The sequence below is a fragment of the Cohnella endophytica genome (assembly GCF_003628305.1).
GTDB classification, from domain to species: Bacteria; Bacillota; Bacilli; order Paenibacillales; family Paenibacillaceae; genus Cohnella; species Cohnella endophytica.
On record NZ_RBZM01000016.1, the window covers coordinates 1 to 55,513 of the forward strand.

Here is a 55,513-nt window from a genome sequence, read left to right on the forward strand (position 1 = left end):
TTTCCCAATTCGTAAGACCCCTTGAAGAACACGAGGTTGATAGGCTCGGGGTGGAAGCGCGGTAACGTGTGGAGCTGACGAGTACTAATCGGTCGAGGGCTTATCCTAACGAATTGACAACAGTAAGGCAATGATACATTCACCTTTCTTCTAAGCTTTGTTTCGCATCCAGTTTTCAAGGCGCAAGCCTTAAGTAGAAGCGATCTCATTCGGGATGGCTTCTTTTTTGTTGTCTTTTTCGGTCGGTCGGGACGCTTGTCCATGCCCTCCGCCAAGCGATTCGGCTTCGAAGAGAATAAGAAACGAAGTTCCTCGGACGAAGTAGCGAGGGGCTTTTTTGTTCATACTTAAAGTAGCTGTTCGAACGCTTAACGGGTCTAATCGCAGGATTGCGCAGAGACTTTGCATTTTTCGTAAAACGGCGTATAATGAGACTATAGTCAAAGAAAGTCAAAGTCAGATCCCACCATCATCAACCCCCTGGAAGGAGGTTGGACGTTGCGTAATATTACCGAACTTATCGAACATTATTTAAAGCAAATTTTGCAGGGCAGCTCGGAAGGCTCGGTCGAAATCCAGCGAAGCGAGCTGGCCGACAAGTTCTCCTGCGTCCCGTCGCAGATCAATTACGTCATCAGCACAAGGTTTACGCTGGAGAAAGGCTATTTAGTCGAAAGTAAACGCGGCGGGGGCGGATATATTCGCATCCAGCAGGTGAACTTACCTTCATTAGAAGCAGTCCAGAGACACATTCAGCAGACGGTCGGGGAACGAATCGACCAGACGGCGGCGGAAGGGCTGATCTACCAACTGTTGGAGGCCGAATTCATTACCGAGCGGGAGTCGTGCTTGTTAAAGGCTGCCGTATCCCGCGAGGTGCTGGCGCTTAAGCTGCCTCTTCGCGACGAGATACGCGCCAAGCTTATGAAGGCGATATTGATCGCCCTGTTGGCCAAATAAGGAAGGGAGGATCGATCGATGCAATGCCAGGAATGCGGTAAACGCCCCGCGACGCTGCATTTTACGAAGATCGTCAACGGCGATAAGGCGGAGTTGCACATTTGCGAGTCGTGCGCGAGGGATAAGGGGGAGCTCATCCCCGGTACATCCGCCGGATTTTCCATTCACAACCTTTTGTCGGGATTGCTCGACTTCGAGTCTCCGAACCCGAATCCGCTGGCCAAACCCACGGCGGTCAAATGCGATACATGCGGCATGACTTACGCTCAGTTCAGCAAGATCGGACGATTCGGATGCAGTCATTGCTACAAGCAATTTTCCGATCGGCTTGATCCCTTGCTGAAACGGGTACATGGTAATACGGTACATGTCGGGAAGGTGCCCAAGCGGGCGGGCGGAAGGCTAAAGACGAAACGGGAGATCGATCGTCTCAAGAAGGAAATGCAAGGCCGGATCGAGCGCGAGGATTTCGAGACCGCGGCGCAATTGCGCGATCGGATTCGCGAGCTCGAGAAAGAAATGAGCGGTTGAAGGGTAGGAACAGACGATGGTGAAAAGAAAATTCGTCAAGCAGGCGCTAAGTCATTGGATGAATGGGGCGGGTCCGGACTCGGACGTCGTCATCAGCAGCCGGGTACGCATCGCTCGCAACATCCGCAACTTGCCGTTCCCGATGATGGCGGCTCCCGACCAATCGCTCTCCGTTATGGAACAGTTGCTCGGCGTAGCCGAGAACGGCAGGCTGAACGGTCTCGGCAAGATCGAGCAAGTCCGGTTAATCGAGCTAACGGAGTTGGAGAAGCTGGTGCTCGTCGAGAAGCACCTAATCAGTCCGAACCTGGCGAGCGAGTCCCGCAACGGGGCGTTGATTTTAAGCCCGAACGAAGAAATCAGCGTCATGATCAACGAAGAAGACCACTTGCGCATTCAGTGTTTATGCTCCGGATTCCAGGTTCACGAGGCTTGGGATTCCGCCAGTAAGATCGACGACATCTTCGAGGAGCAAGTCGACTATGCCTTCGACGAGAAGCACGGTTACCTGACGAGCTGTCCGACGAACGTCGGCACGGGAATTCGGGCTTCGGTCATGATGCATCTTCCGGCTTTGGTAATGACCGGTCAGATCAACCGGATCTTGTCCGCCGTCACTCAAGTCGGGCTCGCCGTTAGAGGTCTGTACGGCGAAGGGAGCGAAGCGACCGGCAACCTGTTCCAAGTATCGAACCAGATTACGCTGGGACAATCGGAGCAGGAGATTATCGAAAATTTATTTCAGGTCGCACGCCAGATGATCGAACACGAGAAGTCCGCGAGGAGTAAGCTAGTAACCGAGTCAAGGCTTCGCGTCGAGGATCGGGTGCGGCGGTCGTACGGCATTCTGACTCAAGCCGTCATCATGGACTCGAAGGAAGCGTCCCAACGGTTGTCGGACATCCGGCTCGGCGTTCATCTCGGACTGCTGCCGGAAGTGAACGGGCAGGCCTTGAACGAGCTGCTCGTCTCCACGCAACCTGGATTTCTTCAGATGGCGTTCGGCGAAGCGATGAGTCCCGAAGATCGCGACCGGTCAAGAGCGGAATTAATTCGTTCGCGACTGGCAACTGTTTCATAAATGTTTTATTCTTAACTTTATAGGAGGTGTGTCTCATGATGTTTGGTAGATTCACGGAACGTGCGCAGAAGGTATTGGCTTTGGCTCAGGAAGAAGCAGTGCGTTTGGGACACAATAACATCGGTACGGAACATATTCTGCTCGGTTTGATACGGGAAGGCGAGAGTATCGCGGCGAAAGCCTTGATCGCGCTCGGACTCGGTCTCGAGAAAATTCAAGACGAAGTCGAGTCTTTGATCGGACGCGGGCAAGAGCAGCCGACGAATATCGCTTACACCCCGCGCGCGAAAAAAGTTATCGAGCTGTCCATGGACGAAGCGCGCAAGCTCGGCCATACCTACGTCGGCACGGAGCATATTCTGCTCGGCCTTATTCGGGAAGGCGAGGGCGTAGCCGCACGCGTGCTGAACAATCTCGGCATTAGCCTGAATAAAGCCCGCCAGCAAGTTCTTCAATTGCTTGGCAGCAACGAGAACGTATCGCAGAATCACGGCCCTTCCGCCAACGTCAGCACGCCGACGCTAGACGGTCTGGCTCGCGACTTGACGGCCAGCGCGCGGGACGGCAATATCGATCCCGTTATCGGCCGCTCGAAGGAAATCGAACGCGTCATCCAAGTACTTTCCCGCCGGACCAAGAACAATCCCGTCCTTATCGGGGAGCCGGGCGTAGGTAAAACGGCGATAGCGGAAGGACTGGCTCAGAAAATCGTGAACAACGAAATTCCCGAGACTTTACGCGACAAACGCGTTATGACGCTCGACATGGGTTCCGTCGTTGCCGGTACCAAGTACCGCGGGGAGTTCGAAGACCGACTGAAAAAAATCATGGACGAGATTCGTCAAGCCGGCAACGTCATCTTGTTCATCGACGAGCTGCACACGCTGATCGGAGCGGGCGGGGCGGAAGGCGCCATCGACGCTTCCAACATCCTGAAGCCGGCTCTTGCACGCGGCGAGCTGCAATGCATCGGGGCGACGACGCTGGACGAATATCGCAAATATATCGAGAAAGACGCGGCTCTCGAGCGCCGGTTCCAACCAATTACGGTCGACCAACCGACGCCGGAAGAAGCCATTCAAATCTTGCTCGGCCTTCGCGACCGTTACGAAGCGCATCACCGGGTCAAAATTACCGACGAAGCGATCGACGCGGCGGTGAAGCTGTCCGACCGTTATATTCCCGATCGTTTCCTTCCGGATAAAGCGATCGACCTGATCGACGAAGCGGGCTCCAAGGTGAGATTGAATTCGTATACGGTACCGCCTAACTTGAAGCAACTGGAAACGCGTCTGGACGACATCCGCAAGGAGAAGGACGCCGCGGTTCAGAGCCAAGAGTTCGAGAAAGCGGCCGCCCTTCGCGATACCGAGCAAAAAATTCGCGAAGAGCTCGACCATACGAAAAACCAATGGAAAGAAAAACAAGGCCGCACCGATTCCGAGGTTACGCCCGAGGATATCGCTCAAGTGGTGGCGAGCTGGACGGGAATTCCGGTCAGTAAGCTGGCGGAGGAAGAAACCGAGCGCCTGCTGAAAATGGAAAGCATCCTGCACGAACGCGTCATCGGACAGGAAGAAGCGGTGAAATCGGTCGCCCGCGCCATTCGCCGGGCTCGCGCAGGCTTAAAGGATCCGAAGCGTCCGATGGGCTCGTTCATCTTCCTTGGACCTACGGGCGTTGGTAAAACGGAACTCGCCCGAGCAATCGCGGAAGCGATGTTCGGCGACGAGAATGCCGTTATCCGCATCGATATGTCGGAGTACATGGAGAAGCACTCCACGTCCCGTCTGGTCGGAGCGCCTCCGGGATACGTCGGCTACGACGAAGGCGGACAACTGACCGAGAAAGTGCGCCGCAAGCCGTATTCGGTCGTGCTGCTCGACGAAATCGAGAAAGCCCATCCCGAAGTATTCAACATCTTGCTGCAAGTGCTCGAGGACGGTCGCTTGACCGATTCCAAAGGCCGTTCCGTCGACTTCCGGAACACGCTGATCATTATGACCTCGAACGTCGGAGCGGAACAAATCAAGAAAAACTCGACGCTCGGCTTTACGGCGGCGCAGGATGCCGGCCGCGACTACCAGAACATGAAAGAAAAAGTTCTGGCCGAGCTCAAAAAATCGTTCCGTCCGGAGTTCCTGAACCGGATCGACGAGTCGATCGTGTTCCACCCGTTGAACGAAGAGCATATCGCTCAGATCGTTACGTTGATGGCCGACGATCTCCGCAAGCGCCTCGTCGAGCACAACGTCAGCTTCGAACTGACCGAATCGGCCAAAGCGTTCCTGGCGAAGGAAGGTTACGATCCGCAATACGGAGCGCGTCCGTTGCGTCGGGCGATCCAGAAGCACATCGAGGACCGTTTGTCCGAAGATTTGCTGCTCGGCAAGATTTCCAAGGGCCATTCCCTCGTCATCGACGAAGAGGAAGGCGGCTTGGTCGTCAGGCAGAAGGGCGAGATCGAGCTAACCAAAGCTTAATCGTTCGGATTAAGGCAAGTTGAAGAGACCCTCCGCAAGTTCCCCGAATCGGGAGCATGCGGAGGGTCTTTTTCGCGTAAAAGAGGCGTCAAGGTTTCTCTAAGGCTCGGCTCATGTTAAACTTTAGGATGTAGCGAAAAGACATTTTCCCGTAAAGAAACGCTAGCGGGAAAAATGCGTTTTTCCCGGAAGGAGGACTGTCGGCCATGGCCAAGGTCAAAATAAAGTTCGCCTGCACTCAATGCGGAACCGAATCGCCGAAATGGATGGGCAAATGCCCCGGCTGCAACGAATGGAACACGATGGTCGAAGAGACCGAAACGGAGATCAAGGCGCCTGTCGGACGGAGTGAGCTAACCCGCACGAAAGAAAAAGCGCGCCCCATCATAGATATAGAGAGTGGGCAAGAGCCCCGCATCTTGACGGGGATGTCCGAGTTGAACCGGGTGCTCGGAGGCGGGCTCGTTCCCGGCTCGCTGCTGCTCGTCGGCGGGGATCCCGGAATCGGGAAATCGACCTTGCTGCTACAGGCCTCCTACTCCCTTTCCGCTAAGGGGCTAAAGGTTCTGTACGTGTCCGGGGAAGAATCGGTGAAGCAGACGAAGCTTCGCGCGGATCGGCTCGGCGCGCTGAACGACAAGCTGTACGTATTGTGCGAGACGAATCTCGAGGTCATCGAGGAAGCGATCGCCGAGGTAGAGCCGGATTTCCTCGTCATCGACTCGATCCAGACTGTGTATCGCCCGGAAATCGCCTCCGCTCCGGGCAGCGTCGCGCAGGTAAGGGAATGCACCGCCCATTGCATGAGAATATCCAAAATTAACGGAGTGGCGACCGTGCTTGTCGGGCACGTTACCAAAGAGGGGGCCATCGCGGGCCCTCGATTGTTGGAGCATATGGTCGATTGCGTCCTGTATTTCGAAGGGGAGCGCCATCACACGTATCGAATTTTGCGAGCGGTGAAAAACCGCTTCGGTTCGACTAACGAGATCGGCATTTTCGATATGGCGGAAGAGGGACTTCGGGAGGTTACGAATCCTTCGGAACTGTTCTTGTCCGAGCGGCCGCTTGGCGTATCCGGCTCGACCGTCGTTGCCAGCATGGAGGGAACGAGGCCCGTACTCGTCGAGCTTCAGGCACTCGTCTCCCCCACTCATTTCCCGTCGCCACGCCGCATGGCATCCGGGTTCGACCATCATCGGATGTCGCTGGTCATCGCCGTGCTCGAGAAGCGAATGGGCATGTTCCTGCAAAATCAGGACGCTTACTTGAACGTCGCGGGCGGAGTCAAGCTTGACGAGCCTGCTGCCGATCTGGCCGCGATAGTCAGCCTCGCTTCCAGCTTCAAGGACGCCCCGACCAAGCCGTTCGACGTCGTTTTCGGAGAGGTTGGCCTTACGGGCGAGGTGCGAGCCGTATCCCGCGCGGAGCAACGGGTGAAGGAGGCTCACAAGCTGGGCTTCAAGCGAGTCATCATGCCGGAGATGAGCATGAAGGGCTGGCAGGCGCCTAAGGATATTCAGCTTATCGGAGTCAAGACGGTAGCGCAAGCACTAAAAGCCGCATTGGAATAGGGGGTATCGATGACATAATGAAAGAACCTAAGGAAAGAGACCCTAGAGAAAAAGAACGCAGCCAGCAAGAGAAAACGATGAACCTGCTGCTTCAGATGGTTGCTCCCGGTACCCCGTTCCGAGACGGGCTGGAGAACGTGCTGCGCGCGAAGACGGGAGCGCTGATCGTCGTCGGTTATAGTCCGGAAGTGATGGAGGTCGTGGACGGCGGCTTCTCCATCAACTGCGACTTTAGCCCGAACTATCTATACGAATTGGCCAAAATGGACGGAGCCATCATTCTCAACGAGGATGTTAAACGCATTCTATACGCGAATACGCAATTGATCCCCAATTCCACCATTTCATCGTCGGAAACGGGCATTCGACATCGGACCGCGGAGCGGGTGGCGAAGCAGACGGGCAAGCTAGTCGTTTCCATCTCCCAGCGGCGTAACGTCATTACGCTATATCAGGGCAATCTTCGCTACGCGCTCAAAGAGATGGGAGTTATTCTTACGAAAGCAAATCAAGCGATTCAAACGTTGGAGAAATACCGGGCGGTGTTCTCCCAGTCGCTTACAAACTTATCGGCTCTGGAGTTCGAGGAAATGGTGACGATGCACGAAGTCGCCCACGTTATCCAGCGCGCGGAGATGGTGCTTCGCATCAACAACGAAATTAACCGATACGTACTCGAGCTCGGCAACGAAGGCAGACTGATCGCCATGCAGAAGGAAGAATTGGTCGGTTCGGCGGAAGAAGAAGCGTGGTTGCTGTTGCGAGATTACGCTAAGGAAGAAGGGGAAAACAAGGTTCACGAGATCCAAGCCGCGCTGCGCAAGCTATCTTCGGAGGAGTTGCTGGATTCGACGCTGCTTATCCGGTTGCTGGGATACCCTTCCTTGAGTTCGGTCGTTGAAGAAGGTTTATTGCCGCGAGGCTATCGGATGCTCACCAAGATCCCAAGGCTGCCGAGCGTTATCATTAACAACCTAGTCGATCGCTTCTGCGCGCTCCCACATATTGTCATGGCTTCCATCGAAGAACTGGACGAAGTAGACGGGATCGGAGAAGTACGGGCAAGAGCGATTAAAGAAGGGTTGAAACGCATTCACGATCAGGTGTTTGTTGACAGACAGATATAAGGGGAATACAATTGGAATGTTCTTCATTGAGGATTTTTCCATTCGTTTTCCAGAATGAACGCGTCTCGCAACGCTTAACATTCTCATTAATAGGGTATAGTAAAGTCGAGGTGGCATAACATGATCGCAAAATCCATACCGAACCTGTTCACCATAGGGAACCTAAGCTTGGGCGTAATCTCCATTATTTTGGCGTTCAATGATCAAGCCAACACGGCAGCGCTCTTGGTCATTATCGCGATGCTTCTCGATGGACTGGATGGACGCGTTGCCCGCGCGCTGAACGCGCAGAGCGAATTCGGCAAAGAATTGGATTCTCTGTCCGACGTTATCTCGTTCGGGGTCGCACCGGCATTCATTATGTATCAGGCGGCTTTCCAAGGAGTCAGTCCGGCATTGGCTTGGATCGTGACCGCGATTTTCCCGATTTGCGGAGCTTTAAGATTAGCTAGGTTTAACGTCATCGACGGCATTCCCGGCTACTTCATCGGATTGCCGATTCCCGCCGCGGGCGGAGTATTGGCTACGTTAGCGCTTTTCCATTACGAGCTTCACTACACGCTGCTTCTGATTAGCACCGTAGCATTGTCGTTCCTGATGATCAGCAACATGAAATATCCGAACTTCAAGAAGCTAGGCCTGCCGCGCAAAGCGATCTGGGCCATTCCCGTCGTCGTGGCCGGAGCCGCCGTACTTGCATTCATGTTCCAACAAGCGATTCCCAAAGTCATCCTGGCGCTTCTTCTTATCTACGCGCTCTGGGGCCTAAAAAAAAACGTTGATGGACTGATGCCATCCGCTCGCCGCGCGAAACGGATGCAGGACGCGAAGGAAAAAGAACAATCCAAGCATAGCGCTTAATATCGATTGAACGAAAAAGCAGCCCCGGGGGCTGCTTTTTTGCATTATGCGCAAGTTTCCTAGGTTAAATTAAACCAACCAAGCGTCGAGCATTTGTCCGCTTCCTTGGAAACGACTTCGTCCAAGTCGATATCCAGCAGGTTGCACATGGCCGACATATAGAACAGATTCTTGCCCATCTCGCTTCGAATGATTTCGCGGCATTGTTCGCAAAGATTGCCTTCCATGTGGGATTTCGACTGGCGATGGGCTTGATCCAGCTTCATCTCCTCGGAGAACCCTTGATTACGGGCATTCAACGAGATGCAACCGCATTCGGTGATCGACTTGGATACGGCGCGGTTCACGGATGCGTTCGACTGGCTATACTTCGTGACGACATCGAGCAGACTGCGATGACGGAGCAATAATTCCGACACCTGACTCTGAAACTCCCGGAGCGTAGGCGCGCTCATCCGTTCCACCTCGGTTTACCTTAAATTTACTTTTCCTTCTTCATTATAGTTCAAGGGATGCCGGAATTCAAAAGAAGTTATCGTTTTTGAGGAAACTTTAAGAAGGTTGCCCAACGGAGATTAGCTTTCTAGAAATTGGAACATACTAGTAACGATAGTTCTGACTTAGGACAAGAAAGGAAGTGATTTATCATGATCATGAAAAGAGTTATTCAATCATTGGGATTGCTGATCGGCGCGTTGCTCGGAGAGCAGTTGACGAATTGGCAATCGTCCTCGGAATCGCCTTGGATGGGTTCGTTACTTAGCGCCTCGTCCGGTTCGGGAGGTACTTTCAGCGCGATCGTCGGCGCTTGCGCGGGGTTCCTGTTCGCCACTTCCATCGCCACGCCATTATCCCGAGCCTTGCAACGGGGAATCGATCGGTTGTCCGGTTATCCGATATCGGAGCTGTTGTCCGGTGTCGTCGGATTGACCTTCGGACTTGCGCTATCTTCCTTCCTGTATCCTTTTATGACGGATATTCCGTACGTCGGACAAGTATTGGCGGCGGGAACGGCATTAACGCTCGGATACGCGGGAATCAGGGTGGGGACGCGCAAGAAGGACGAGATCGGCGAGTGGCTTAGCGCGCGCAAGGCGGCGGATGCTCCGAAAGCCGACGGACCGAGGTACGAGGAACACAAAATCCTCGACACGAGCGTTATCATCGACGGACGGATCGCGGACATCTGCAAGACGGGGTTTATCGAGGGAACGTTGGTCATTCCGGAGTTCGTGCTGGAGGAGCTTCAGCATATCGCGGATTCCTCCGATCTGCTCAAGCGGAATCGGGGGCGGAGGGGACTCGATATTTTGAATAAAATCCAGAAGGAACTGGACGTCAGGGTACTCATCTACGAGGATGCCAACGAAGAACCCGGAGAAGTGGACAGCAAGCTCGTCAAGCTCGCCAAGGCGATGCAGGGCAAGGTGGTCACGAACGATTTCAATCTCAACAAAGTATGCGAGCTGCAGGGCGTATCCGTCCTTAACATTAACGATCTGGCGAACGCGGTGAAGCCCGTCGTGTTGCCCGGCGAGGAAATCGTCGTTCAGGTCATCAAGGACGGCAAGGAGCATGGACAAGGCGTCGCCTACTTGGACGACGGTACGATGATCGTGGTGGAAGGCGGCAGGGATTTCATCGGAACGACCATGGAAGTGCTCGTGACGAGCGTGCTTCAGACGTCGGCCGGCCGGATGATCTTCGCGAAGCCGAAGCTATTGGAAAAAGCGCTCTAACAAGGTATGATAATAGGAATACGGGCGGGACGCGCTCTAATGTCCCGTCTTTCGTTTTGTTATCAAGAGATCTTACGTCATACGTTGCTCTAATAAGGGGATCATGTCCATGGAATGGGGAGCTGTCATAGTCGCGGCGGGGCGAGGTACCCGGATGGGGGCGGCGGATAACAAGCCCTATCTCAAGCTGGCGGGCCGGTCGGTGTTGGCACATACGCTGGAAGCTTTCGAGCTGTGCTCCTCCGTCTCCCGAGTCGTTCTCGTCGTATCGTCCGGCGAACAGAAGAAAGCCGCGGAGATTATCGGGCAGGAAGGCTATCGCAAAGTCGGGATGATCATCCCGGGGGGAGCGGAACGGCAGGATAGCGTATACGCGGGGTTGTCCGCGCTGGAGACGGAAGGCGTTCTCGTTCACGACGCGGCCAGGCCGCTAGTGACGGCCGCGCAAATTCAAGCTTGTTGTTTGGCGGCGGAGGAGCACGGTGCTTCTGCTTTGGCCGTTCCCGTGAAGGATACGATCAAAGTATCGGACGGCAACGGGTTCATCTTGGCGACGCCCGAGCGCAAGACGCTGTGGAGCGTGCAGACTCCGCAGGCTTTTTGGCGTCTGGAACTGATGCAAGCGCACAGGCAGGCGCAAGAAGAAGGCGCGGCCGCCACCGACGATGCGATGCTGCTGGAACGGCTGGGGCGCAAGGTCGCCATCGTTGAAGGAGATTACGCGAATATTAAAATTACGACGCCGGAAGATTTGCCGATCGCGGAGTTGCTGTTGGCCAGGCGTCATGGAGAGGAGATCCCGTTATGATTAGAATAGGACAAGGTTTTGACGTGCATCAGCTCGTGGAGGGTCGGCCGTGCATTATCGGAGGCGTTACGATTCCTTACGAGAAAGGGTTGTTAGGTCATTCCGACGCCGATGTGCTGCTTCACACGATTAGCGATGCGATATTGGGAGCCCTCGCGCTCGGAGACATCGGCAAGCATTTCCCGGATACGGATCCCGCGTTCAAGGATGCGGACAGCCTAGTCTTGCTGGAACGCGTATGGGCGCTCGCGAAGGAGCGGGGCTACAAGCTAGGCAATACGGATGCGACGATTATCGCCCAAGCGCCGAAAATGGCGCCTTATATTCCGGCGATGGTTACCGTAATCGCGCGAGCGTTGGAATGCGAGGAATCGCAAGTCAACGTCAAGGCGACCACGACGGAACGATTAGGTTTTCCGGGAAGAGGCGAGGGAATCGCTTCGCAGGCGGTCGTGCTGCTCTTGAAACAATAGATCGAGTCTTATATTGGAGGAATACCCATGTCTACTAAAGTACGCGTGCGTTACGCGCCAAGCCCGACGGGACATTTGCATATCGGGAACGCGAGAACCGCCATTTTCAATTATTTATTCGCCCGTCATCACGGCGGGGATTTTATTATCCGCATCGAAGATACCGACGTGAAACGCAACGTGGCCGGCGGGGAAGAGAGCCAGCTTAAGTATTTGACCTGGCTCGGCGTCGATTGGGACGAGAGCATCGATCGCCCGGGCGATTACGGTCCGTACCGCCAGACCGAGCGTCTGGATATTTATCGCGAGCACACGGACAAGTTGCTCGCCGACGGAGTAGCCTATTCTTGCTATTGCTCGGAAGAAGAGCTGGAGCGGGAGCGCGAGGAGCAGTCGGAACGCGGCGAGACTCCGAAGTATTCGGGCAAATGCCGCCATTTGAGCCCTGAAGCGAAAGCGGAATACGAGGCGGACGGACGGATTCCGAGCATTCGGTTCACCGTGCCCGCCGATCGTACGTACACTTTCAAGGATACGGTCAAAGGCGAGATTTCCTTCCGTTCCGACGACTTCGGCGATTTCGTTATCGTGAAAAAGGACGGCATCCCAACGTATAACTATGCGGTAGCCGTGGACGATCATATGATGGCGATCTCGCACGTGCTTCGGGGAGAAGACCATATCACGAATACACCGCGTCAACTTATGGTGTACGAAGCGTTCGGCTGGACGCCGCCGGAATTCGGACATATGACGTTGATCGTCAACGAGTCGCGCAAGAAGCTGTCCAAGCGGGACGAGTCGATCGTACAGTTCATACAGCAGTACGACGAGCTAGGTTACTTGCCTGAAGCGTTATTTAACTTCATTACGTTGCTGGGCTGGTCTCCGGAAGGGGAAGAGGAAATCTTCGGGCGCGAGCAGCTGGTCGAAATTTTCAACGAGAGCCGGTTATCCAAGAGCCCGGCCGTATTCGATACGGCGAAACTCAATCACTTGAATCAACACTATATGAAACAAGCGACGGCGGAGCGGGTTGTCGAGCTATGCCTGCCGCACCTGAAGTCGTCCGGACGCCTTTCCGCGGAACCGAATGCCGTCGAACTGGAGTGGGCAACCGCGTTGGTAACTTTGTTCCGCGATCACCTGCGTTTCGGAGCGGAGATCGTACCTTTGTCGGATCTGTTCTTCCAAGAGGGGTTGGATTTCAACGACGAGGCGACCGGCGTATTGGCAGAAGAAACCGTTCCGACCGTTCTGGGCGCTTTCCTCTCGGCGGTGGAGGAAGCGGGAGAAGAAGGCTTCTCGATCGACAACATGAAGGTTCTGATCAAGTCCGTGCAGACGTCGACCGGAGTGAAGGGCAAAGGCTTGTTCATGCCGATCCGCGTCGCGTTGACTGGACAGACCCATGGACCGGACCTGAACGGCACGATCTGGCTGCTCGGTCGCGAGCGCGTCATCGCGCGGTTGAAGGAACGTCTCGCCGCGAAGGGCTGAGGATTGGAGCGTTAATTCGACGAATCGAGGGATCCGAGAACATTTAGTGGTCTGGTAAAACCTTAATTCGACGAATCAAGCAGCCGAGAGATAGTTAGTGGTCTGTGGGAGCGTTAATTCGAAGAATCGAGGGATCCGAGAACATTTAGTGGTCCGGCAGAACCTTAATTCGACGAATCAAGCAACTACGAGGTAGTTAGTGATCTGTGGGGGCGTTAATTCGAAGAAACGAGGGATCCGAGAGCATTTAGTGGTCTGGCAAAACCTTAATTCGACGAATCAAGCACCCAAGAGGTAGTTAGTGGTCTGTGGGGGCGTTAATTCGAAGAATTGAGGGATCCGAGAACATTTAGTGGTCTGGCAGAACCTTAATTCGACGAATCAAGCAGCCGCGAGAGCGATAACGGTAGGAAATGCCGCTATTGCATGCCCCGGGAAGTCCGAGAGCGATGCAAGAGGCATCCACTTCCCTGTCTCTTGTCACCCGCGCGGCGTTGGGATATACTTGATCCATATCGTAAATGTGCGACGAACAGGAAAGTAAGTTTCGTTTAGAGAATGTCCAGAGAAGGCGGTCATGGCTGAGAGCCGCCACATTCCCGCGAAACCGAATTGCGCCTGGGAGCTGCGCCGCCGATCGGAACAACCGAAGGTATCGTGATGTTTGCATCGCGTTCCCTAAGTCTGTTGCGGGTAAGCGGTGCCGGGAGGAACCCGTTAACCATCCATGGAGGAGCAAACGCCTATCGGCGCGAGCTTAAGCAGAGTGGGACCACGTCACGACGTCTCTGCAGCGAACATTCGCTGCGGAGACTTTTTTTGTATTCCGCTTGAATTCGCATCAGGGCTCGATATAGACAGGCAGAGGGGGACGCCATGATGGGAATATGGCGAACGATCAAATCCGATATCGAGGCCGTGTTCGAGAACGATCCCGCCGCCCGCAGCTGGGTGGAAGTCGTATTCACGTACGCCGGTCTCCACGCAATATGGTCACATCGCATCGCTCATTTTTTCTTCCGTCGCAAGCTGTATTCGATCGCGCGAATGATCTCCCAAGTGAGCCGGTTTTTTACGGGCATCGAGATTCACCCCGGAGCGCGGATCGGGAATAAGCTGTTTATAGACCATGGGATGGGGGTCGTCATCGGCGAGACCTGCGAGATCGGGGACGAAGTCATCATCTACCAGGGAGTAACCCTAGGCGGGACGGGTAAAGAAAAAGGAAAGCGACATCCGACGATCGGCAATCGGGTCGTCATCGCGTCCGGAGCCAAGGTGCTCGGATCGTTCACGGTAGGAGATAACTCGAATATCGGAGCGAATTCCGTCGTCCTTCGCGAGATTCCGCCGAATAGCACGGTCGTGGGAATTCCCGGCCGCGTCGTGAAGCGCGACGGCAAGAAAATCGGGGACCGGCTCGACCATACGAACCTGCCGGATCCTTTAATCGAGACTTTCCGCTTCATGCAGAAGGAAATCAACGATCTGAAAGCGGAGATCGAGCGCTTGAAGGCGAAGGAACCGAATGGGAACGCTAGCCTTGTCAAACCGAACGATTCTCGCGAATCCGACGCTCTCGTCAAGGAAGCGGCTTACGAACACAAAAGGAGCAATGTCACGTGAACTTGAAAATATATGATAGCATGGCCAGGGAAGCAGTGCCTTTCATCCCCCGGGAGCCGGGAAAAGTCAACATGTACGTATGCGGCCCGACCGTATATGACTATATCCATATCGGCAACGCGCGGCCGGTCATTTTCTTCGACGTCGTTCGCAGATACTTGGAATCGATCGGTCTTGAAGTTAACTACATCGTCAATTACACCGACGTGGACGATAAAATGATCCGTAAGGCCGCGGAACTCGGCATTACCGTGCCGGAGCTTGCCGAACGCTTCATTGCCGCCTTCAACGAGGATCGGGACGCGCTCGGCGCGCACCGCCCGACCATCACGCCCCGCGTGACGGAGAACATCGTGGAAATCGTGGACTTTATCCAAGGCTTAGTCGATCAGGGCGCGGCATACGAAAGCTCCGGCGACGTTTATTTCCGGACCGCGTCTTTTCCGGAATACGGCAAATTGTCGCATAAAAATCTCGACGAGCTGCAATACGGCATACGGATCGACGTCGACGAGCGCAAGGAAAGTCCGCAGGACTTCGTGCTGTGGAAGGCGGCGAAGCCGGGAGAAATCCACTGGCCAAGCCCGTGGGGCGACGGCCGTCCGGGATGGCATATCGAGTGCTCCGCGATGGTGCGCAAATACGCCGGAGATACGCTCGACATCCACGGCGGCGGACACGACTTGCAATTCCCTCATCATGAGTGCGAGATCGCCCAGTCGGAGTCGCTTACGGGAGAGCCCCTATCGCGCTACTGGATGCACAACGGCTTCGTGAATATCAACAACGAGAAAATGTCGAAGTCGCTGGGCAACGGCGTGAACGTTCGCCAGCTTCTCAAGGGCACGAGCAAATTCGCGATCCGTTATCTCATGCTTACGACCCATTATCGTAGCCCGCTTAACTTCAGCGACGAGACCATTCGCCAGGCGGCGAACAGTATCGAGAGACTGACGAACTCCCGGGACAATGTGAAGCATCGGCTTTCGGCGGTAGCCAAAGGAGAGCTGTCGCTGCCGGCCGACGAAGCGTTAAACGCCCGCCTGGACCGTTTGCAAGCGGATTTCCACGCGCGGATGCAGGATGATTTCAGCACGCCGGACGCCATCACGGCTTGGTTCGGACTCGTATCGGAAGCGAATGCTTACTTGCAGAGAGAGGCCGTCAGCGAGAAGGACCTGCTTCGGCTGTTGGCGGAGATCGAGAAAATGAACGCGGTTCTCGGACTGCTTCCTTCGGCAACGGAAGAGGGTTTGCTCGACGAAGAGGTCGACGCGTTGATCGCGGAACGGACGTCGGCCCGCGCGAACCGCAATTTCGCCCGAGCGGACGAAATCCGCGATTTATTGGCGGAGCGGGGAATTCTACTGGAAGACACGGCGCAAGGCATCCGTTGGCGCCGCAAATGACGAACCGGGTAGAACTTCCGCTAGCTCCCGTCATCGCTCCGGTCGTACCGACGGACGTGCCCGTCAATCTTCTGTCGCCAGTCGTTCTAGCTTACGTCGGCGATGCCGTATTTGAAATCTATGTTAGGCAGAAGCTCGTGGCCGGCAATAGCCGCAAGCCCCACGAATTGCATCGGGCGGCGACGGGTTACGTGTCCGCCGCCGCGCAAGCGAAGCTGCTGCAGAAATGGCAGCCGATCCTCTCCGAGGAAGAGGCCGACATCGTGCGCCGCGGACGCAATACGAAATCCGGCCAGCCTCCGAAGAACGCCGACCCCGGGGATTATCGCCACGCAACGGCACTTGAATGCCTAGTGGGCTACCTCTATTACAACGGGGCGAAGGATCGACTGGAACAGCTGATCGGCATGGCGTTCGACAAAATAGAAGAGTAACCGATAATCTTATCAATCCGGCGTCGCAACCGTCGCCGCGGATCGTAATAAACAACAAAGGAAGATGAGCAATGAGTAACTACAATTCAAGACCGCCGGGCAATCGTTCGGCTTCCGGCGCGAAGCCTTATTCCCAAGGCGAGCGCAAAGGCGCTTGGTCCGCCGGCGACAAAGGCCGCGGAGAGAAGGACAAGCGTCCTCAAGCTTCCGTTCAGCCTAAGGAATCGGCGGCAGACGCGGAGTTATGGGCCGCGGAAAGCGCGTTAAAGGGCGATGACGAATATTTGGCGGGCAAGCATCCCGTGTTGGAAGCGATGAAGGCCGGACGTTCGATCAATAAGATCTTTATCTCCAACCAGGCGCAGCGCTTCCTGATTCAACCGATCATGGAAGGCGCCAAGGAACGCGGTATCGTCGTGCAGCAAGTAGATAAGAGCAAGCTTGACCGGCTCGTTCCCGATTTGCAGCATCAAGGCGTCGTGGCGCAAGTCGCGGCGGCGGCTTATTATGAAGTGGACGAGCTGCTAGCCCGCGCGGCCGAGCGGGGGGAAGCCCCGTTGATTATTCTCCTTGACGAAGTAGAGGATCCGCACAATTTGGGCTCCATTTTGCGTACGGCGGACTGTACGGGCGTGCATGGAGTGATCGTTCCCAAGCGCAGAAGCGCGGGCTTGACCCCGATCGTCGCCAAGACGTCCGCGGGAGCGGTAGAATACGTGCCGGTGGCAAGAGTCGCCAATCTCGTGCAAACGATGGAGAAGCTGAAGGAAGCCGGCTTATGGATCGCGGGAGCGGACGTCGGAGCCAAGGAAGGCTTCTACGACACCAATCTAACGGGCCCTCTCGCCATCGTAATCGGCAACGAAGGCCAAGGGTTATCCCGGTTGGTCAAGGAGCGTTGCGATTTTATCCTGTCGTTGCCGATGGTCGGGCAGATCAACTCATTGAACGCTTCCGTGGCCACGGGAGTCATTTTGTACGAAGTCGTGCGCCAGCGGCAGCAGGCTTCGAAAGCCAAAGGCGCCGCGACTCCGGCTAGCCCGGCTTCGGACCATGCGTGAGAAAGGCATGTTCCAGCGCGAAGACGTCTTGCTAGTCGACGGCTACAACATGATCGGGGCGTGGTCAGAGCTGGCCGCGCTGAAGAACGAGAAGCTGGAAGACGCCAGGGACGCGCTATTGGACATGCTTTCCGATTACCAGAGCTATGCGGGGCTGGTACTCATCGTCGTTTTCGACGCCTTCCGCGTACCGGGTACGGGCGCGGAGTATCGGCACAAGAAGAAAATGAAGGTCGTATACACCCGCGAACGCGAAACCGCCGACGAGTGCATCGAGCGACTGGTCGGCGAATGGACGTCCGTGCGGCGTAATATTTACGTGGCGACCTCGGATCTGGTGGAGCAGAATGTCGCCTTCGGCAAGGGGGCGCTTCGAGTCTCGGCACGAGAGCTGAGGTTAGAGGTAAAGCAAAGCCGCTCCGACATCCAGACGGTAATTACTAATGAAACCAGCCTGAAAAAAAATCCGCTCGGCGGCGCTTTGCCCGATGACGTGCAGCGCCGATTGGAGAGGATGAGAAGGGGGCTGGGAGAAAATTGAAGCGAAACGTGGCTTTTATTGACAATTTTACCACCGGGGGCGAACCCCTCGAAACGGCAAAAACATTGACGCTACGCGCTAGATCAAGTATATTGATAATAGTTTGTTAGAGTTAAAGGTTCCAGTACGCCCATGCAGACCGGAGGGATGTTCGTGAGTGTCGACTTGGAGAGACTGGCAACACGTGAGTACGACTTCAAGGCCGACGAGGACATCGTTGAATTCGTTCGCATTGGCGACAGCGAAGCTTTGGAGTTTCTCATTCATAAATATCGTAATTTCGTGCGGGCGAAAGCGCGCTCTTACTTTCTGATCGGCGCGGAGCGGGAAGATATCGTGCAGGAAGGCATGATCGGGCTATACAAGGCGATTCGCGATTTCAAAGGCGATAAGCTGGCCTCGTTCAAAGCGTTCGCCGAGCTGTGCATCACCCGTCAGATCATTACCGCGATCAAGACCGCCACCCGTCAGAAGCATATTCCCCTTAATTCCTACGTTTCATTGGACAAGCCGATTTACGATGAAGATTCCGATCGGACGCTGCTCGACGTCATTTGCGGTTCCCGAGTATGCGACCCCGAGGAAATGATCATCAACCAAGAAGAGTTCTACGGTCTTGAAGATAAGATGTCCGAAATCTTGAGCGACCTGGAACGTAAAGTTCTTATGCTATATCTGGATGGACGCTCCTATCAAGAGATCGCAGTCGACCTCGACAGGCACGTGAAGTCGATCGATAATGCACTCCAACGGGTGAAGCGCAAGCTGGAGAGATATCTCGAGATTCGCGACCTCGGCCTCTAATCGCCGCTGGGGATAGGGTTTCCGGCACTCATACGATAAAACGAACGGCAGCCGCTAGCTTGAGCTGCTTTTTTATTTGCTTAGGAAGGGTTATAGGTAATAGATTTGGCAAATAACTGCCCCTTTGACGGTTAAGAACCGCAAAAAAAAGGAAGAATGGTACGATGGATGAGGGACGGGCGCGGTCTTACACCCTATTTGTCCGTTTGCCAATAGTAGGCTAAAGACACTTTTCGTTGACATCGATTTGCCCCTGTGATAAATTATTTTAGTAACCTTAACGTGGTTTCTTATGCGCTGGCTCCGAATCATCGGCGAAACACCAGGAATTGTTGTCTTGATGATTCGTCATCGGACGGGGTTCTCACTCGGCCTTGGTTCGCCAAGCTGAGGTTTCCGCTGAATGGTTGTATTTTTATGAAGTTATGATCCCGGGAGGTGGAAGGGATGCGGGTGATTATCACTCTAGCTTGTACGAACTGCAAGCATCGGAATTACACGTCGAGCAAGAACAAACGGACGCACGCCGATCGCATCGAGTTGAAGAAGTTCTGCAGATTTTGCAATGAACACACTCCTCACCGCGAAACGCGCTAACTCCTAGGAGGTAACAACGTGACTTTCCTGGCCAAAATGAAACAAAGCTTTGGGTCATTTTTTTCGTTTTTCGGCGACAGCTGGAGCGAATTAAAGAAAGTCCGCTGGCCCAACCGGAAAGAGCTCGTCAGCTACACGGTCATCGTTATTGTGACAATCCTGCTGGTAACGATCTACTTCTGGGGTTTGGACATCGGCATTTCATCCCTCGTCGGTCTTATCATCTGACGTAGGAACCAAAGGTGGCTTTTCCATGGAGAAAAGATGGTATGTAGTGCACACGTACTCCGGTTACGAGAACAAGGTCAAGGCGAACTTGGAGAAACGCGTGGAATCTATGGGTATGCAGGACAAAATCTTCCGCGTTCTTGTTCCGATGGAAGAAGAGATCGTCAACAAGGACGGTAAGAAAAAGACGGTTATGCGTAAAGTGTATCCGGGTTACGTTCTAGTGGAGATGGTCCAAACGGACGATTCCTGGTATGTGGTCCGCAATACTCCGGGAGTAACCGGGTTTGTAGGCTCTACCGGTTCTGGATCGAAGCCGACGGCGCTTCTGCCTGATGAAGTAGAAGGAATTCTGCGTCATATGGGCATGGACGAGCCGAAGCCGGTTATCGATTTCGAACTCAAAGAGAACGTTCGAGTCAAGGTGGGTCCTTTCGCGAACTTCGTCGGTTCCGTAGAAGAAATTCTCGCCGACAAGAGCAAGCTTAAGGTGCACGTCAACATGTTTGGCAGGGAAACCCCGGTTGAGTTGGATTTCACTCAAGTGGAAAAGATATAAGAATCCTTACGGGTTCTGGGTTTCTTGAAAGAGCGGGAGGAACGGGAGTTCCGTTAAACCGCATTACGGGTCAGGGAGGTGTGCAACATGGCAAAAAAGGTTATCAAATTGGTGAAGCTTCAAGTAAACGCGGGTAAAGCTAACCCTGCGCCGCCGATCGGTCCTGCACTTGGTCAAGCTGGCGTAAACATCATGGCTTTCTGTAAAGAGTTCAATGCTCGCACGGCGGATCAAGTGGGATTGATTATTCCGGTTGTTATTTCCGTATACGAGGATCGCTCCTTTACGTTCGAGACGAAGACTCCGCCTGCTGCGGTATTGCTTCGCGTAGCTGCTGGAATTCCTAAAGGATCCGGCGAACCGAACAAAAAGAAAGTCGCTACTGTGAAACGCGCGAAAGTTCGCGATATCGCAGAGCAAAAAATGCAAGATCTTAACGCGGCTTCCGTTGAAGCGGCTATGCGTATGGTCGAAGGAACGGCTCGCAGCATGGGCGTCGTTATCGAGGACTAATCGCCTGCTGCCCTTCGGGGCGCTTGCGTACCGCGGTTCTTATATGAACCGCTTGTGGGAGGAAACTTCCGTTAAAACCACAAAAGGAGGAGAACAACTTGGCTAAACACGGTAAGAAATATGCAGAATCCGTTAAGCTGATCGATCGCGATGCTACCTACGAATCGTTGGAAGCTATCGAACTCGTGAAGAAAGCGGCAACGGCCAAATTCGACGAAACCGTCGAAGCAGCTGTCCGCCTCGGCGTAGATCCGAGGAAACAAGATCAAGCAGTGCGCGGCGTAGTCGTCCTGCCACACGGCACCGGCAAAACGCAACGCGTCCTCGTATTCGCGAAGGGCGATAAGCTGAAAGAAGCTGAAGCAGCCGGCGCGGATTACGTAGGGGATGCTGACCTCATCGCTAAAATCCAACAAGGATGGTTCGAGTTCGACGTCTGCGTCGCGACTCCGGACATGATGAGCGAAGTAGGTAAACTCGGTCGTATTCTCGGGGGTAAAGGTTTGATGCCTAACCCTAAAGCTGGTACGGTAACGAATGACGTTACGAAAGCCATCAACGAGATCAAAGCCGGTAAAATCGAATACCGTCTGGACAAAGCCGGACAAATTCACGCTCCGATCGGTAAAGTTTCTTTCGACGCTGCGAAGCTCGACGAGAACTTGAAAGCTCTGATCGACGCGTTGAGCCGCGCGAAACCTGCATCTTCCAAAGGCGTTTACCTGAAAAACATCTCGATTTCTTCGACGATGGGACCAGGCGCTCGCGTAAATGCTTCGGTATATCGCTAATCCATTCAGATCCTCGGACTGAGCGGACGGTAAAAACTGTCTTTGACATCGGAATGCCTTAATGGTAAGCTGATGAAGCTGATAAACGAATATGGATACCGTAGACCGTAGGTGCAAGACGCGAGCGCGATTTGTCGGCAAATGCCGGCACTGAGGCCGTCGTTGAGCTTAATTTCCTACCGAGGTGTGTGGATAGAGTTTTTCTCTAGTTCGAAATGCTTGCATTTTGATGCTATGAGCAAGATCACGTCATGCCTCCGCGATGTCTGCGGGGGCATTTCTTATGCCTCCGGGAACCGCGGGCTGAACATACGGTAATGCCAAGACTTAGGAGGTGTACACAATGGCAAATGCAAAAATCATCGAAGGTAAACAACAAGAAGTAGAAGTGATCGCGGCGAAACTGCGCGAGAGCAACTGTACGGTTGTTGCGGATTACCGCGGCCTGAACGTGGCGCAAGTGACTTTGCTTCGCAAACAATTGCGTGAAGCCGGCGTTGAATTCCAAGTGTTGAAAAACTCCTTGGTGAGCCGTGCTGCCGCAAGTGCCGAGTTGAACGAGCTGGATTCCGTTCTGACTGGTCCAACTGCAGTAGCTTTCGGTAAAGACGTCGTTGCTCCAGCGAAAATCCTTAGCGATTTCGCGAAGAAAAACGATGCTTTGAAAGTAAAAGGCGGTATCGTTGAAGGGCGTTTCGTAGACGCTGCGCAAGTTAAAGCACTTGCTGACCTGCCTTCCCGCGAAGGTTTGTTGTCCATGTTGCTTAGCGTTCTGCAAGCTCCGGTTCGCAACTTCGCACTCGCTGTCAAAGCGGTGTCCGAGAAGAACGAAGCAAGCGCGTAAGAAGATCGGGCGTACAGCGGTCGATTATCACAATAAGAAGATCAGTTGATCTTAAATTATGGAGGGTACTCAAATGAGCAAAGAGCAAATCTTAGAAGCCATTAAAGTGATGACAGTTCTTGAATTGAACGACCTGGTTAAAGCAATCGAAGAAGAATTCGGCGTAACGGCTGCAGCTCCAGTTGCTGCTGGCGGCGCAGTTGCGGTTGCTGAAGTTGAAGAGCAATCCGAATTCGACGTTGTTCTTGTTGATGCTGGCGCATCCAAAATCAACGTAATCAAAGCTGTTCGCGAAATCACGGGCCTTGGCTTGAAAGAAGCAAAAGACCTCGTAGACAACGCTCCAAAAGCTGTTAAAGAAAAAGTAGCTAAAGAAGAAGCAGACGCAGTTAAAGCTAAGCTTGAAGAAGCTGGCGCTAAAGTAGAAGTTAAGTAAGAAGCAGATCATCAAACCCCTTGAAGATTTTCTTCGAGGGGTTTGTTCATGTAAAAATTTGATTATGCTTAGAGAAGGCGAAGACGTTCTTTGTATGCCGTAATGTTGGAGGAGCTTGGGTGAACGATCATTATTACTCGAATAAACCGAAGTCGGCTAGCGACAGGCAAGTATTCGAAACGGTGCTTCGCGGAATTAAACTCCGATTGACATCCGATGCCGGCGTGTTTTCGCGGGACGGGGTGGACTATGGCAGTCGGGTGCTTATCGAGCATATGGAAATCCCGCACGACGCCAAAGTGCTGGATATCGGTTGCGGGTACGGCCCGATCGGCTTGATTGCTGCCCGCCTTGCGCCGCAAGGACATGTTACGCTAATCGATATCAACGAACGCGCGGTTGAATTGGCTAGACATAACGCGCAGGCGAACGGCGTTGATAACGTAAACTTCGCGCCAAGCGATCTATTCTCAGCGGTAGGCACAGAGACGTTCGACGTGATTCTCTCTAACCCTCCGATTCGAGCGGGCAAAGCCGTCGTCCACCAATTGTTCGAGGAATCGCGGAAGCATCTTCGGCCAGGCGGTACGATATGGATCGTCATTCAGAAAAAGCAAGGCGCTCCATCGGCGAGAGCTAAGCTCGAAGAAATTTACGGCGATGAAGCGGTCGTAGAAGTCGGCAAGGATAAGGGCTATCGGATTTTCCGATGCACGAATCGTCAAAATTAAAATAATTTGACTTGACATTTTGGCTGTGGTATTATTAAAAAATGTCAGTATTAGGATGGGCTAATTGTCTTCAACACAATAATGCTGTAAGCCCGGTCTTTTCCCAGGAATAAATTCTCTTCAGATGGCGTATAATGGGTTTGTTTTGGGGTAAAGGCAGGGATGAGTTGCCATTGTGCCGCCAACCGGCGCATAAGGGCTTTTCTTTATTTATGTGTTGAAGCAGACTTAAGGGGTGAGGTTAAGTTGGCAGGACATCTTGTTCAGTATGGCCGCCGTTCGCGGCGCAGCTACGCCCGCATTAATGAAGTGTTGGAAGTACCGAACCTGATCGAGATCCAGCAGCAATCGTACCAGAAATTTTTGGACGAGGGTTTGCGGGAAATTTTTCAGGACATTTCGCCAATCTCGGATTTCACCGGAAATCTCGTGTTGGAGTTTATCGATTATAGCCTCGGCGAACCGAAATATTCGGTGGACGAATCCAAAGAGCGCGACGTAACTTACGCAGCTCCGCTTCGCGTTAAGGTTCGATTGCTCAACAAGGAAACGGGCGAGGTTAAAGAGCAGGAAGTATTCATGGGCGATTTCCCGCTCATGACCGAAACGGGTACTTTCATTATCAATGGTGCGGAACGCGTAATCGTCAGCCAATTGGTTCGCTCCCCAAGCGTCTACTTCAGTACGAAGGTAGATAAGAACGGCAAGAAAAATTACACGGCAACTGTCATTCCGAATCGTGGAGCTTGGCTTGAGCTTGAGACGGATGCTAAAGATATCATATACGTGCGGATTGACCGGACGCGTAAGATCCCCGTAACGGTGCTTCTTCGCGCTTTGGGCTTCGGAACCGATGCCGAGATTCTCGATTTGCTCGGACAGGACGATTACATTCGCAACACGCTGGAGAAGGACAATACGGACTCTACGGAGAAAGCGCTGATCGAGATCTACGAGCGCCTTCGTCCGGGCGAACCGCCTACTCTAGAGAACGCTCGCAGCTTGCTGATCGCTCGGTTCTTCGATCCGAAGCGTTACGATCTTGCGAACGTTGGACGTTACAAAGTCAATAAGAAGCTGCATATCAAGAACCGGTTGTTCAACCAACGTTTGGCGGAGACGCTTGTGGACCCTTCCACAGGCGAGATTATCGCCGAAGCCGGTCAGATGATCGATCGCAGATTGCTGGATCAAATCCTGCCAGCGCTCGAGTCGAACGTGGGCTTCAAAAACTACCGCGTAACCGGAGCCGTTTACGAATCCGAGGACATTCCTTTGCAGTCGGTTAGCATTTTCTCGCCGATCGAAGACGGTAGAGTCGTAAAAGTCATTTCCAACGGCATCATCGACAAATCGGTGAAGAACATTACGCCTGCGGATATCATCTCGTCGATCAACTACTTCATGAACTTGCTGCAATCCGTCGGCAACACGGACGATATCGATCACTTGGGTAACCGTCGTCTGCGTTCCGTTGGCGAATTGTTGCAAAACCAATTCCGTATCGGCTTGTCCCGTATGGAGAGAGTCGTACGCGAACGGATGTCGATCCAGGACCAGAACGCGATCACGCCTCAAGCGTTGATTAACATTCGTCCGGTTATCGCCGCGATCAAGGAGTTCTTCGGATCTTCGCAGTTGTCCCAGTTCATGGATCAGACGAATCCGCTTGCCGAGCTTACTCACAAGCGCCGTCTATCCGCGCTCGGACCTGGCGGTCTGACGCGCGAACGCGCGGGCTTCGAAGTTCGTGACGTCCATCACTCCCACTATGGCCGGATGTGTCCGATCGAGACGCCGGAGGGACCGAACATCGGTCTGATCAACTCCTTGTCTTCCTTCGCCCGGATTAACGAGTATGGCTTCATCGAAGCTCCGTACCGGAAAGTAGATCCGAATAACAATCGCGTTACGGACGATATCGTCTACATGACTGCCGATGAAGAAGATAACTACATCATCGCGCAAGCGAACGCGAAGCTGAATCCGGACAAATCGTTCGCCGAAGAGAACATTATCGTTCGCTATAACAAGCAAACGGATAACATTCTTACGATGCCGAGCGATCGCGTTGATTACATGGACGTTTCTCCTAAGCAGGTTGTGTCCGTCGCCACGGCGATGATCCCGTTCCTCGAGAACGATGACTCCAACCGCGCGCTCATGGGATCCAACATGCAACGTCAAGCCGTACCTTTGCTCATTCCGGAAGCGCCTTTCGTAGGTACCGGCATGGAGCACAAGTCCGCTAAGGACTCCGGGGTATGTATTGTATCCAAATATGACGGTTATATCGAACGTGTTTCCGCCAATGAAATCCAATTGCGCCGGGTCGAGATGATCGAAGGCAAGGAAGTCAAAGGCGACATCGTAAAATATAAGCTTCAGAAATTCATGCGTTCCAACCAAGGGACTTGCATCAACCAACGTCCGCTCGTTCGTCGCGGGGATATCATCAAGAAGGGTGATATCATGGCGGACGGTCCATCCACGGAAACGGGCGAATTGGCGCTCGGCCGTAACGTCGTCGTTGCCTTCATGACTTGGGAAGGTTACAACTATGAGGATGCGATCCTGCTGTCCGAGAAGCTCGTCCGCGAGGATGTCTATACTTCGATTCACATCGAGGAATACGAATCCGAAGCTCGCGATACGAAGCTTGGACCTGAAGAAATCACGCGCGACATTCCGAACGTCGGCGAAGACGCTCTCCGCAACCTCGACGAGCGCGGAATCATCCGCGTGGGCGCCGAGATCAGCGCCGGAGACATCCTGGTAGGTAAAGTTACTCCTAAGGGCGTGACGGAGCTTACGGCCGAAGAGCGCCTGCTGCACGCGATCTTCGGAGAGAAGGCGCGCGAAGTTCGCGACACTTCCTTGCGCGTACCGCATGGTACGGACGGAATCGTCGTTGACGTTAAAGTATTCACGCGGGAGAACGGCGACGAGCTTCCTCCTGGCGTTAATCAATTGGTTCGCGCTTATATCGCTCAGAAACGGAAAATTTCCGAAGGCGATAAAATGGCCGGACGCCATGGTAACAAAGGGGTTATCGCACGGATTTTGCCGGAAGAAGATATGCCGTTCCTGCCGGACGGAACGCCTGTACAAGTCGTTCTTAACCCGCTGGGGGTACCTTCCCGGATGAACATCGGTCAAGTGCTGGAAGTTCACTTGGGAATGGCGTGCAAGCTTTTGGGAATTCATGCGGCCACTCCGGTATTCGACGGCGCGACCGAGCACGACGTGTTCGACACGATGGAAGAAGCCGGCATGCAGCGTAACGGTAAATGGCGTCTGCGCGACGGTCGTTCGGGCGAGCTGTTCGAACGCGAAGTAACCGTCGGCGTCATGTACATGATCAAACTCGCGCACATGGTCGACGACAAAATCCATGCTCGTTCTACGGGGCCGTACTCGCTCGTTACCCAACAACCTCTCGGCGGTAAAGCGCAATTCGGGGGACAACGGTTCGGGGAGATGGAGGTATGGGCGCTCGAGGCATATGGAGCCGCTTATACGTTGCAAGAAATCCTGACCGTCAAATCCGATGACGTCGTCGGCCGTGTCAAAACGTACGAATCGATCGTCAAAGGCGAGAACGTGCCTGAACCGGGCGTTCCGGAGTCGTTCAAAGTATTGATCAAAGAGCTCCAAAGCTTAGGCATGGACGTTAAGATCTTGTCCGGCGACGAGCAGGAGATCGAAATGAAAGAGATGGACGACGAAGACGATGCCGCTGGAGATAAGCTGAATCTTAATCTCGAGGGTTCTGAAGTCGGTGTCGAATAGTGACGGAGGACGCGCGCTGGAATAGCGTCGCGTCCGTCGGTCGCCACGTCATACGCCGGGCCTTCGGGGCCGTCGTTAAGATCCGAAATCTTAGCAACGATGAAGGAGGGCTTGCTCCTTGTTAGACGTCAATAACTTTGAGTTCATGAAAATCGGCTTGGCTTCACCGGATAAAATCCGGTCTTGGTCCAGAGGCGAAGTCAAGAAGCCGGAAACGATAAACTACCGGACATTGAAGCCGGAAAAAGAAGGTTTGTTCTGCGAGAAGATTTTCGGACCGACCAAGGACTGGGAATGCCATTGCGGAAAATACAAAAGAGTACGTTATAAAGGCGTTGTCTGCGATCGCTGCGGCGTCGAAGTCACTCGCGCGAAAGTTCGCCGCGAGCGTATGGGTCACATCGAGCTAGCCGCTCCCGTTTCCCATATCTGGTACTTCAAAGGAATTCCTAGCCGCATGGGGCTTGCGCTCGATATGTCCCCGCGTTCTTTGGAAGAGATCATCTATTTCGCTTCTTACGTAGTTACGGATCCGGGCGATACGCCTCTCGAGAAGAAACAATTGCTCTCGGAGAAGGAATATCGCAGCTACCGCGATAAATACGGCTATGCTTTCCATGCCGGAATGGGCGCGGAAGCCGTTAAACGTTTGTTGCAAGACATCGATCTCGACCGCGAGCTCGAGATGCTCAAGGAAGATCTTCGCACGGCTCAAGGCCAACGTCGTAACCGCGCGATCAAACGCTTGGAAGTCGTTGAATCTTTCCGTAACTCCGGCAACTTGCCGGACTGGATGATTCTCGACGTACTGCCGGTCATTCCTCCGGAATTGCGTCCGATGGTTCAATTGGATGGCGGCCGGTTCGCGACAAGCGACTTGAACGACCTGTACCGTCGCGTAATTAACCGGAACAACCGGTTGAAACGTCTCCTTGATCTCGGGGCTCCCGACATCATCGTGCAGAACGAGAAGCGCATGCTGCAAGAAGCCGTCGACGCGTTGATCGATAACGGCCGTCGCGGCCGTCCGGTAACGGGTCCGGGTAACCGTCCACTGAAATCCCTCAGCCACATGCTGAAAGGGAAACAAGGACGTTTCCGTCAGAACTTGCTCGGTAAGCGCGTTGACTACTCCGGACGTTCCGTAATCGTCGTAGGGCCTAGCCTAAGGATGTATCAATGCGGATTGCCGAAAGAGATGGCGCTCGAGTTGTTCAAACCGTTCGTAATGAAAGAGCTTGTACTGAAAGGTCTGGCTCACAACATTAAGAGCGCGAAACGCAAAGTAGAACGCGTCAGTCCGGAAGTATGGGACGTGCTGGAAGAAGTCATCAAGGAACATCCGGTGCTTCTCAACCGTGCGCCTACGCTTCACAGACTCGGTATCCAAGCGTTCGAACCGATCCTCGTCGAAGGACGCGCGATCAAGCTTCACCCTCTCGTATGTACGGCTTACAACGCCGACTTCGACGGTGACCAAATGGCCGTCCACGTTCCGTTGTCCGCGGAAGCGCAAGCGGAAGCCCGTTTGCTCATGCTGGCAGCCGGTAACATCTTGAACCCGAAAGACGGCAAACCGGTCGTCACTCCATCCCAGGATATGGTTCTTGGTTGTTACTACCTGACAATGGACAACAATCAGTCTTACGGAACGGGTATCCGTTTCGCCGACGTGAACGAAGCGATTTCCGCGTACCAACGCGGAACGACGGGAATCTCCTTGCATGCCCGCGTAGTCATTCCTGTGCGCGAGCTCAAGAAGAAAACTTTCACGCCTGAGCAACAAGAAGCGCTGATCGTTACGACGATCGGTAAAATCATCTTCAACGAAATATTCCCGGATTCGTTCCCGTACATCAACGAAGCGACCAAAGCGAACTTGGTTAAAGGAACGCCGGACAAATACTTTATCTACGACAAAGGCGCGGACATCAGCAAGTTCATTGAAGATCCCGCGATTCCTGCGGCTGTCGGTAAAGAGTACTTGGGTAACATCATCGGCGAGTGCTTCCGTATTTACCATACGACGAAGACTTCCGTTATTTTGGACAACATCAAGCAACTCGGTTTCACGTATTCGACTCGCGCGGGTATCACGATCGGCGTATCGGACGTAATCGTACCTCAAGAGAAAGTAGAAATTCTCAAGAAGTCCGAAGAACGCGTTTCCGTCGTCGCTACGCAATACCGTCGCGGTCTGATCACGAACGAAGAGCGTCGCGACCGCGTTATCGAGATCTGGAGCAAGACGAAAGACGAGATCACGGACATTCTGATGAAATCCATGGATCGCTACAACAACATCATGTTGATGGTAGATTCCAAAGCGCGGGGTAACAAATCGCAAATCACCCAATTGGGCGGTATGCGGGGTCTGATGGCCAACCCGTCGGGACGCATCATCGAATTGCCGATCAAGTCGAACTTCCGCGAAGGACTTACCGTATTGGAGTACTTCATCTCCACTCACGGAGCGCGGAAAGGTCTTGCCGATACGGCCCTGCGGACTGCCGATTCGGGTTACTTGACCCGTCGTCTGGTAGACGTAGCGCAAGACGTCATCGTTCGCGAAGACGATTGCGGAACGGACAAAGGCATTACCGTATCCCGTATCGAGGACGGTAAAGAAGTTATCGAGGACTTGTTCGACCGTATCGAAGGTCGTTATGCATTCGCGACGATCCGCAATCCGGAGAACAACGAAATTATCGTTAACCGCAACGAGCTCATCGATACGCCTAAAGCGGAAGAAATCGTCCGCGTGGATATCAAGAGCGTACAGATTCGTTCGGTGCTTAGCTGCCGCGCCCGTCATGGCGTATGTAAGCTCTGCTACGGGCGCAACCTGGCAACGGGCAAGAAAGTCGAAATCGGGGAAGCGGTCGGTATTATCGCCGCGCAATCCATCGGGGAACCGGGAACGCAGCTCACGATGCGTACGTTCCATACCGGGGGCGTTGCCGGAGACGATATCACGCAAGGTTTGCCGCGGATTCAAGAGCTCTTCGAAGCTCGTAATCCGAAAGGTCAAGCGATCATCTCCGAGCTTGACGGCGTCGTTAAAGAAATTCGCGAAACGAAAGATCGTCGCGAGATCGAATTGCAGGGCGGGGCGGAATCCAAAATCTACCCGGTCAGCTACGGTTCGCGTATTCGCGTAGTCCAAGGACAACAAGTCGAAGCTGGAGACGAGTTGACCGACGGTTCTATCGATCCTAAAGAAATGCTGCGGATTAAAGGTATTCGCGGGGTGCAGAACTACATTCTGCAAGAAGTACAACGCGTATATCGTAACCAAGGCGTTGAAATCAATGATAAGCACATCGAAGTTATGATCAAGCAAATGCTTCGTAAGATCCGTATCGTCGATCCGGGCGATACAGTTCTTCTGCCGGGCGCGTTCGTGGATCTTCACGAATACGAAGCGGCGAACCGCGATGCGATCCTCTCGGACAAAGAACCTGCGGTTGCCCGTCCGGTATTGCTCGGGATCACGAAAGCTTCGCTCGAGACCGATTCGTTCCTTTCGGCCGCGTCGTTCCAAGAGACGACGCGCGTTCTGACCGACGCTGCCATCAAAGGCAAAGTCGACAGATTGCTCGGCTTGAAAGAGAACGTCATTATCGGTAAGCTCATCCCGGCGGGTACGGGTATGGCGCGTTACCGCAATATTCGCGTCGTGTCGCCTTTTGACGAACCGACGGACGAAGCGGCTGAACTCGAGCCGGTCGGCGTAGAGTAATTCATTAAGGCTTGGCAATTGAACGGCGGATACCAATATAGGTATCCGCCGTTTTTGCTTCGTGCGATCCTTCGTCAAAACGCAGACGAACAAGATTGATTTTAGGAGAGTTAAACTTCTTGACACACTCTTATCCGAGTGATAATATGTTCTAGTGTGTGCCAGACGTGCGTCATTCTGACGTACATCGATACGGAGCGAACCAAGGCAAAGCGTGAGACATTAACACGAATCGGCAGCCGCCGAAATCGTTGAGGAATAAGATTGTTGGGTTTGATACGGTTATAAACACGGAAAAGCGATTTTCAGGTGAGAACTAACCGGTCGAGCCCTTTCTCGTCTCTCAAAATGAACCACCTGGATCTGTGGGCTTCGCAAACGAGTATCGGTTAAGTCGTTTACTATTATTTTTTTACCGTTCAGGGGAAGGGGGTGGCAGCATGCCAACAATTAACCAGCTAGTTCGTAAAGGCCGTCAATCGAAGGTCGTTAAATCGAAATCGCCTGCTCTTCAAAGAGGTTTCAATGCACTTAAACGCGTTGAAACGGATTTGAGCGCTCCACAAAAACGCGGAGTGTGCACTCGTGTAGGTACGATGACTCCGAAAAAACCGAACTCCGCACTTCGTAAATACGCGAGGGTCCGTTTGACCAACCGCGTTGAGGTGACCGCCTACATTGGGGGGATCGGCCATAACTTGCAAGAGCATAGCGTTGTGCTCGTGCGCGGAGGCCGGGTTAAAGACTTGCCAGGGGTTCGTTACCATATCGTTCGCGGAGCATTGGATACCGCGGGCGTTAACAACCGGAAGCAAGCTCGTTCCAAATACGGTACTAAAAGACCGAAAGTCAAAAAATCCTAATAAGAGCGAAAGCGGCCTAGCCGCTTGACGCTTGCACAACTGAGAAAGGAGGAACTTCGATGCCACGTAAAGGACCGGTTCCGAAACGGGATGTACTCCCGGATCCGCTGTACAACAGCAAACTCGTTACTCGCCTTGTTAACCGCATTATGATCGACGGCAAGAAGGGCGTAGCCCAACAACTGTTGTATGATGCGTTTAACCTGATCAAAGATCGCTCCGGTAAAGATCCAATGGAGGTCTTTGAAGCAGCAATCAAGAACATCATGCCGGTGCTTGAAGTTAAAGCTCGCCGCGTAGGTGGAGCCAACTATCAAGTTCCAATTGAAGTTAAGCCTGAGCGCCGCACGTCCCTAGGACTTCGCTGGCTCGTCAACTACTCCCGCAACCGCGGAGAGAAGACGATGGAAGAGCGTTTAGCAGCTGAAATTCTGGATGCATCCAACAACACAGGCGCAGCCGTTAAAAAGCGTGAAGATACGCACAAAATGGCTGAAGCGAACAAAGCGTTCGCTCACTACCGTTGGTAGGATTCGCATTCGCTTAAAGCAAGACAAACGAAGGGAGACTGTACGATGGCTAGAGAGTTCTCCTTGCAAAATACGCGTAATATCGGGATTATGGCGCATATTGATGCGGGTAAAACCACTACGACTGAACGGATTTTGTTCTACACCGGACGCGTTCATAAGATCGGCGAAGTGCACGAAGGCGCCGCTACGATGGACTGGATGGAACAAGAACAAGAGCGCGGAATCACGATTACGTCCGCTGCTACGACCGCTCAATGGAAGAACAACCGCATTAATATTATCGACACTCCGGGTCACGTTGACTTTACGGTAGAGGTCGAGCGCTCCCTTCGCGTATTGGATGGGGCTGTAGGCGTATTTAGCGCCAAAGAAGGCGTTGAACCACAATCCGAGACGGTATGGCGTCAAGCCGACCGTTACGGCGTACCGCGTATCGCTTATGTAAATAAGATGGATATTATCGGTGCGGACTACCTCAATGTTGTTAAAGACATGGGGTTGCGCTTGAACGCGAATGCTGTAGCTATTCAATTGCCGATGGGCGCCGAAGATACCTTCGTAGGGATGATCGACCTGATTGAACGGGTTGCTTACAAATACAAAGACGATCAAGGCAAAGACCCAGAGAAAATTGAAATCCCTGCAGAGTATGCGGATCAAGTGGAAGAATTGCGCGCAATTCTCGTAGAGAAAGTTGCCGAGCTTGACGAAGAACTGACGATGAAATTCTTGGAAGGCGAAGAACTCACCATCCCTGAAATCAAATCCGCTCTTCGTAAAGGCGTCTGTGAAGTGAAAATCTTCCCAGTCGTATGCGGTTCTTCCTATCGTAACAAAGGCGTTCAACCGATGTTGGATGCCGTTGTTGATTACCTTCCATCCCCGCTTGATGTCCCTGCTATTAAAGGACATCTGGATGACGGATCGGAAACGGTTCGCGAGTCTTCCGACACTGAACCGTTTGCGGCACTTGCTTTCAAAATCATGACTGACCCTTACGTTGGTCGTCTGACTTTCTTCCGCGTTTACTCCGGCGTACTGGCCGCAGGCTCTTACGTTGTAAACGCAACGAAAGGCAAACGCGAACGCGTCGGCCGGATTTTGCAAATGCATGCGAACAGCCGTCAAGAAATCAGCGAAGTTCACGCAGGCGATATCGCTGCTGCCGTAGGTCTTAAAGACACGACGACGGGCGACACGCTGTGCGATGAGAAACATCCTGTAATCCTTGAATCGATGAACTTCCCAGAGCCGGTTATCCAACTTGCGGTTGAGCCAAAAACGAAAGCCGACCAAGACAAAATGGGTATCGCTCTGCAGAAGCTGTCCGAGGAAGATCCTACGTTCCGTGCACATACGGACGAAGAAACCGGACAAACCATCATCGCGGGTATGGGCGAGCTTCACTTGGAAATCCTTGTTGACCGTATGCTTCGCGAATTCAAAGTGGAAACGAATGTCGGTAAGCCGCAAGTTGCTTACCGTGAAACATTCCGTGTCCCTGCGAAGGTCGAAGGTAAATTCGTTCGTCAATCCGGCGGACGCGGTCAATACGGACATTGCTGGATCGAGTTCGAACCGCGTGAACCGGGCGAAGGCTTCTTGTTCGAGAACAAAGTCGTCGGCGGTGCAGTTCCACGTGAGTTTATCGCACCAGTTCAAGCCGGTATTGAAGAGTCGATGAAAAACGGCGTACTTGCGGGCTTCCCGCTTGTAGATATTAAAGCCACTATCGTAGACGGTTCGTACCATGACGTCGACTCCTCGGAGATGGCGTTCAAAATCGCTGGATCGATGGCGCTTAAAGCAGCTAAGGACAAATGTAGCCCTTGCTTGCTCGAGCCGATCATGAAGGTTGAAGTTACGGTTCCTGAAGAGTATTTCGGCGATGTTATGGGGATGCTGAGCTCTCGTCGCGGACGCATCGAAGGATCGGATATGCGTTTCGGCGCACAAATCGTTCGTGCGAAAGTTCCGTTGGCAGAGATGTTCGGATATTCCACAACGCTTCGTTCCGGTACGCAAGGCCGCGGAGTGTTCTCGATGGAACTCTCTCACTACGAAGAAGTGCCGAAATCGATCTCCGAAGAGATCATTTCCAAGCACAAAGGCGCATAAGTCACTGAAAGCGGACGGGCTAGCGATTCGTTAACGCGAATCGCGCCCGTCACCAAATAAACCCTTACTTACTAAGGAGGAAAAGATCCATGGCAAAGGCTAAATTCGAACGTAATAAACCCCACATTAACATCGGTACGATCGGTCACGTTGACCACGGTAAAACAACGACTACTGCTGCAATCACGTCGGTATTGAACAAAAAATACGGCAGCGGTGCTGCTGTAGCGTTCGATCAAATCGACAAAGCTCCAGAAGAGCGCGAGCGTGGTATTACAATTTCCACAGCTCACGTTGAGTACGAAACTCCTAACCGTCACTACGCTCACGTTGACTGCCCTGGTCACGCCGACTATGTTAAAAACATGATCACCGGCGCTGCACAAATGGACGGAGCTATCCTGGTTGTTTCCGCAGCTGACGGCCCTATGCCGCAAACGCGCGAGCACATCTTGCTTTCTAAGCAAGTAGGCGTTCCTTACATCGTCGTATTCATGAACAAATGCGACATGGTAGAAGATGACGAGTTGCTTGAACTCGTTGAAATGGAAATTCGTGATCTTCTTAACGAATATGACTTCCCAGGCGATGATACTCCAATCGTTCGTGGTGCTGCTCGTGAAGCACTGGCTAACCCGGATGGTCCTTGGGCTGACAAAATCGTTGAGTTGTTCGATGAAATCGAAAAATTCATTCCTAATCCAGAGCGCGCAACTGACAAGCCTTTCTTGATGCCAGTTGAGGATGTATTCACAATCACTGGACGTGGTACAGTTGCTACGGGTCGTGTTGAGCGTGGTATCATCAAAGTTGGTGACGAGGCAGAAATCATCGGATTGCACGAAGAAACTCGTAAATCCGTTGTAACTGGCGTAGAAATGTTCCGCAAATTGCTTGACCAAGCTCAAGCCGGCGACAACATCGGAGCATTGCTTCGTGGTGTAGACCGTAAAGACATCGAGCGCGGTCAAGTTATCGCGAAACCGGGTTCCGTTAAGCCTCACACGGAATTCACAGCTCAAATCTACGTTCTGACTTCCGCTGAGGGTGGCCGTCATAAGCCTTTCTTCACAGGATACCGTCCACAGTTCTACTTCCGTACTACGGACGTAACTGGCATCATCAACCTGCCAGAAGGTACTGAGATGGTTATGCCTGGTGATAACATCGAAGTTACTGTACAACTGATTGCACCAATCGCTGTTGAAGAAGGTACTCGCTTCGCTATTCGCGAAGGCGGACGTACTGTAGGCGCTGGCGCAGTTGCTTCGATCCAAAAATAAGTAAGACCCAAAAAGGCCAATCCGGCATCTCGCCGGATTGGCCTTTTTTTGATTTCGCTTCGACTTTAAACGGAAAAGAACTTGACCGTACAAAGACTCGTGGCCAATCCCCCGGCAGTTATCGTGGCAAGGGAAAGAAAAAAGGTATCAACTGAAAATAACAACCCTCCCAGAATGACGACGATGGCATCCATCATTAAGATGAGTACGCCAACGTTAAGCCTCATTCGTCGCGCTAACAGCTTAGCAAGCAAATCTACTCCCCCCGTGCTTGTGTCGATCCTTAGTAAAATGCCAAACCCGACTCCAATGCAAATACCCCCTATAACCGAGGAGAAGAACGGATAGGAGCGAACCGCAAAGCTAAAAGGATCGTAAACACCGAATATATCAATGAAATAAGATAAGAGCACCATACCGAAAAGGCTATGAAAAAACATTCCTCTGGCATTAAGCCAAGTGTATACGAAAGCAGGCAAACTCAATAGGCAGAGAATGATTCCGACTTTGGCATTGAACAGGTAGTTTCCGATCAGCGCCAACCCGATAAATCCTCCATCGAGTACTTTGATCGGCATCAGGAAAAAATCAATTCCAAAAGCAATCAGTAAACATCCGATAACGATCGTGATGAGTTTACGAAGAGAAAGCAAGCGAGACCACCCCTTAAGCAATGCCTGTCTTATCTATATGGCGGATAAGATCGCGGCATGAACGGGTGAATGTAATTTAAATCGCAAAAGGAGGGCTGATGCCCTCCGAATTTTTTCTCTATTAATAAAACTAACTAGGTATGCGTTCAAGCGGCATCGTCAGAACCCTTTATATTGTGGTTCCTCGTTTTCTAATTGCGTAATACGGCTTTCTACCTGTTGAACAATTTGCTCCGTTTGCCCGGCTGCGTTCGTGAACAAGGTTTTTGCTTCTTGATTCTGAGTGGCCAAGGCAAAAGTCTCAAGACTTGCTTGAGCGCTTTTTAGCGAAGCCAAACATGTTTTTACGTCAGATGCTACTGTCAATGAATTCACCTCCATTCTACAACGCCTATATTATCGAGTTTGAGGGAATGTTTTATGCGCATGCGTCTCTTTCATTTTTCTTCCTGTTGTGGGAATTGATTCGTGGAGGATGCATTCATAATAAGGTCGTTTTTTACAAACCATTTATCATGTAAATGTTTGAAATCAGGGGGGAATTGACTTGTCGGAAGTTTTTCAGGTCGCTGTGCGAACGCTAATAGCGGTAGTTGTCCTCTTTACGATTACGAAGCTTTTGGGCAAACGGCAAGTTTCCCAGCTGTCAATGTTCGAATACATTACGGGGATAACGCTCGGGAGTATCGTCGCATATGTTTCAATGGAGCTAACCATTAAGTGGTATTTAGGAGTCGTTGCTTTAGCGGTGTGGTCGCTTGTTTCATTAGGAATTGAGCTCCTTCAAGTCAAAAGCAAGAAAATGCGAGATTTCTTCGATAGCAAAGGAAGAGTATTGATTAAGGAAGGAAAAATATTAGAGGAAAACATGAAAAAGGAAAGGCTAACCACGGACGAACTCATGGAGCAATTAAGAAAGAAAATGGCATTCCGCGTGGCGGACGTCGAGTTTGCGATCATGGAACCGAGCGGAGATATTAACGTGTTGCTAACTCGAGAAAATCAACCTATAACGGCCAAGCACTTAGGAATCAAGGTCGCGCCGGAGCAAGAACCGCAAGCCGTAATTATGGACGGGGAAATCATGGACGAGCCATTGGCTACTATGGGGCTTAGCCGTCAGTGGTTAAATACGGAGTTGGAAAAGCTGGGCGTGGCAATCGAGAACGTCTTCCTAGGGCAGGTCGACACCTATGGACAACTGGATGTGGATTTGTACGACGATCAAATCAAAGTCCCCGTACCGCAAGAGAAAGCAGCGCTATTTGCCATATTAAAAAAGTGCGAAGCCGATCTGATGCTGTTCGGGCTGACAACCCGCGATAAAAAAGCGAAAGAGAGCTACGAACAGTGCGCAATCCGGATGGATAAGATCATTTCCGAGCTTATGCCCGTACTGTGCAGGTAAAGGAGAGTATCGATGGCGAACAATGCGAAAAAGAAGCTGACACCCGTACAACAAGAATACAAACGAATGGCCACGGCAAGGGAACCGGCGCGCCCCGTCGTTAAAAACTGTATTCGTGCCTTCTTCGTTGGAGGATTGATCTGCATATTAGGTCAAGCCATTACGGACATGTTCGTTTACTGGGGCGGCTTCGACAGAGAAAAAGCTGCTAATCCTACGGTAGCCGTGCTGATAATCCTATCGGTATTTCTGACTGCTCTAGGGGTGTACGATAAGATGGCTCAATGGGCCGGGGCAGGGACTGCGGTACCCGTAACGGGTTTTGCCAATTCCATGGCATCGGCCGCCATAGAAAGCCGTAGCGAAGGGCTTGTCTTAGGCGTAGGGGGCAAGATGTTTACTTTAGCGGGTCCCGTCATTGTTTTCGGCACGATTGCTGCATTCGTTGTGGGAATCGTTCATTTTTTGATCAATCAAAGCGGTGCGGGAGGGGGGCATTAGGAATGTTGCAAGGACATCAAAGCTGGCGATTCGAGAACAGGCCGATCATTAAGGGATCGGCTACGGTTGTCGGACCGTTCGAAGGACAGGGACCACTGGCGAACGATTTCGATATCATCCACGGAGATCTGATGTTAGGCCAGGAAAGCTGGGAAAAGGCGGAGAAAGTACTTCTGGAGGAGTCCGCCAGGATTGCCGTCGAGAATGCGGGTCTGACCAACGGTCAAGTCAATTTCTTCGTCGGCGGAGACTTAATGAACCAAATCATCAGCAGTAGCTTTGCCGCGAGAACGTTAGCCATACCCTATCTTGGAGTATTCGGTGCATGTTCGACCTCGATGGAAAGCTTAGCCATTGCGGCTAACCTTGTTAACTCCCGTTCGGCCAAATACGTATTGGCAACGGCCTGCAGCCACAACGCATCGGTTGAAAAACAATTTCGTTACCCTACGGAATACGGCTCGCAGAAACCTCCGACGGCGCAGTATACCGTTACGGGCGCAGGCTCATCCATCGTTGCCCATGACGGCGAAGGCTTGGCCGTTACGTCCGCTACGATCGGCAGAGTAATCGACATGGGACTCACGGATCCTTTTAACATGGGGGCTGCGATGGCGCCGGCGGCAGTCGATACGATTCAAGCTCATCTCCGCGATTTCAGAATCGAACCGGGGCACTACGACCTTATCGTTACCGGCGATCTCTCCAAAGTAGGATACGAACTCGCTAATGATCTTTTTGCCAAACATAAGATACCGATGAACCAGACCCAGTATCACGACTGCGGGATGATGATATACGATTACAACAAACAAAAGGTACAATCAGGCGCAAGCGGCTGCGGCTGTTCGGCGGTCGTTACTTACGGACATCTGCTGAAACGAATGCGGGCGGGCGAATTCAAACGTATACTCGTCGTGGCGACCGGGGCTTTATTATCCCCGTTGTCTTTCCAGCAAGGCGAAAGCATTCCCTGTATCGCGCATGCGGTGTCGATCGAGAGCGGGGGGAGCACATGATCTATCTGTGGGCTTTTATAATCGGAGGGGTAATCTGTATCCTCGGACAAATCTGTTTCGACGTGATTAAATTGACGCCGGCCCATACGATGACATTGTTAGTGGTACTCGGGGCAGTGCTGGATGGGCTTGGATTGTACGAACCGCTAATTAAATTCGCAGGCGCGGGAGCAACCGTTCCGATCACGAGCTTCGGCAATGCGTTAGTTCACGGGGCGTTGAAGGAATTAGAACGCGATGGCTGGATCGGAGTCATTACCGGGATCTTCAAAGTAACCAGCGCGGGCATTAGCGCGGCGATCATCTTCTCGTTCTTCGCGGCGCTGGTTGCCAAACCAAAAGGTTAGAATTAAGTTCGGAACGCCGTCCTCCTTTAATGAAGGAAGACGGCGTTTTTTGCATTTTGTGCCCCTATCGGCGGGATTATACGACTCATTGAAAATGTTGAAAGTTTTTGTTGCATTCGCTTGGGCAGATCGCTATAATAGTGAATGTTGGTCTGTGACTGTGCGTTGATGTGAGAGGTTGCCGACACACCCGGCCCCTTTGCCATAAAGGATGCCAACTGGTGAATGTCGGGTTATTCTCACGGAGTATGTCCGATTCCAAAATTGGGCGAATGAAGGAGGGAATTCTATGGCTAAGCAAAAAATCCGTATCCGTTTGAAAGCCTACGACCACCGTATCTTGGATCAATCCGCGGAGAAAATCGTAGAAACGGCAAAACGTACTGGTGCAGGTGTATCTGGACCGATTCCGTTGCCAACCGAAAAGCAGATCATCACGATCCTGCGCGCGGTGCACAAATACAAGGATTCGCGTGAGCAATTCGAAATGCGTACGCACAAGCGTTTGATTGATATCGTCAATCCTACGCCGCAAACAGTCGATGCGCTAATGCGCCTTGATCTGCCATCCGGCGTTGATATCGAAATCAAGCTTTAATCGTAAATTAGATCGATCAAGAAAAGAGGTGTCAACATGTCAGGAATCTTGGGACGTAAACTCGGAATGACTCAACTATTCACAGCTGACGGCAACGTTGTGCCGGTTACTGTAGTAGAAGCAGCTCCGAACGTCGTATTGCAAAAGAAAACTGTGGATAACGACGGATACGAAGCAGTACAGCTCGGCTTCGCGGATAAACGCGAGAAGCTAGCAACGAAACCAGCCATCGGCCATGCTAAGAAAGCAGGCACAGGCCCCAAGCGCTTCATTCGCGAAGTCAGTGCGCTTACGCCGGCTGACTTGGAAGTAGGTCAAGAACTTAAAGTTGACCAATTCTCCGAAGGCGATATCGTTGACGTTACGGGAGTTTCGAAAGGTAAAGGAACTACGGGCGCAATTAAACGTTGGGGCTTCCAACGCGGTAAAATGACGCACGGTTCTAAATACCACCGCGGTAACGGTTCACTCGCGACGATTCGCGATGCAAACCGCGTACCAAAAGGTAAAAAAATGCACGGTCGTATGGGTAGCGAAACGGTCACTGTACAAAACCTTGAAATCGTTAAAGTCGATCTTGAGCGTAACGTATTGCTGATCAAAGGCTCCGTACCGGGCGCTCGCAATAGTTATCTCAAAATCCGCTCATCGGTGAAGAAATAATTCACGAGGTTGAGGAAAGGAGGACCACTCATGCCGAAAGTAACTGTTTTTAACGTAGACGGCAAAGAAGTTGGACAATTGGATCTGGCTGACGGAATCTTCGGACTAGAACCGAACGTTCACGTATTGCACAGCGCCGTATTGCTTCAACAAGCATCGCTTCGCTCGGGCACGCACGATACGAAAGGTCGTTCGGAAGTTCGCGGAGGCGGTCGCAAGCCGTGGAAACAAAAAGGAACCGGTCGCGCTCGTCAAGGCTCCATTCGTTCGCCGCAATGGAAAGGCGGCGGTATCGTATTCGGACCAACGCCACGCAGCTACGGTTTCAAATTGCCTCGCAAAGTTCGCCGTTTGGCGATCAAATCGGCTTTGTCCAGTAAAGTGCAAGACAACCAACTGATCGTTCTCGATGCGTTGAGCTTGTCCCAACCGAAAACGAAGGACATCGCTAAGCTTTTGACTAACCTCAAAGTATCCCGCAAAGCACTCGTTGTAACTGCGGACTTTGATAATAACGTGGCTCTGTCCGCGCGTAACATCCCTGGCGTGAAATTCGTTTCCGCCGAAGGAATCAGCGTGCTCGACGTGATGAAACATGATCAACTGATCATCACGAAGGATGCAGTCGCTAAAGTTGAGGAGGTGTTCGCGTAATGAAAAACCCCCGCGATCTAATCAAACGGCCGGTTGTTACCGAACGCACAAGCGACTTCATGGAACAGCGTAAATACGTGTTCGAAGTTGACTTGAAAGCCAACAAAACCGAAATCAAACAAGCCATCGAACAGATCTTCAAAGTGAAAGTCGTTGGCGTAAATACACTCAGAATGCCTGCTAAGCCGAAACGCTATGGCAAGCACAGCGGTTACACTTCCGAATGGAAGAAAGCGATCGTGCAACTTTCCGCCGATAGCAAACCGCTTGAGTACTTCGAATCCTCTGTATAATAAGTCTCTAGAGTAAGGAGGGAATCCAATTGCCAGTCAAAAAGTTTAATCCGACAACGGCAAGCCGTCGTCAAATGACGATCGCGACGTTCGAAGAAATTACGGCGACAGAACCGGAAAAATCGTTGTTAGCGCCGCTATTCAAACGTGCTGGTCGTAACAACCAAGGTAAAATCACCGTTCGTCATCACGGCGGCGGACATAAGCGTAAATACCGGATCATCGATTTCAAGCGCACGAAGGACGGCATTCCCGGCCGCGTAGCTACGATCGAATACGATCCGAACCGTACGTCTTACATCGCGCTGATCAACTATGCGGACGGCGAGAAGACTTACATCATCGCGCCTAAAGGCCTTAAAGTCGATGACGTAATCATGTCCGGTCCTACGGCCGACATCAAAGTAGGTAACGCGCTTCCGCTGGAAAACATTCCGGTAGGTTCGGTTATCCACAACATCGAGCTGAAGCCAGGCAAAGGCGGCCAATTGGTGCGCGCTGCAGGTACTAGCGCTCAATTGCTCGGTAAAGAAGAAACTTATGTTACGATTCGTCTAACTTCCGGTGAGATCCGCCGCATCCTCAAAACTTGCCGCGCTACGATCGGAACGGTCGGTAACTCTGACCACGAATTGCTTAACATCGGTAAAGCTGGACGTAACCGTTGGTTGGGCAAACGCCCTACAGTCCGCGGCGTAGTCATGAACCCGAACGATCACCCGCACGGTGGTGGCGAAGGCCGCGCGCCAATCGGACGCAAGTCCCCGCTCTCTCCATGGGGTCAACCGACGCTTGGTTACAAAACACGCAAAAAGAAAAAAGCTTCGAGCAAATACATCGTTCGTCGCCGCAGCAAGTAAGACACATTGTCTAGCGGCGTGAACGGCAATCTCTCAAGCCGCGTTGAAGGGAGGAACATTCCATGGGTCGCAGTTTGAAAAAAGGACCTTTCGTGGATGGATATCTGCTGAAAAAAGTGGAAGAACTATCCGGATCGAACAAAAAGGTTGTCATTAAAACTTGGTCTCGTCGCTCGACGATTTTCCCACAATTCGTGGGTCAAACGTTCGCGGTATACGATGGGCGTAAGCACGTGCCTGTATTCGTGTCGGAAGACATGGTCGGTCACAAACTTGGCGAATTCGCGCCAACGCGCACGTTCAAAGGGCATACGGACGATGACAAGAAAACCGGCAAAAGATAATTTTAACCCTACGAAGTGCGGTCGGTTAACGCGAGCTTACGGCATCGCGATCTGATCGTCACGATACGTACGTAAGGGAGGAGGTACACCGATGTCTCAGCAAGCCAAAGCACATGTGAATAACATTCGCATTCCGGCTCGTAAAGTCCGCCTGGTCGTTGACCTGATTCGCGGTAAAAAAGTCGGCGACGCAGTTGCCATTTTGCGTCATACGCCGCGTTCGGCATCTCCGGTTCTGGAGAAGCTTCTGAACTCCGCTATTGCGAACGCTGAACACAACTACCAGCTCGACGTGAACAAGTTGGTCGTGTCCGAAGCCTTCGTTAACGAAGGTCCTACGATGAAACGATTCCAACCTCGTTCCCAAGGTCGCGCATTCAGCATCTTCAAGCGCTCCAGCCATATTACGCTGGTCGTATCCGAGAAATAAGGAGGGACAACGTGTGGGTCAAAAAGTAAATCCCGTCGGTCTTCGTATCGGCATTATCCGTGACTGGGAATCCAAATGGTACGCTGACAAAGATTTCGGCACCCTGCTGATCGAAGATGTCAAAATCCGTGAATTCCTTAAGAACAAACTTAAAGAAGCTGCGGTTTCCAAAATCGAAATCGAACGTGCCGCTAACCGCGTCAACGTAACGATTCATACAGCTAAGCCGGGTATCGTAATCGGTAAAGGCGGCTCCGAAGTCGAAGTACTTCGCGGTCAACTTACGAAAATTACGAGCGGCAAAAAAGTGCACATCAATATCTCCGAGATCAAAAATCCGGAAATGGACGCCATTCTGGTTGCCGAGAGCATCGCTCAACAACTGGAACGCCGCGTATCTTTCCGCCGCGCGATGAAACAAGCTATGCAACGTACGCAACGCGCTGGAGCTAAAGGAATCAAAACTTCCGTTAGTGGACGTCTCGGCGGAGCGGAAATTGCTCGTCAAGAAGGATACAGCGAAGGTACGGTGCCATTGCACACACTCCGCGCTGATATCGATTACGGAACAGCGGAAGCACATACAACTTATGGCCGTATCGGCGTAAAAGTATGGATCTACCGTGGCGAAGTCCTTCCGACGAAGAAAAGAGCAGTTGAGGAAGGAGGCAACTAATCATGTTGGTCCCTAAACGCGTAAAACACCGCAAAGTACACCGCGGTAAAATGAGAGGTAACGCTAAAGGCGGCGCTGAAGTACACTTCGGCGAATACGGCCTGCAAGCGATGGAGCCTTCTTGGGTAACTAACCGTCAGATCGAGGCAGCTCGTATCGCGATGACTCGTTACATCAAACGGGGCGGTAAAGTTTGGATCAAGATTTTCCCTTCCAAACCGATCACCCAAAAGCCTCTCGAGGTACGGATGGGTAGCGGTAAAGGTAACGTAGAAGCATGGGTTGCCGTTGTGAAACCGGGCAAAGTGTTGTTCGAACTCGCAGGGGTATCCGAGGAGATCGCACGCGAAGCAATGCGCCTTGCGGCACATAAGCTGCCTATCAAGACGAAGTTTGTGAAACGTGAAGAACTGGGTGGTGAAGCAAATGAAAGCCAGTGAATTTCGCAACCTGACATCGGCGGAACTGGAACAAAAGATCGCCGGCTTCAAGGATGAGCTGTTCAACCTCCGCTTCCAACTGGCTACTGGCCAACTGGATAACCCGCACCGCCTTGGCGATCTGCGGAAAGAAATTGCTCGGGCCAAAACCATTTTGCGCGAGCGTGAACTCGGCATCGGCTAATACCCGACAATTGCCCTGAAGATCGATTTCAGGAAGGAGGATTACCATGAGCGAACGCAATAACAATCGTAAAGTGCAGATTGGTAAAGTCGTCAGCGACAAAATGGACAAAACGATTGTGGTGGCTGTTGAAACTTACAAAAAACACAGCTTGTACCACAAACGGATTAAATACACGAAAAAATTCAAAGCCCATGATGAAACTAACGATGCGCAAATCGGCGACACCGTAAGAATCATGGAGACCCGCCCGTTGTCGAAAGACAAAACATGGCGCTTGGTCGAAATCGTCGAGAAAGCCGTACTGGCCTAAGCGACTCACCTGTGACTGAAAGGAGGACCTTGCGATGATTCAACCGTTTACGCGTCTGGCCGTTGCCGACAACTCCGGCGCGAAAGAATTGATGTGTATCCGCGTTCTTGGCGGTACAGGACGCCGCGTAGGACATATCGGCGATATGATCGTATGCTCCGTTAAACAAGCAACACCAGGCGGCGTTGTCAAAAAAGGCGACGTAGTCAAATGTGTTATCGTTCGTACGAAACGTTCGGTACGTCGTAGAGACGGATCCTACATCGCGTTCGACGAGAACGCGGCAGTAATCGTTAAAGAAGACAAAAGCCCTCGTGGTACTCGGATCTTTGGACCTGTTGCCCGTGAGCTTCGCGATCGCGACTTCATGAAAATCATTTCCCTGGCACCGGAAGTTCTTTAATACTCCGGTACGCACCGATGGAGAAACACTCAAGGAGGTGTACCCATGCCCCGTCTGAAAAAAGTGCTTGAATCGCACAATAATAAACTGCACGTGAAAAAAGACGATAACGTAATCGTCATTTCCGGCAAAGACAAAGGCAAGAAGGGCCGCATTATCGCTGCTTACCCGCGCGAGAATCGTGTCCTGGTCGAGGGTGTGAACATGGTTAAACGCCATACTCGCCCGAACCCAACGAATCAACAAGGCGGTATCATCGAGCGCGAAGCGCCGATTCACGTATCGAACGTGATGCATATCGATCCTAAAAGCGGCAAACCAACTCGCGTTGGCAACAAGACGCTTGAGAACGGCACGAAAGTCCGGGTTGCTAAACGCTCCGGAGAATTGATCGACTAATCGCAGTAAGAACGGAAAGGAGGTCACTGTGACTCATGGCAGCAAGAATGAAGGAACGTTTCCTGAATGAAATTACTCCTGCTCTGATGCAGAAGTTTAGCTACAAGTCCGTCATGCAAGTGCCGAAAATCGAGAAAGTCGTCATCAACATGGGTGTCGGCGAAGCGGTTTCGAACTCCAAAATCATGGATTTCGCGGTAGAGGATATGCAGAAGATTGCCGGTCAAAAACCAGTAATCACCCGTTCGAAAAAATCGATCGCGGGCTTCCGCTTGCGTGAGAACTTGCCGATCGGCGTTAAAGTAACGCTTCGCGGCGAGCGTATGTACTACTTCTTGGATAAATTGTTCAACATCTCTCTCCCGCGCGTGCGCGACTTCCACGGCGTGTCGACGAAATCGTTCGACGGACGCGGAAACTACACGCTAGGATTGAAAGAACAATTGATCTTCCCTGAGATCGAGTACGATAAGATTGATAAAGTTCGCGGGATGGATATCGTCATCGTAACGACTGCACAATCGGACGAAGAAGCGCGTGAGCTGCTCACCCAATTGGGTATGCCGTTTGCGAAGTGACGATAACCCGGTCAATTAGCAAAGGTTACCTAATGGAGGTGTGAAAGCAAGTGGCAAAAACGTCGATGAAAATCAAGCAACAGCGTGCGCCGAAGTTTAAAGTCCAGGCTTACACGCGTTGCGAACGTTGCGGACGTCCGCATTCCGTTTTGCAAAAATTCAAGATCTGCCGGATCTGTTTCCGTGAATTGGCACATAAAGGCCAGATTCCTGGCGTCAAAAAAGCGAGCTGGTAATCAGCCTAGTTCGGGAAGGAGGTTTACCCCATGGTTATGTCCGATCCTATTGCGGATATGTTGACACGGATTCGCAACGCGAATCTCGTACGTCATGAGTCGGTGGAATTGCCCGCGTCTACTGTGAAGAAGCAAATTGCTGAAATCCTGAAGCGTGAAGGTTTTATCCGCGACACTGAATATGTAGAAGATAACAAACAGGGCTTGATCCGTATCTTCTTGAAGTACGGACCGAACAACGAGCGTGTTATCACTGGTCTTAAACGCATCAGCAAACCCGGTTTGCGCGTTTACACGAAATCCACTGAAGTTCCGCGTGTGCTGGGTGGCCTCGGCATCGCGATCATCTCGACATCCAAAGGCATCATCACCGACAAGGAAGCCCGTCAAGGCAAATCCGGCGGCGAAGTGCTCTGCTACGTTTGGTAATTTAACTGTCACAAGATTGGAGGTGTACCTATGTCCCGTATTGGACGCAAACCGATTCAGGTGCCTAACGGCGTGAACGTGAACCTGGACAACAATGTAATTACGATTAAAGGTCCTAAAGGAACTTTGTCCCGTGCTTTGCACGCCGACATGAAAGTTTCTTACGAGACTGATGTCATTACAGTTGAACGTCCTTCCGATAACAAACTTCACCGCTCGTTGCACGGAACGACGCGCAGCGTAGTAGCCAACATGGTTAGCGGCGTAACCGAAGGTTACGTAAGAAACCTTGATCTGGTAGGTGTAGGTTACCGTGCTAGTAAGTCCGGCGATAAGCTGGTATTGAACGTAGGTTACTCGCACCCGGTTGAATTCGCACCGGCTAACGGTATTGAATTCGAAGTACCGGCACAAAACAAGATCGTCGTTAAAGGCATCGATAAAGAAGCAGTCGGCGAGATTGCTGCTAAAATCCGCGCCGTTCGTCCTCCAGAGCCTTACAAAGGCAAAGGAATCAAGTACGAAGGCGAAAAAATCCTCCGCAAAGAGGGTAAAGCCGGTAAGAAGAAGTAAGGAAATTCGTTGCGGGTGGTTAGAAGCTGCCTAGATGCAACAACGAGAAGGGAGTGAACCTTTCGGATGATTACAAAAAACGATAAAAATAAAGCCCGTCTGAAGCGTCACCTTCGTGTACGTAAGAAAATCAGCGGGACGAATGAACGTCCGCGTCTGTCCGTGTTCCGTTCTTCCAAGCATATCTACGCTCAATTGATCGATGACGTTAAAGGCGTTACGCTTGCTAGCGCATCTACGATTGATAAAGAGCTTTCTGAAGTCGGTAACGGCGGTAACGTTGAGTCCGCTCGCAAAGTCGGCGAACTCATCGCTAAGCGCGCAAAAGAAAAAGGGTACGAGAACGTCGTGTTCGATCGCGGCGGTTACCTGTACCATGGACGTATCCAAGCACTGGCGGATGCTGCACGCGAAGCCGGTTTACAGTTTTAATTCATTTTTGACACAAGGAGGTAAACGACTTGCGTGTAGATCCGAATACATTGGAACTTACCGAAAAAATGGTTCAAATCAATCGTGTCTCCAAAGTCGTCAAAGGCGGACGTCGCTTTAGTTTCAGCGCACTCGTCGTTGTCGGTGACGGCAAAGGATGGGTTGGCGCTGGAATCGGTAAAGCTTCCGAAGTTCAAGACGCAATCCGTAAGGGCGTCGATGACGCTAAGAAAAATCTTGTTTTCGTTCCACTCGTTAAAACAACTATTCCGCATACTGTTACGGGACAATTCGGCGCCGGCAAAGTGCTGCTGAAACCAGCATCCGAAGGTACTGGAGTTATCGCGGGCGGACCTGTTCGCGCGGTGCTTGAACTAGCTGGAGTCGGCGATATTTTGACGAAGTCGCTTGGATCCTCCAACTCCATTAACATGGTCAATGCGACGTTGGAAGGTCTCTCCCGACTGAAACGCGCCGAAGACGTAGCGAAACTGCGCGGCAAAACCGTAGCAGAGCTATTCCGTTAAGGAGGGGAAACAGATGGCACAGCTTCAAATTACCCTCGTTCGCAGCTTGATCGGCCGTCCAGAGAATCAACGTCAAACGGTGAAAACTCTTGGACTTGGCAAGCTGCATACGACTGTCGTAAGAGAAGATAACGTCGCTACTCGCGGCCTTATCAACACGGTCAGTCATTTGATCGAAGTTAAAGAAGTTTAAGCATATTAAGATTATCTTTCAAGGAGGTGCGACGTACGATGAAATTGCATGAGCTATCTCCGAACGAAGGCTCGACGTTCTCCCGGAAACGGAGAGGACGCGGTGCTGGTAGCGGTCTCGGCAAAACGTCAGGTCGCGGTCACAAAGGGCAAAACGCTCGTTCCGGTGGCGGTGTTCGTCCCGGATTCGAAGGTGGTCAAAACCCATTGTACCGTCGGGTACCGAAGCGCGGATTTAACAATGATCGTTTTGCAACGGTCTTCGCGATCGTCAATCTGGATCAGCTGAACCGTTTTGCGGCTGGTACGGAAGTGACGCCAGAATTGCTTCTCGAAGAGGGCATTCTGAAAAATCCAAAAGACGGAATTAAAATTCTGGGCAATGGCGATTTGAACGTGCAGCTGACTGTTAAAGCTCATAAGTTCTCTCAGTCCGCGACAGAAAAAATTCAAGCCGCCGGCGGTAAAACCGAGGTGATCTAATGTTCGCGACCGTCAAAAACATTTGGAAAGTCGAGGACCTTCGTAAGAGGATCCTGTTCACCCTTTTCATCCTTTTGGTCTACCGAATAGGTTCCTTTATTCCGGTTCCGAACATTGATAAGGACGTTCTTACGATGGCCGACCAATCAGGCGCTGACCTGTTCGGCCTTCTGAACACGTTCTCTGGCGGCGCGCTGTTCAACTTCTCCATTTTCGCTCTGGGGATTACGCCGTACATTACGGCTTCGATCATCGTTCAACTCCTTTCCATGGATGTCATTCCGAAGTTCTCGGAATGGCAGAAGGAAGGCGAGAACGGTAAGCGCAAGCTGGCTCAGATCACTCGTTACGGAACGATTGTTCTGGGACTTATCCAAGCTTTCGCTACGGCAATCGGCTTTAATCGCATGTACAGCTACAAAATGGTATTAGATCCGAGTACGGCGACATACCTTATGATCGCTATCGTATTGACGGCGGGTACCGCGTTCCTCATGTGGCTCGGCGAACAGATCAACGAAAAGGGTATCGGCAACGGTATCTCGATCCTGATCTTCGCGGCAATCGTTGCCGCGATTCCGAAACACGCTCGCGAGATCTATGCTGCTCAATTCACGGATTCCAGCCAAGTGTTCATGGGCATCGTGAAGATGGTTATTATCCTGATCGTAATCATCCTGATTATCGCTGGGGTAATCTTCATCCAACAAGGCGTACGCAAAATTCCGGTTCAATACGCGAAACGGGTAGTCGGACAGAAAATGTACGGCGGCCAATCCACGCACATTCCGCTTAAAGTGAATGGCGCGGGCGTAATTCCGGTTATCTTCGCGGTATCGCTTCTGATGTTCCCGATCACGATCGCGCAGTTCTGGGCTAACCACAATTGGGCGAAATGGATCATTAGCCATATGTATTACGACAAGCCGCTTGGCATGACGTTATATGTATTGCTGATCATCGGCTTCACTTTCTTCTACACCTTCGTTCAATTCAATCCGCAGCAACTTGCGGATAACATGAAGAAGAACGGCGGCTATATCCCAGGCATTCGTCCGGGCAAGCCGACAGCCGGGTTCCTGATGCGCGTTATTACTCGCATCACGCTCGCAGGCGCGGTCTTCTTGGCTCTGATCTCCGTGCTTCCGGTATTCTTCGGAACGCTGGCCGATCTGCCAAGAACGGTTAAGTTGGGCGGTACTTCTCTCTTGATCGTTATCGGGGTCGCACTCGAGACGATGAAACAAATCGAGAGCCAATTGATCAAACGCCACTATAAAGGGTTTATCAATAAGTAATCAACGAGACGGACAGGAGGAACAGCAATGAACATCTTGTTTATGGGGCCTCCTGGCGCCGGTAAAGGCACGCAGGCAGAGCGGATCGTCGAGCAATTCGGCATTCCGCACATCTCTACCGGTGATGCGTTTCGTCTAGCCATTAAGCAAGGCACGCCGATCGGAAAGAAAGCCAAGGACTTTATTGACCAAGGTCTTCTCGTTCCGGATGAAGTGACTAACGGCATTGTTCGCGAACGTCTCGCGGAATCGGATTGCGCCAACGGATTTCTGTTGGACGGGTTTCCGCGGACGCTCGCGCAAGCCGAAGCGCTTGACGGCATGTTAGCTGAAATGGGTCGCAAGATCGAACATGTTATCAACCTCAAAGTGGATCCCGGCTTCTTGCTGGCCCGCATTACGGGACGACGGATATGCAAAACTTGCGGTACGACGTATCATGTTGTATTTAACCCGCCGAAGCAGGAAGGTATCTGCGATAAAGACGGGGGAGAGCTCTACCAGCGTCCGGACGATACGGAAGAAAAAGTGGCAACCCGACTTGAGGAGTATACGAACAAGACGGCACCTCTTCTGACGTATTACGGCGAAAAAGGATCGCTCCGCGAAGTTGACGGGGAGAAGGATATCGACGAGGTTACGACCGAGATCGCTTCCCTTCTGAGAGGGTAATCGGCTATGATCGTAATTAAGTCCGATAAAGAATTAAACTTGATGCGCGAGGCGGGGCGGATTGTCGCGGAGACGCATCGCCTGATGAAACAGGCGGTCGTACCCGGAGTGACAACTGCCGAACTGGATCGAATCGCAGATGCGTTCATCCGAAGCCAAGGTGCTGTTCCATCTTTCAAAGGCTATAACGGTTTTCCGGCCAGCATATGCGCTTCTACGAACGAAGAACTCGTTCACGGGTTCCCCGGATCGCGGAAGCTTATTGAAGGCGATATTATCAGCATCGATATCGGCGCACAATACCAAGGCTATCACGGCGATTCCGCATGGACATACGGCGTCGGGAACATTTCCGACGAAGCGCAGCGCCTGCTCGACGTTACCGAGGCTTCGCTCTATGCGGGCCTTGAGTTGGTTCGGCCGGACGTGAGGCTTTATACCGTATCACACGGCATTCAAAAAGTGATCGAAGATGCTGGCTTCTCGGTCGTCAGGGAATACGTCGGTCACGGCGTTGGAGCTGAATTACACGAGGAACCGCAAATTCCGAACTACGGTGCACCCGATCGCGGTCCGCGATTGAAGCCGGGAATGACGCTTGCCATCGAACCGATGGTCGTCGTGGGAGAACGTTACGTGAAGACTTTGTCCGATAATTGGACGGTCGTCACCGTGGACGGATCGCTGTGCGCGCATTTTGAGCATACGATTGCCGTAACCGAAGACGGGTACGAAATTCTAACCCGTGCGTAAAGCTAGGTGAATGAAATGACGGTAAACGTTAAGTTGGAGCCCGGAGACATCGTGAGAAGCCGGCGTGGAAGAGACGAAGGGCAGCTAGCAATCGTGGTCGCCCTAGTCGATGAGCGATTCGCGCTCGTGGCTGACGGCGATAAACGCCGGTTCGATCGGCCTAAACGCAAAAACGTGCTGCATCTCGAACCGATCGGGACCCGAAGCGAAGAAATCGCGAATAATATTCGCGACACCGGACGCGTGACGAACGCGAAGCTCCGGTACGCTATCGGACAAATCGAACAACGGCTCGAAACGCATGCTGAAAAGAAAGGAGAATGACGGTGGCCAAAGAGGACGTCATCGAGGTCGAAGGAACGGTCATTGAACCGCTACCGAATGCCATGTTCAAAGTGGAGCTCGAGAACGGACATCAAATCCTTGCGCATGTTTCCGGAAAACTTCGGATGCATTTCATACGGATTCTGACGGGAGACAAAGTGGTTATCCAATTGTCGCCTTATGATCTGACGCGGGGCCGTATCACCTACCGTAAATAAGTTCGTTCGGTCTTCCTATGAGACGGTCGAACAACGGTCGCACCGTGATGACTGAGACGGGGCGCCACTGGCGAACTCCTTCAGTCACACTCGAGACGGTTATAGCGAGCACCGCGAGCGTAGCACGCACTAACCGCGCAATTAAGGAGGGTATTATCATGAAGGTGAGACCTTCGGTCAAACCGATTTGCGAGAAATGCAAAGTCATTCGCCGCAAAGGCAACGTGATGGTTATCTGTGAGAATCCGAAACACAAACAAAAACAAGGCTAAAATAGAAGGAGGTGCCCCTAACTATGGCACGTATTTCTGGTGTTGACCTCCCGCGCGACAAGCGCGTGGAAATCGCCCTAACGTACATCTTCGGAATTGGTAAACCAACTTCCCAGAGGATTCTAGCGTCTACGGGTGTCAATCCCGACACTCGCGTTCGTGATCTGACGGAGGATGAGCTCGCTCGTCTTCGCGAAACGATCGACAAGGAACAAAAGGTCGAGGGCGACTTGCGTCGCGAAATTGCAATAAACATCAAACGGCTGATTGATATCGGCTGCTATCGAGGCATCCGTCACCGCCGCGGTCTGCCGGTTCGCGGACAACGTTCGAAAACGAACGCACGTACACGCAAAGGTCCGCGTCGTACTGTTGCGAACAAGAAGAAGTAATAAGGGGGGTTAACAAACATGGCACAAAAAGGCAAGAAAGTCGTTCGTACCAAGCGTCGTGATCGGAAGAACATTGATTCTGGCGTAGCGCATATCCGCTCTACGTTTAACAATACAATCGTGACGATTACAGATCCGCACGGTAACGCGGTTTCCTGGGCTAGCTCCGGTAACCTGGGCTTTAAAGGCTCCCGTAAGAGCACGCCATACGCTGCTCAAATGGCTGCCGAATCTGCAGCTCGCGCTGCGATGGAACATGGTATGCGTTTGGTTGAAGTCTCCGTTAAAGGACCTGGCGCAGGCCGCGAAGCAGCAATCCGCTCTTTGCAAGCCGCAGGACTTGAAGTCAGCATGATCAGAGACGTCACTCCAATCCCGCATAACGGATGCCGTCCTCCGAAGCGCCGCCGCGTATAGCATCGTTGCAATGTGGTATCAAACAAGAACAACTTGAGAATAATGGTTGTAACGGTTAGGCATACTACATGGTTTACCCCATAAACATTTCTCCTTATTAAAGGCTGAACCATTTAGCTTGGGTGAACAAAGGGCAACGTCAGCGACGTTTTGAAGGAGGTTTTGGTTATGATAGTGATCGAAAAACCGAAAATCGATTCCGTGGAAATTCAAGAAGACAAGAGATATGGCCGATTTGTCGTAGAACCGCTGGAACGTGGTTATGGGATGACTCTAGGTAACTCTCTTCGCCGCATTCTGTTGTCGTCCTTACCGGGCGCTGCCGTTGTTTCGGTGCAGATTGACGGCGTTCTTCATGAATTCTCGACGATTCCGGGTGTTATCGAGGATGTGACTCAAATCATCCTCAATCTGAAGCGTCTTTCGCTGAAGATCCATTCCGATGAGGAAAAAGTGCTCGAAATCGATGCGGAAGGCGATGGCGTTGTCACCGCCGGAGATATCCGCGCGGACAGCGACGTGGAAATCCTTAATCCGGATCTGCACATCGCTACACTGGCTTCCGGCGCGCGTTTGCATATGCGCATCTTCGCCAGAGTCGGCCGCGGTTATGTTCCATCCGATCGCAATAAGAAGGAAGATCAGCCAATCGGAGTCATTCCGATCGACTCGATCTATACGCCGATTACTCGCGTTAACTATCAGGTAGAGAATACTCGCGTCGGTCAAGTTACAAACTACGACAAGCTTACGCTTGAAGTGTGGACCGATGGCAGCATTCGCCCTGAAGAAGCGGTAAGCTTAGGCGCGAAAATTCTGACCGATCACTTATCCTTGTTCGTGGGTCTTACGGATGAGGCCAAAGATACCGAAACGATGAAGGAGAAGGAAGAAGACAAAAAAGAGAAAGTTCTCGAGATGACGATCGAAGAGCTTGATCTTTCCGTCCGTTCCTACAACTGCCTCAAACGTGCCGGCATCAACACGGTTCAAGAGTTGATCACGAAAACCGAAGAAGACATGATGAAGGTGCGTAACCTTGGTCGCAAGTCTTTGGAGGAAGTACAAGAGAAGCTCGAAGAACTCGGATTGGGCTTGCGTTTCGAGGAATAGCATCGTTACTGCAACTATGACAACGAATCGTAACGCCTAGCGTTACCTGATTTATTGCATGAGGGGAGGAAAAAACAAATGGCTTATCAAAAACTGAGTCGTGACTCCAGCTCGCGGAAAGCACTTTTCCGTGACCTGACGACCGACCTGTTCCTGTACGAGCGTATCCAAACTACCGAAGCGAAAGCGAAGGAAGTTCGCTCTATCGCGGAGAAGCTAATCACTCTTGCGAAACGCGGCGATCTTCACGCTCGTCGTCAAGTAGCAGCATTCGTGCGTCGTGAGAGCCTTGACGGTCAACAAGACGCCATCCAAAAGCTGTTCTCCGAGCTAGCTCCGCGTTATGCGGAACGTGCGGGTGGATATACACGCATCCT

General features: G+C 52.1%; 69 protein-coding genes, 1 rRNA gene and 1 other annotated feature (1 of these 71 cut by a window edge). Of the genes, 67 read left to right on the top strand and 3 right to left on the bottom strand.

What is annotated here, in order from left to right; genetic code table 11:
• The 8 genes from D7Z26_RS25820 to pssA form a co-directional block, all read left to right on the top strand.
• A 23S ribosomal RNA gene (locus D7Z26_RS25820) occupies positions 1 to 108 on the top strand; the annotation flags it as partial.
• Between the two features lie 390 nt (positions 109 to 498).
• A complete protein-coding gene (locus D7Z26_RS25825; RefSeq protein WP_120979924.1) occupies positions 499 to 960 on the top strand; it encodes a CtsR family transcriptional regulator in 462 nt (153 codons plus the stop codon).
• An 18-nt stretch (positions 961 to 978) separates the two neighbouring features.
• Positions 979 to 1,491, top strand: coding sequence for a UvrB/UvrC motif-containing protein (locus tag D7Z26_RS25830; RefSeq protein ID WP_120979925.1), 513 nt, complete (start codon positions 979 to 981; stop codon positions 1,489 to 1,491).
• Between the two features lie 16 nt (positions 1,492 to 1,507).
• Positions 1,508 to 2,572, top strand: a complete 1,065-nt coding sequence (locus D7Z26_RS25835; protein WP_120979926.1) for a protein arginine kinase — start codon at positions 1,508 to 1,510, stop codon at positions 2,570 to 2,572.
• Positions 2,573 to 2,607: 35 nt separating this feature from the next.
• A complete protein-coding gene (locus tag D7Z26_RS25840) occupies positions 2,608 to 5,055 on the top strand; it encodes an ATP-dependent Clp protease ATP-binding subunit (protein WP_120979927.1) in 2,448 nt (815 codons plus the stop codon).
• A 206-nt stretch (positions 5,056 to 5,261) separates the two neighbouring features.
• Positions 5,262 to 6,629 (top strand): DNA repair protein RadA, encoded by a 1,368-nt coding sequence (gene radA, locus D7Z26_RS25845; protein WP_120979928.1) that lies wholly within the window; start codon positions 5,262 to 5,264, stop codon positions 6,627 to 6,629.
• 17 nt (positions 6,630 to 6,646) lie between these two features.
• Positions 6,647 to 7,756: a DNA integrity scanning diadenylate cyclase DisA gene (disA, locus tag D7Z26_RS25850; protein ID WP_120979929.1), complete on the top strand. Its 1,110-nt coding sequence runs from the start codon at positions 6,647 to 6,649 to the stop codon at positions 7,754 to 7,756.
• Positions 7,757 to 7,876: 120 nt separating this feature from the next.
• Complete coding sequence (gene pssA, locus D7Z26_RS25855) at positions 7,877 to 8,617, top strand: CDP-diacylglycerol--serine O-phosphatidyltransferase (RefSeq protein WP_120979930.1); 741 nt, start codon at positions 7,877 to 7,879, stop codon at positions 8,615 to 8,617.
• Positions 8,618 to 8,676: 59 nt separating this feature from the next.
• Here the strand turns inward: pssA and D7Z26_RS25860 are convergent, their stop codons facing one another.
• Complete coding sequence (locus tag D7Z26_RS25860; protein WP_120979931.1) at positions 8,677 to 9,072, bottom strand: nucleoside triphosphate pyrophosphohydrolase family protein; 396 nt, start codon at positions 9,070 to 9,072, stop codon at positions 8,677 to 8,679.
• Positions 9,073 to 9,267: 195 nt separating this feature from the next.
• On the opposite strand from D7Z26_RS25860, the gene D7Z26_RS25865 reads away from it, so the two are divergent.
• The 24 genes from D7Z26_RS25865 to tuf all read left to right on the top strand — a co-directional run bounded on the left by D7Z26_RS25865 (position 9,268) and on the right by tuf (position 36,042).
• On the top strand, positions 9,268 to 10,356 hold the full coding sequence (locus D7Z26_RS25865) for a PIN/TRAM domain-containing protein (protein ID WP_407643556.1): 1,089 nt from the start codon (positions 9,268 to 9,270) through the stop codon (positions 10,354 to 10,356).
• 109 nt (positions 10,357 to 10,465) lie between these two features.
• Positions 10,466 to 11,164, top strand: coding sequence for a 2-C-methyl-D-erythritol 4-phosphate cytidylyltransferase (ispD, locus tag D7Z26_RS25870; protein ID WP_120979933.1), 699 nt, complete (start codon positions 10,466 to 10,468; stop codon positions 11,162 to 11,164).
• The gene (gene ispF, locus D7Z26_RS25875; RefSeq protein ID WP_120979934.1) at positions 11,161 to 11,637 is read left to right on the top strand and encodes a 2-C-methyl-D-erythritol 2,4-cyclodiphosphate synthase; all 477 of its coding nucleotides are present in this window, start codon (positions 11,161 to 11,163) and stop codon (positions 11,635 to 11,637) included. Before ispD ends, ispF begins: the two co-directional genes overlap by 4 nt.
• A gap of 27 nt (positions 11,638 to 11,664) precedes the next feature.
• Entirely contained in the window at positions 11,665 to 13,137 is a 1,473-nt protein-coding gene (gene gltX / locus D7Z26_RS25880) for a glutamate--tRNA ligase (RefSeq protein WP_120979935.1), read from the top strand.
• Between the two features lie 879 nt (positions 13,138 to 14,016).
• Positions 14,017 to 14,763 (top strand): serine O-acetyltransferase, encoded by a 747-nt coding sequence (gene cysE, locus D7Z26_RS25885; protein ID WP_120979936.1) that lies wholly within the window; start codon positions 14,017 to 14,019, stop codon positions 14,761 to 14,763.
• Positions 14,760 to 16,172, top strand: coding sequence for a cysteine--tRNA ligase (cysS, locus tag D7Z26_RS25890; RefSeq protein ID WP_120979937.1), 1,413 nt, complete (start codon positions 14,760 to 14,762; stop codon positions 16,170 to 16,172). Before cysE ends, cysS begins: the two co-directional genes overlap by 4 nt.
• A complete protein-coding gene (locus D7Z26_RS25895; RefSeq protein WP_120979938.1) occupies positions 16,169 to 16,606 on the top strand; it encodes a Mini-ribonuclease 3 in 438 nt (145 codons plus the stop codon). Before cysS ends, D7Z26_RS25895 begins: the two co-directional genes overlap by 4 nt.
• Positions 16,607 to 16,890: 284 nt before the next feature.
• Positions 16,891 to 17,667 carry a 23S rRNA (guanosine(2251)-2'-O)-methyltransferase RlmB gene (gene rlmB, locus D7Z26_RS25900; RefSeq protein WP_267901021.1) on the top strand — a complete coding sequence of 259 codons (777 nt, stop codon included), beginning with the start codon at positions 16,891 to 16,893 and terminating at the stop codon, positions 17,665 to 17,667.
• Between the two features lie 7 nt (positions 17,668 to 17,674).
• Positions 17,675 to 18,208: an NYN domain-containing protein gene (locus tag D7Z26_RS25905; protein ID WP_120979995.1), complete on the top strand. Its 534-nt coding sequence runs from the start codon at positions 17,675 to 17,677 to the stop codon at positions 18,206 to 18,208.
• A gap of 153 nt (positions 18,209 to 18,361) precedes the next feature.
• A complete protein-coding gene (gene sigH / locus D7Z26_RS25910) occupies positions 18,362 to 19,012 on the top strand; it encodes an RNA polymerase sporulation sigma factor SigH (protein WP_120979996.1) in 651 nt (216 codons plus the stop codon).
• Positions 19,013 to 19,459: 447 nt separating this feature from the next.
• A complete protein-coding gene (rpmG, locus tag D7Z26_RS25915) occupies positions 19,460 to 19,609 on the top strand; it encodes a 50S ribosomal protein L33 (RefSeq protein WP_120979940.1) in 150 nt (49 codons plus the stop codon).
• An 18-nt stretch (positions 19,610 to 19,627) separates the two neighbouring features.
• Positions 19,628 to 19,837, top strand: a complete 210-nt coding sequence (gene secE, locus D7Z26_RS25920; RefSeq protein ID WP_120979941.1) for a preprotein translocase subunit SecE — start codon at positions 19,628 to 19,630, stop codon at positions 19,835 to 19,837.
• A 25-nt stretch (positions 19,838 to 19,862) separates the two neighbouring features.
• Entirely contained in the window at positions 19,863 to 20,396 is a 534-nt protein-coding gene (nusG, locus tag D7Z26_RS25925) for a transcription termination/antitermination protein NusG (protein ID WP_120979942.1), read from the top strand.
• An 87-nt stretch (positions 20,397 to 20,483) separates the two neighbouring features.
• Complete coding sequence (gene rplK / locus D7Z26_RS25930) at positions 20,484 to 20,909, top strand: 50S ribosomal protein L11 (RefSeq protein ID WP_120979943.1); 426 nt, start codon at positions 20,484 to 20,486, stop codon at positions 20,907 to 20,909.
• A gap of 98 nt (positions 20,910 to 21,007) precedes the next feature.
• Positions 21,008 to 21,700, top strand: coding sequence for a 50S ribosomal protein L1 (rplA, locus tag D7Z26_RS25935; protein WP_120979944.1), 693 nt, complete (start codon positions 21,008 to 21,010; stop codon positions 21,698 to 21,700).
• Between the two features lie 80 nt (positions 21,701 to 21,780).
• Positions 21,781 to 21,991 (top strand) — a sequence feature (ribosomal protein L10 leader region).
• Positions 21,992 to 22,043: 52 nt separating this feature from the next.
• Positions 22,044 to 22,544 carry a 50S ribosomal protein L10 gene (gene rplJ, locus D7Z26_RS25940; RefSeq protein WP_120979945.1) on the top strand — a complete coding sequence of 167 codons (501 nt, stop codon included), beginning with the start codon at positions 22,044 to 22,046 and terminating at the stop codon, positions 22,542 to 22,544.
• Between the two features lie 73 nt (positions 22,545 to 22,617).
• Entirely contained in the window at positions 22,618 to 22,980 is a 363-nt protein-coding gene (rplL, locus tag D7Z26_RS25945) for a 50S ribosomal protein L7/L12 (RefSeq protein WP_120979946.1), read from the top strand.
• 119 nt (positions 22,981 to 23,099) lie between these two features.
• Positions 23,100 to 23,711, top strand: coding sequence for a class I SAM-dependent methyltransferase (locus tag D7Z26_RS25950; RefSeq protein WP_120979947.1), 612 nt, complete (start codon positions 23,100 to 23,102; stop codon positions 23,709 to 23,711).
• Between the two features lie 246 nt (positions 23,712 to 23,957).
• Positions 23,958 to 27,503 carry a DNA-directed RNA polymerase subunit beta gene (gene rpoB, locus D7Z26_RS25955; RefSeq protein WP_120979948.1) on the top strand — a complete coding sequence of 1,182 codons (3,546 nt, stop codon included), beginning with the start codon at positions 23,958 to 23,960 and terminating at the stop codon, positions 27,501 to 27,503.
• A 118-nt stretch (positions 27,504 to 27,621) separates the two neighbouring features.
• Positions 27,622 to 31,245 carry a DNA-directed RNA polymerase subunit beta' gene (rpoC, locus tag D7Z26_RS25960; RefSeq protein WP_120979949.1) on the top strand — a complete coding sequence of 1,208 codons (3,624 nt, stop codon included), beginning with the start codon at positions 27,622 to 27,624 and terminating at the stop codon, positions 31,243 to 31,245.
• A 440-nt stretch (positions 31,246 to 31,685) separates the two neighbouring features.
• Positions 31,686 to 32,108 (top strand): 30S ribosomal protein S12, encoded by a 423-nt coding sequence (gene rpsL / locus D7Z26_RS25965; RefSeq protein ID WP_094050634.1) that lies wholly within the window; start codon positions 31,686 to 31,688, stop codon positions 32,106 to 32,108.
• Between the two features lie 59 nt (positions 32,109 to 32,167).
• Positions 32,168 to 32,638 carry a 30S ribosomal protein S7 gene (gene rpsG, locus D7Z26_RS25970; RefSeq protein WP_120979950.1) on the top strand — a complete coding sequence of 157 codons (471 nt, stop codon included), beginning with the start codon at positions 32,168 to 32,170 and terminating at the stop codon, positions 32,636 to 32,638.
• A 45-nt stretch (positions 32,639 to 32,683) separates the two neighbouring features.
• A complete protein-coding gene (gene fusA, locus D7Z26_RS25975; RefSeq protein WP_120979951.1) occupies positions 32,684 to 34,759 on the top strand; it encodes an elongation factor G in 2,076 nt (691 codons plus the stop codon).
• 89 nt (positions 34,760 to 34,848) lie between these two features.
• The gene (gene tuf, locus D7Z26_RS25980; RefSeq protein WP_120979952.1) at positions 34,849 to 36,042 is read left to right on the top strand and encodes an elongation factor Tu; all 1,194 of its coding nucleotides are present in this window, start codon (positions 34,849 to 34,851) and stop codon (positions 36,040 to 36,042) included.
• Between the two features lie 65 nt (positions 36,043 to 36,107).
• On the opposite strand, the gene D7Z26_RS25985 is transcribed toward tuf, so the two are convergent.
• Positions 36,108 to 36,695 (bottom strand): YitT family protein, encoded by a 588-nt coding sequence (locus D7Z26_RS25985; RefSeq protein WP_120979953.1) that lies wholly within the window; start codon positions 36,693 to 36,695, stop codon positions 36,108 to 36,110.
• A 159-nt stretch (positions 36,696 to 36,854) separates the two neighbouring features.
• Positions 36,855 to 37,061, bottom strand: a complete 207-nt coding sequence (locus D7Z26_RS25990; RefSeq protein ID WP_120979954.1) for a DUF1657 domain-containing protein — start codon at positions 37,059 to 37,061, stop codon at positions 36,855 to 36,857.
• 181 nt (positions 37,062 to 37,242) lie between these two features.
• Between D7Z26_RS25990 and D7Z26_RS25995 the strand changes: the two genes are divergently transcribed.
• The 35 genes from D7Z26_RS25995 to rplQ all read left to right on the top strand — a co-directional run.
• Positions 37,243 to 38,103, top strand: a complete 861-nt coding sequence (locus D7Z26_RS25995) for a DUF421 domain-containing protein (protein ID WP_199731785.1) — start codon at positions 37,243 to 37,245, stop codon at positions 38,101 to 38,103.
• 12 nt (positions 38,104 to 38,115) lie between these two features.
• Positions 38,116 to 38,604: a stage V sporulation protein AC gene (spoVAC, locus tag D7Z26_RS26000; RefSeq protein ID WP_120979955.1), complete on the top strand. Its 489-nt coding sequence runs from the start codon at positions 38,116 to 38,118 to the stop codon at positions 38,602 to 38,604.
• A gap of 2 nt (positions 38,605 to 38,606) precedes the next feature.
• Entirely contained in the window at positions 38,607 to 39,623 is a 1,017-nt protein-coding gene (gene spoVAD, locus D7Z26_RS26005) for a stage V sporulation protein AD (RefSeq protein ID WP_120979956.1), read from the top strand.
• Positions 39,620 to 39,970, top strand: coding sequence for a stage V sporulation protein AE (gene spoVAE / locus D7Z26_RS26010; RefSeq protein WP_120979957.1), 351 nt, complete (start codon positions 39,620 to 39,622; stop codon positions 39,968 to 39,970). Before spoVAD ends, spoVAE begins: the two co-directional genes overlap by 4 nt.
• A gap of 289 nt (positions 39,971 to 40,259) precedes the next feature.
• Positions 40,260 to 40,568: a 30S ribosomal protein S10 gene (rpsJ, locus tag D7Z26_RS26015; protein ID WP_027087350.1), complete on the top strand. Its 309-nt coding sequence runs from the start codon at positions 40,260 to 40,262 to the stop codon at positions 40,566 to 40,568.
• Positions 40,569 to 40,604: 36 nt separating this feature from the next.
• Entirely contained in the window at positions 40,605 to 41,231 is a 627-nt protein-coding gene (gene rplC / locus D7Z26_RS26020) for a 50S ribosomal protein L3 (protein WP_120979958.1), read from the top strand.
• A gap of 30 nt (positions 41,232 to 41,261) precedes the next feature.
• Positions 41,262 to 41,885, top strand: coding sequence for a 50S ribosomal protein L4 (gene rplD, locus D7Z26_RS26025; RefSeq protein ID WP_120979959.1), 624 nt, complete (start codon positions 41,262 to 41,264; stop codon positions 41,883 to 41,885).
• A complete protein-coding gene (gene rplW / locus D7Z26_RS26030) occupies positions 41,885 to 42,178 on the top strand; it encodes a 50S ribosomal protein L23 (protein ID WP_120979960.1) in 294 nt (97 codons plus the stop codon). Before rplD ends, rplW begins: the two co-directional genes overlap by 1 nt.
• A gap of 29 nt (positions 42,179 to 42,207) precedes the next feature.
• Positions 42,208 to 43,038 carry a 50S ribosomal protein L2 gene (rplB, locus tag D7Z26_RS26035; protein WP_120979961.1) on the top strand — a complete coding sequence of 277 codons (831 nt, stop codon included), beginning with the start codon at positions 42,208 to 42,210 and terminating at the stop codon, positions 43,036 to 43,038.
• A 62-nt stretch (positions 43,039 to 43,100) separates the two neighbouring features.
• Positions 43,101 to 43,382, top strand: a complete 282-nt coding sequence (rpsS, locus tag D7Z26_RS26040; RefSeq protein ID WP_120979962.1) for a 30S ribosomal protein S19 — start codon at positions 43,101 to 43,103, stop codon at positions 43,380 to 43,382.
• A gap of 91 nt (positions 43,383 to 43,473) precedes the next feature.
• Complete coding sequence (gene rplV, locus D7Z26_RS26045) at positions 43,474 to 43,812, top strand: 50S ribosomal protein L22 (RefSeq protein ID WP_120979963.1); 339 nt, start codon at positions 43,474 to 43,476, stop codon at positions 43,810 to 43,812.
• 13 nt (positions 43,813 to 43,825) lie between these two features.
• Positions 43,826 to 44,488, top strand: a complete 663-nt coding sequence (rpsC, locus tag D7Z26_RS26050; RefSeq protein ID WP_120979964.1) for a 30S ribosomal protein S3 — start codon at positions 43,826 to 43,828, stop codon at positions 44,486 to 44,488.
• A 2-nt stretch (positions 44,489 to 44,490) separates the two neighbouring features.
• Complete coding sequence (gene rplP / locus D7Z26_RS26055) at positions 44,491 to 44,928, top strand: 50S ribosomal protein L16 (RefSeq protein WP_120979965.1); 438 nt, start codon at positions 44,491 to 44,493, stop codon at positions 44,926 to 44,928.
• Positions 44,915 to 45,112, top strand: coding sequence for a 50S ribosomal protein L29 (gene rpmC, locus D7Z26_RS26060; RefSeq protein ID WP_041066918.1), 198 nt, complete (start codon positions 44,915 to 44,917; stop codon positions 45,110 to 45,112). The genes rplP and rpmC overlap by 14 nt, the downstream gene beginning before the upstream one ends.
• A 46-nt stretch (positions 45,113 to 45,158) precedes the next feature.
• Positions 45,159 to 45,425, top strand: coding sequence for a 30S ribosomal protein S17 (gene rpsQ, locus D7Z26_RS26065; protein WP_120979966.1), 267 nt, complete (start codon positions 45,159 to 45,161; stop codon positions 45,423 to 45,425).
• A 34-nt stretch (positions 45,426 to 45,459) separates the two neighbouring features.
• Complete coding sequence (gene rplN / locus D7Z26_RS26070; RefSeq protein WP_120979967.1) at positions 45,460 to 45,828, top strand: 50S ribosomal protein L14; 369 nt, start codon at positions 45,460 to 45,462, stop codon at positions 45,826 to 45,828.
• A 45-nt stretch (positions 45,829 to 45,873) separates the two neighbouring features.
• Entirely contained in the window at positions 45,874 to 46,227 is a 354-nt protein-coding gene (rplX, locus tag D7Z26_RS26075) for a 50S ribosomal protein L24 (RefSeq protein ID WP_120979968.1), read from the top strand.
• A gap of 35 nt (positions 46,228 to 46,262) precedes the next feature.
• Positions 46,263 to 46,805: a 50S ribosomal protein L5 gene (gene rplE, locus D7Z26_RS26080; protein WP_120979969.1), complete on the top strand. Its 543-nt coding sequence runs from the start codon at positions 46,263 to 46,265 to the stop codon at positions 46,803 to 46,805.
• 50 nt (positions 46,806 to 46,855) lie between these two features.
• Entirely contained in the window at positions 46,856 to 47,041 is a 186-nt protein-coding gene (locus D7Z26_RS26085) for a type Z 30S ribosomal protein S14 (RefSeq protein ID WP_041066910.1), read from the top strand.
• A gap of 30 nt (positions 47,042 to 47,071) precedes the next feature.
• Complete coding sequence (gene rpsH, locus D7Z26_RS26090) at positions 47,072 to 47,470, top strand: 30S ribosomal protein S8 (protein ID WP_120979970.1); 399 nt, start codon at positions 47,072 to 47,074, stop codon at positions 47,468 to 47,470.
• Positions 47,471 to 47,500: 30 nt separating this feature from the next.
• The gene (rplF, locus tag D7Z26_RS26095) at positions 47,501 to 48,043 is read left to right on the top strand and encodes a 50S ribosomal protein L6 (protein WP_120979971.1); all 543 of its coding nucleotides are present in this window, start codon (positions 47,501 to 47,503) and stop codon (positions 48,041 to 48,043) included.
• 66 nt (positions 48,044 to 48,109) lie between these two features.
• Entirely contained in the window at positions 48,110 to 48,475 is a 366-nt protein-coding gene (gene rplR, locus D7Z26_RS26100) for a 50S ribosomal protein L18 (protein ID WP_120979972.1), read from the top strand.
• 29 nt (positions 48,476 to 48,504) lie between these two features.
• Positions 48,505 to 49,002, top strand: coding sequence for a 30S ribosomal protein S5 (gene rpsE, locus D7Z26_RS26105; protein WP_120979973.1), 498 nt, complete (start codon positions 48,505 to 48,507; stop codon positions 49,000 to 49,002).
• A gap of 13 nt (positions 49,003 to 49,015) precedes the next feature.
• A complete protein-coding gene (rpmD, locus tag D7Z26_RS26110; RefSeq protein ID WP_120979974.1) occupies positions 49,016 to 49,195 on the top strand; it encodes a 50S ribosomal protein L30 in 180 nt (59 codons plus the stop codon).
• A 38-nt stretch (positions 49,196 to 49,233) separates the two neighbouring features.
• The gene (gene rplO, locus D7Z26_RS26115; RefSeq protein WP_120979975.1) at positions 49,234 to 49,677 is read left to right on the top strand and encodes a 50S ribosomal protein L15; all 444 of its coding nucleotides are present in this window, start codon (positions 49,234 to 49,236) and stop codon (positions 49,675 to 49,677) included.
• Positions 49,677 to 50,975, top strand: coding sequence for a preprotein translocase subunit SecY (gene secY, locus D7Z26_RS26120; protein ID WP_120979976.1), 1,299 nt, complete (start codon positions 49,677 to 49,679; stop codon positions 50,973 to 50,975). The genes rplO and secY overlap by 1 nt, the downstream gene beginning before the upstream one ends.
• Before the next feature lie 27 nt (positions 50,976 to 51,002).
• Positions 51,003 to 51,647: an adenylate kinase gene (locus D7Z26_RS26125; protein ID WP_120979977.1), complete on the top strand. Its 645-nt coding sequence runs from the start codon at positions 51,003 to 51,005 to the stop codon at positions 51,645 to 51,647.
• Positions 51,648 to 51,653: 6 nt separating this feature from the next.
• Positions 51,654 to 52,400 (top strand): type I methionyl aminopeptidase, encoded by a 747-nt coding sequence (gene map / locus D7Z26_RS26130; RefSeq protein ID WP_120979978.1) that lies wholly within the window; start codon positions 51,654 to 51,656, stop codon positions 52,398 to 52,400.
• Between the two features lie 15 nt (positions 52,401 to 52,415).
• Entirely contained in the window at positions 52,416 to 52,724 is a 309-nt protein-coding gene (locus D7Z26_RS26135) for a KOW domain-containing RNA-binding protein (RefSeq protein ID WP_120979979.1), read from the top strand.
• A gap of 2 nt (positions 52,725 to 52,726) precedes the next feature.
• Positions 52,727 to 52,942 carry a translation initiation factor IF-1 gene (gene infA, locus D7Z26_RS26140; protein WP_035121186.1) on the top strand — a complete coding sequence of 72 codons (216 nt, stop codon included), beginning with the start codon at positions 52,727 to 52,729 and terminating at the stop codon, positions 52,940 to 52,942.
• A 158-nt stretch (positions 52,943 to 53,100) separates the two neighbouring features.
• Positions 53,101 to 53,214 (top strand): 50S ribosomal protein L36, encoded by a 114-nt coding sequence (rpmJ, locus tag D7Z26_RS26145; protein WP_003333770.1) that lies wholly within the window; start codon positions 53,101 to 53,103, stop codon positions 53,212 to 53,214.
• Positions 53,215 to 53,237: 23 nt separating this feature from the next.
• Positions 53,238 to 53,606 carry a 30S ribosomal protein S13 gene (gene rpsM, locus D7Z26_RS26150; RefSeq protein ID WP_115995334.1) on the top strand — a complete coding sequence of 123 codons (369 nt, stop codon included), beginning with the start codon at positions 53,238 to 53,240 and terminating at the stop codon, positions 53,604 to 53,606.
• 18 nt (positions 53,607 to 53,624) lie between these two features.
• Entirely contained in the window at positions 53,625 to 54,023 is a 399-nt protein-coding gene (gene rpsK / locus D7Z26_RS26155) for a 30S ribosomal protein S11 (RefSeq protein WP_120979980.1), read from the top strand.
• Positions 54,024 to 54,191: 168 nt separating this feature from the next.
• The gene (locus D7Z26_RS26160) at positions 54,192 to 55,136 is read left to right on the top strand and encodes a DNA-directed RNA polymerase subunit alpha (protein WP_120979981.1); all 945 of its coding nucleotides are present in this window, start codon (positions 54,192 to 54,194) and stop codon (positions 55,134 to 55,136) included.
• 78 nt (positions 55,137 to 55,214) lie between these two features.
• Positions 55,215 to 55,513 carry the 5' portion of a 50S ribosomal protein L17 gene (gene rplQ, locus D7Z26_RS26165; protein ID WP_120979982.1) on the top strand. 67 nt of this gene lie beyond the right edge of the window, so 299 of the gene's 366 nt are visible here — the first part of the coding sequence; the start codon lies at positions 55,215 to 55,217; its stop codon lies beyond the right edge, outside the window.

Excerpts from the sequence above, each read along its gene's own strand:
- spoVAE (WP_120979957.1), top strand. The coding sequence starts at position 39,620 with ATGATCTATCTGTGGGCTTTTATAATCGGAGGGGTAATCTGTATCCTC.
- spoVAD (WP_120979956.1), top strand. The coding sequence starts at position 38,607 with ATGTTGCAAGGACATCAAAGCTGGCGATTCGAGAACAGGCCGATCATT.
- D7Z26_RS25840 (WP_120979927.1), top strand. The coding sequence starts at position 2,608 with ATGATGTTTGGTAGATTCACGGAACGTGCGCAGAAGGTATTGGCTTTG.
- rpsQ (WP_120979966.1), top strand. The coding sequence starts at position 45,159 with ATGAGCGAACGCAATAACAATCGTAAAGTGCAGATTGGTAAAGTCGTC.
- rpsK (WP_120979980.1), top strand. The coding sequence starts at position 53,625 with ATGGCACAAAAAGGCAAGAAAGTCGTTCGTACCAAGCGTCGTGATCGG.
- rplC (WP_120979958.1), top strand. The coding sequence starts at position 40,605 with ATGTCAGGAATCTTGGGACGTAAACTCGGAATGACTCAACTATTCACA.
- rplJ (WP_120979945.1), top strand. The coding sequence starts at position 22,044 with ATGGCAAATGCAAAAATCATCGAAGGTAAACAACAAGAAGTAGAAGTG.
- rpsJ (WP_027087350.1), top strand. The coding sequence starts at position 40,260 with ATGGCTAAGCAAAAAATCCGTATCCGTTTGAAAGCCTACGACCACCGT.
- rpsG (WP_120979950.1), top strand. The coding sequence starts at position 32,168 with ATGCCACGTAAAGGACCGGTTCCGAAACGGGATGTACTCCCGGATCCG.
- rpsH (WP_120979970.1), top strand. The coding sequence starts at position 47,072 with ATGGTTATGTCCGATCCTATTGCGGATATGTTGACACGGATTCGCAAC.
- nusG (WP_120979942.1), top strand. The coding sequence starts at position 19,863 with ATGGAGAAAAGATGGTATGTAGTGCACACGTACTCCGGTTACGAGAAC.
- rpsM (WP_115995334.1), top strand. The coding sequence starts at position 53,238 with ATGGCACGTATTTCTGGTGTTGACCTCCCGCGCGACAAGCGCGTGGAA.
- rpmC (WP_041066918.1), top strand. The coding sequence starts at position 44,915 with ATGAAAGCCAGTGAATTTCGCAACCTGACATCGGCGGAACTGGAACAA.
- D7Z26_RS25895 (WP_120979938.1), top strand. The coding sequence starts at position 16,169 with ATGACGAACCGGGTAGAACTTCCGCTAGCTCCCGTCATCGCTCCGGTC.
- rplV (WP_120979963.1), top strand. The coding sequence starts at position 43,474 with ATGTCTCAGCAAGCCAAAGCACATGTGAATAACATTCGCATTCCGGCT.
- rplF (WP_120979971.1), top strand. The coding sequence starts at position 47,501 with ATGTCCCGTATTGGACGCAAACCGATTCAGGTGCCTAACGGCGTGAAC.
- rpmD (WP_120979974.1), top strand. The coding sequence starts at position 49,016 with ATGGCACAGCTTCAAATTACCCTCGTTCGCAGCTTGATCGGCCGTCCA.
- rplO (WP_120979975.1), top strand. The coding sequence starts at position 49,234 with ATGAAATTGCATGAGCTATCTCCGAACGAAGGCTCGACGTTCTCCCGG.
- radA (WP_120979928.1), top strand. The coding sequence starts at position 5,262 with ATGGCCAAGGTCAAAATAAAGTTCGCCTGCACTCAATGCGGAACCGAA.
- ispD (WP_120979933.1), top strand. The coding sequence starts at position 10,466 with ATGGAATGGGGAGCTGTCATAGTCGCGGCGGGGCGAGGTACCCGGATG.
- gltX (WP_120979935.1), top strand. The coding sequence starts at position 11,665 with ATGTCTACTAAAGTACGCGTGCGTTACGCGCCAAGCCCGACGGGACAT.
- rpmG (WP_120979940.1), top strand. The coding sequence starts at position 19,460 with ATGCGGGTGATTATCACTCTAGCTTGTACGAACTGCAAGCATCGGAAT.
- D7Z26_RS25835 (WP_120979926.1), top strand. The coding sequence starts at position 1,508 with ATGGTGAAAAGAAAATTCGTCAAGCAGGCGCTAAGTCATTGGATGAAT.
- D7Z26_RS26135 (WP_120979979.1), top strand. The coding sequence starts at position 52,416 with ATGACGGTAAACGTTAAGTTGGAGCCCGGAGACATCGTGAGAAGCCGG.
- cysE (WP_120979936.1), top strand. The coding sequence starts at position 14,017 with ATGGGAATATGGCGAACGATCAAATCCGATATCGAGGCCGTGTTCGAG.
- ispF (WP_120979934.1), top strand. The coding sequence starts at position 11,161 with ATGATTAGAATAGGACAAGGTTTTGACGTGCATCAGCTCGTGGAGGGT.
- D7Z26_RS25830 (WP_120979925.1), top strand. The coding sequence starts at position 979 with ATGCAATGCCAGGAATGCGGTAAACGCCCCGCGACGCTGCATTTTACG.
- rplX (WP_120979968.1), top strand. The coding sequence starts at position 45,874 with ATGCCCCGTCTGAAAAAAGTGCTTGAATCGCACAATAATAAACTGCAC.
- D7Z26_RS26125 (WP_120979977.1), top strand. The coding sequence starts at position 51,003 with ATGAACATCTTGTTTATGGGGCCTCCTGGCGCCGGTAAAGGCACGCAG.
- rplR (WP_120979972.1), top strand. The coding sequence starts at position 48,110 with ATGATTACAAAAAACGATAAAAATAAAGCCCGTCTGAAGCGTCACCTT.
- pssA (WP_120979930.1), top strand. The coding sequence starts at position 7,877 with ATGATCGCAAAATCCATACCGAACCTGTTCACCATAGGGAACCTAAGC.
- rplE (WP_120979969.1), top strand. The coding sequence starts at position 46,263 with ATGGCAGCAAGAATGAAGGAACGTTTCCTGAATGAAATTACTCCTGCT.
- rpsL (WP_094050634.1), top strand. The coding sequence starts at position 31,686 with ATGCCAACAATTAACCAGCTAGTTCGTAAAGGCCGTCAATCGAAGGTC.
- spoVAC (WP_120979955.1), top strand. The coding sequence starts at position 38,116 with ATGGCGAACAATGCGAAAAAGAAGCTGACACCCGTACAACAAGAATAC.
- rplK (WP_120979943.1), top strand. The coding sequence starts at position 20,484 with ATGGCAAAAAAGGTTATCAAATTGGTGAAGCTTCAAGTAAACGCGGGT.
- D7Z26_RS25860 (WP_120979931.1), bottom strand. The coding sequence starts at position 9,072 with ATGAGCGCGCCTACGCTCCGGGAGTTTCAGAGTCAGGTGTCGGAATTA.
- disA (WP_120979929.1), top strand. The coding sequence starts at position 6,647 with ATGAAAGAACCTAAGGAAAGAGACCCTAGAGAAAAAGAACGCAGCCAG.
- rplP (WP_120979965.1), top strand. The coding sequence starts at position 44,491 with ATGTTGGTCCCTAAACGCGTAAAACACCGCAAAGTACACCGCGGTAAA.
- secY (WP_120979976.1), top strand. The coding sequence starts at position 49,677 with ATGTTCGCGACCGTCAAAAACATTTGGAAAGTCGAGGACCTTCGTAAG.
- map (WP_120979978.1), top strand. The coding sequence starts at position 51,654 with ATGATCGTAATTAAGTCCGATAAAGAATTAAACTTGATGCGCGAGGCG.
- rpmJ (WP_003333770.1), top strand. The coding sequence starts at position 53,101 with ATGAAGGTGAGACCTTCGGTCAAACCGATTTGCGAGAAATGCAAAGTC.
- rplD (WP_120979959.1), top strand. The coding sequence starts at position 41,262 with ATGCCGAAAGTAACTGTTTTTAACGTAGACGGCAAAGAAGTTGGACAA.
- D7Z26_RS25905 (WP_120979995.1), top strand. The coding sequence starts at position 17,675 with ATGTTCCAGCGCGAAGACGTCTTGCTAGTCGACGGCTACAACATGATC.
- rplW (WP_120979960.1), top strand. The coding sequence starts at position 41,885 with ATGAAAAACCCCCGCGATCTAATCAAACGGCCGGTTGTTACCGAACGC.
- rpsS (WP_120979962.1), top strand. The coding sequence starts at position 43,101 with ATGGGTCGCAGTTTGAAAAAAGGACCTTTCGTGGATGGATATCTGCTG.
- tuf (WP_120979952.1), top strand. The coding sequence starts at position 34,849 with ATGGCAAAGGCTAAATTCGAACGTAATAAACCCCACATTAACATCGGT.
- rplN (WP_120979967.1), top strand. The coding sequence starts at position 45,460 with ATGATTCAACCGTTTACGCGTCTGGCCGTTGCCGACAACTCCGGCGCG.
- D7Z26_RS26160 (WP_120979981.1), top strand. The coding sequence starts at position 54,192 with ATGATAGTGATCGAAAAACCGAAAATCGATTCCGTGGAAATTCAAGAA.
- fusA (WP_120979951.1), top strand. The coding sequence starts at position 32,684 with ATGGCTAGAGAGTTCTCCTTGCAAAATACGCGTAATATCGGGATTATG.
- rplL (WP_120979946.1), top strand. The coding sequence starts at position 22,618 with ATGAGCAAAGAGCAAATCTTAGAAGCCATTAAAGTGATGACAGTTCTT.